This window comes from Methanosarcina horonobensis HB-1 = JCM 15518, assembly GCF_000970285.1.
Lineage (GTDB): Archaea > Halobacteriota > Methanosarcinia > Methanosarcinales > Methanosarcinaceae > Methanosarcina > Methanosarcina horonobensis.
Window position 1 is genome coordinate 2592337 of the sequence record NZ_CP009516.1, and the last position, 56912, is coordinate 2649248.

A 56912-nucleotide genomic window follows, 5' to 3' on the forward strand; every position below is an offset into this window, starting at 1 on the left:
GGTTTGGTCTGCTGAAGATGTATAAAAATGGACAGCTTGATAAACCTAGTATTCCTCATTACCTTGATAAAGAAGGATATTTCATGATAGCGTTTCCCAAGAATGCTTTTTCTATCAAAAATGGAAAAGTTAGACTAGGTATATCAAACGAATTCAAAAAAGAATATTCTAAAGATCTTCTAACCTTTAAAATTCCCTCGTTCTTGAATAAATCATACATCCAAGAAATCCACATAATCCCTATGTATGATGGAAAATATTTCAAGATAAAATATTGTTACGAAGAGAAAAAACAAACTGTTGACATTGATTACTCTAAATATCTTAGTATAGATCTTGGTGTTTCTAATTTTGCTACATTTGTAGATACCAATGGGACTGCCACAATAATTGACGGTAAGTATGTAAAATCTCTTAACCAATGGTATAACAAAGAAAATGCTAGATTACAGAGTATCAAAGATAAACAAGGAATTAAACAGATTACTAACAGACAGATTAAGTTACTTTCTAAAAGAACAACTAAAATTACTGAATTCATGAATCGAACAGTAGACTACCTCATAAAACACTGTCTTAAAAACAAGATAGGTAATATTTTGATTGGTGAATTAACAGGAATCAAGCAAGGAATTAATCACGGTAGAAGGAATAATCAAAACTTTGTTCAGATTCCTTTTGGTAAGTTTAAAGGTAAATTAGAGAGTAAATGTAATTTTTACGGTATTAAGTATACTCTTGTGGATGAATCCTATACAAGTCAAGTAGACTCTTTAGCTCTCGATCCAATAGAAAAACCTGAGTATGGAAGAACTAGGAGAGTTAAGAGAGGATTGTATAAAAGTTCTACAGGACAGTTAATTAATGCAGATATTAACGGAGCATTAAACATTCTTAGAAAAGTAGTCGGTGATTCGGTAGTAAAACCGATAACCGATAGAGGTCTTGTCAACAGACCAACTAGGCTAAGATTAGCCTATGAATTAAATTGCCAACCCGAAGGGAAAGCAAGCCTCACTGCTTTAGCGTGAGGTAGTTGACTGGTGGTTTTTTAACTAATCAGCCTTTTCTACTTCTATATTTTCTATTTTGCCATTGGGATAATCTATAGAATATATTATTCGTATAATAATCATATCTCCTTTCTCTATATGTTCAGAGAATAATTCAACAGGATAATAAAAAATCTCCTTAGTATCTATTTCTTCTAATTCTATATATCTTCCAGAAAAAGAATTGTTTCCAGTATATATATAAGTCCTCTCATATACCTGCCCTGACTCTACATACATAAAAAGAAAAATAAAAGAAATTAAACTAAATCCTATCAAAACCTTTCCTATTTTCCTCCGGTCCATATAACTCAGCCTCAAATCTGTTTGAGCACACAGCTAAAAATCAGCTTCGTAAGCGTGGACATATCAGTATTATACTTTTTTGCCTTCTTCTGCAAATCAGCTTTCACGTGTCTTGGTAATTTCACAGACAACAATTCAGTATCAGCTTTCTCCTTACTCATCTTTTTTCATCCTCCTGGTCTCCGAATCCCAGGGCCGTTCATTGTCCTCTCAGGTTCCGGGCTGACCTCGTTCTATTTAGACGTAAGACAATGTATATATCAAACTATAAATACATGTTCTATACTAATTATCTTTGTTTATTTTTCATCTTATCTTTTTTAATTCTAATTCCAATAACTATTTATCTTCAAGTTATGGGACCAATAACTATATATTTATGATATTCTGATGTACTTACTAGGGTTTCTTACAAACCTCTCCAAAAAAACGGACTCAAAAATAAGAGGTATATATTTTTGTTTGAAAAGCTAAAAGGCTTCTTAGCAGAGTTCAAAAACAATATAACTATTCTCAAAACTCTCTGTCTATCAAGCATTTCTATAGGTATGTCCTGCTCAAACAGAAAACTAAATAGAGATACTATAGACTATATGAGAGGCTGTATTGATCAGCAAAAACAATCTATCAAACAAAAAAGGTAACAGGTGATACATATGGCAGATATAACAGATGGTGTAATAGGTATGGGGATTTTCGTTATCGTCCTCGCAATCGTGGCAATGATCATATCAAAAATCGCTCCAAATGTAGTTGGTACTGATGACGTATCCAATGCTACAATTGCCACAATTTTCTCAAGCGGCTGGGCTGGCCTCGGTTTAGCAGCAATCGGTGTAGTCGTCTTTGGTGCCGTGCTGATCCTCGGAATTGTAATGGCACTTCGCAGACAGTAAAAAAGGTGAGACCCTTGATCTCATCTATTTATATCTTTTTTGGCTTTGTCACTCTTCTAATTTTCTTCCTTGCTTTCTACGATTTCGGAGCTACACGGTCCAGAGCCGCTATTCTTCCCGCTCTGCTCAGTTTCGCACTCGGTATAATGATGTGTGCGTTTTCCTGGAATATCACTTCTCTATCAGGGGGGGTAGAACTCTCAGCACTGCAGGGATGGGAAAGCTACGCTTTGTCAGGATTCTGGTTCATCATTACAGTAATCGGTTTCCTGCTTACGATGGTAATAGTGCTCGAAACTCCAAAAGATATCTTAGAATAAGGAGGGGGTAAAATTGGAACATATACAAGATGACTATATAGATAACTCTTACATTCCTGGAAACATCCCGGTAAATAATTCCAGATCCTATAACGACCAGCTTGATTTTATAAAAGAACTTCTCAAAAAAGACGAACTGAAAGCGCACATCTCTGAAGATCTTGAAATCTATTTTGACAGCATAGTAAAAAATCTTGCAGTATCAAACTTTTCCGAATCAGAAATACGGCTTATGATCCTGCGCTTCGATGATCTGAAAACAAGCTTCCTTATGCAGTTTCCCCCAGGTGCTTATACTCATGAAATGGAAACTCAATTCACTTCAATGCGAAACGTTCTTTGTGCTGAACTATCACGAGCAAAAGACGGATTCGAACGAAAACTAATGGCAACTAGCATCCAACAATCCTACATGCAGTCTGACCTAAGAGGATATCCCCAATTCCAGCAGACTAGCTCAGGGGGATTCTTTAACAAAATAAGAAGAATGTTTAACAGGTAATAAATAAATAGGCGATGATAAAAATGCTCTTAATAATCCTTCTAATAATCATTGTATTGCTAGGTATAGCTACCCTTACTTTATTCGGGTACTTGCTCGTATCTCTTCCATTTGCTCTCCCGTATCTTATAACCAAATTCAAAAACGGTATACTACTTATTCTAAAAACAGATACAGGAAATTATAGATTTGTCCCTCTTTCTAACAGCTATAATTCTAAAACGTTCGGGACCTTCATCCCAAACCCGGACGCAATAATGCGTATCGCAGGTATATCAGTTGCATTCGCATCTCAAAAAATGGCTGTAATCCCCTCACAGGAAGCATGTGTAGCAGGAACCAAACTCAAAGAAGCTCGGGCAGATGTCTACACAAACATCAATCAAACAGCTGCAGCCGCTGAACAAAAAGGAATCCTAACCAAAGTTGACGTAGATGCTCTCTATATGTACTCTCAGAACATCAGCCCAAACTTCGTCGAAAAGCGAATTGCAATAAGGACAGCTGAAATACTAGCTCAGAATAAGGACCAACTTCAAAAAATGATGGGGTATGCAATGGTATTTTTCATCCTGCTCATCGGTGCAGGCATAGCCTGGCACATGATAAGTTCAGGTTCTGGCTCTGCAGTAGTTGACACAATCTCCACAGCTGCCGGTACAGCTGTTAATATCTGAGGTGACCAATATGAATTATATAAAAATATTAGAATTTTTATATAAATACTTAACAAACATAACTACTCTAAAAATCCTTCTAGGCATCTCTCTTGTAGGTGCCTCCCTTTGCCTTGTAAATGTATTTTCTGGCCTTGCTTGGGCTCCTGGGCTCTGCATCTACAGCGCAGCTGCTTATCTTTTCTATCAGTCGTATCTCTCGATAAAATCAAAAGAGGGTAACATTGTTCTGTTAAACCAATCTAACGATTAATTGCAGTCCTATGGAGGTCTCTATATTGCAGTCTCATATCAGCGAACTCAGGATGCGAATTATCAGAATAATGTTAGTTTCTACGGTCTTGTTTTTCGCTGTATGGGGAAGTTCAGATTATATAATTAGGTTGATCCTGAGCATCACGCCTATGCAAACGCTAACAGTAACGCCTTTCGAGTCAATGACATCCAGGTTCTTGATTACTGGATATCTGGTAATATTAGCTGTATTCCCGTACACAGTGTATGAAGGGTATTGCTTCATATCTCCCGGTCTGTATGAAAAAGAAAAAGTCGTATTAAAAACCGGAATTCCTATAATGTACTGTTCGTACATGCTCGGGGCAATTATCCCTGCATATTTGCTATCAAAATTCATACTCTCTACATTGTCAGGATATGTTATTGCAGGTGTTTCCGGTACTATATCCTTACAATCTCTGATATCTTTCGTATTGACAATGAGCATTATCACAGGTGTAATTTTCTGCATACCTGCGATTTCGGGAGGACTGTCTTATCTTGGAATTCTTAATGCTGAAACGATGAAAAAATACAGAAAACACTTTGTAATTTTTGCTTGTGTTTTTAGCGCAATTGTGACGCCTCCTGATATCATAAGCATGGCGGTCATGACTCTACCAATGGTGGGGCTTTTCGAAATTAGTATTCTGCTATCTAAAGTAATTGAAAGAACGAGGAATAAGAAATGATTGGAACAATGGAATTAATTTGTATTTGTGGGATAGCTGCACTCTTATTTGGAGCGACAAAACTTCCAGAATTCGCTCGGGCACTCGGGAGCAGTGTCGGAGAGTTCAGAAAAGCAAAACTGGAAGTTGATAAAGAAGTTAAAGAGCTTGAAAATAAACAGTGAGGTATTTCTATGGATGAGGGTAGAAGAAAATTTCTAAAATACATGGGTCTTGCAGGTGTAGCAGGTGGGATCGCTATAGCGAACGCACAAAACTCACTCGCTACTACAGTACTATCAGGAAACAAAATTACAACAGATGAAATTGAAGCTCCGACTGGGCGATCTTCTGTATTTGTCGTAGCAGGGAACGACTGTCCAGCCCACATGAAAGCTCAATCGGATTATGTTTGCAACGGCAGCAATGATACGAGCGTGATTAAAAGCGCAATAGCTGCATTGCCAGAAACAGGTGCACGTAAAATACAGTTACTCGGATCGTTTACCAAAACAGGCGACTCTCCTATCGAGATCCCTTCTAATACTCATATCGACCTTGACGGTACTATTACTTCTGGTGTTGTTGGTGATGGGGCGGTGATGTTTTCCGCGACTGACGCAACCGGTATATCAATAACAGGCGGGAGACTTGACGGTAACGCAACAAACCAGTCTGCTGGATACAGGGTCTTAATCTTACTTACAAATGTCTCCAATGCACGGATTGATACATACCTGACTAACGTATCAGTCACTGAAGACGATGAATACGCAACGGTAAACGGCGCTTACGTCAAGCAGGTGGGAAAGTGTTATGGGAATTCCATCACAAACAGGAAATTTCCTAACATTCTTAATGTCGTGCCCCAGTCAAGCCCGGTAACTCAAAATTCAGAAGGATTACTAATCTCAAATTGTGATACGGGATGGACGCTTGGGTCTAATGCTTCATACTCGACTGTCGAGGGGACGTTCCTAACAAACGGCAAGTCCTTGAAGATGCCTTACAATAGTGGCAGATCAGAGTTTACTTTGCCTGCTGGGGTGGACTTCAGACAATGCATTTTGCATGTGCTTGTAAAGTTTGATACTATCCCTACGGGTAGCGCTACCCTCAAAGCTCATTTTATGACCGACTCGATCACAAACAGGGTCGGGGACGAAATGCGTGTAACCAATAACGCAATAATTGATAGATGGATACACCTTACATTCCATCCATGTCAGCCGTCAGCATGGTATGACACTTCAGGTAATTATGATGATTCAAGAATGACGCGGATAGGGCTAACGTTCACAGCTCCAAGCGGCAACGCTTACGTGGACCGTGTTTGGTATACTCATAACTCAATGCCTATCATCAGTTTCAGCTTCGATGACGCATGGAAAGAAGCGTGGGATACCTACGGGGCAGTGCTCAGAAAGTACGGCCTGTCAGGTGTATGGGGCTTCAATCCTGGGATGTCAATCCCTTCAAATTTCATGTCACTAGCTGACCTGAGAGAGGCTCATGATTGCGGGCACGAAATAATCAATCATACCTGGAATCATAGAGCACTGTCCTATAATTCCGCTGCATCCTGCGAAGATCAGGCACTAGCAGGACAAGATTTTCTTGTCTCAAACGGATTCACTGACGGGGCTAGATTCCTGCTTTTGTGTTACACGGGTCAGATGAGCACAGAAGGTTTTGACGCTCTCAGGAATCATATGTATTTCCCGAGTACGATTCAGAGAATTAACCCTTTACCGGAACTTCCCTATCCTTATCTATTCCGTTATGCTCCTGCTTCTGTTGCTGCGTGGCAAACAGCAGTGGACGCGGTTTGTTCAAGGGGAGGTTGGCTAATCTACTATACGCATACTCCAAGTATGGCAGGTTCGCCAACGGTTGAGGATTTCGAAGCAATGGTTCAATACGTCATTTCTAAAAAAGTAAAAGTCGCAACATTCTCTGAGGTTTTCGACGTATACAGCAGAATTCCAGTTGATTACAGCAAAAAATCTGGATCTGCAACTATTACCGCAGGATCGACAAGTATTGTCGTGACTCATGGGCTACCAAGGTCTCCAATGCATGTAATTCTATCCCCAACAACTGACGTAGATAGCAAAACATACTATGTGAGCGAAAAAACAGCAACTACGTTTACAATTTCCATTAGTAGTGCGTCCGGTTCTAATATTTCGTTCGATTGGACTGCATCAATATGAGGTGATGGTATGCGTTATCCACTTTTTCTTATTGGGGTGCTTATGTTAGTCTTCCCTGTATCTGCCGTTACTATTCCGGATGATGTAATTATCGGATTAGGTAATGCGAATCTATCCGTGGATAATCTAACATCTGATAGCTTCATAGTAGAAAATGATACGTTTTCGTTCTACATATCTGATAATTGGCATAGCCTGCAATTAAGCGATACTGAATCAGATAGTAATGTGTGGTTCTCAATCTCGACATGGACTTCTTCACAAAAAGTCTGGACTGTCTCGTCCGACACTCAGCAGATAATAACTCATATGATAGGGGGGTTTCCTGCAAACAGGAATATAATAGTTTATCGAGACGGTGTAAAATATGATACTATACACTCAGATAGTTCAGGGGCTCTTACCTGGGTCTATGACGGGGGATTTTCAGAACATACATTTTCAATGATAGTAGGCTCAACAGACACTAATTCTTTCCCTATCTATCATCAGCTGCTCGGGGCTCTTGTGTTAGGGGCAATGGTAATTTTTGTCCTGGCTGCAGCTATCCTGATAGGTATACTGTACCACTTCAAAAACGGGGAATCTTTCGACCCAATTTCGCTAACACTTGGGCTCTTGTCTGCTATAGTAGTTTTTAGCATTGCTGCAATAATTCTTTCAAAATTGCTAACTCTATAAGGAGGTACAAAACTGCACACAATTACCTGCTACATCTCAGGTTTCTTTGGAAAAGAAAGAGAACAAGTCCTAAAACTGCCTCGGGTCCTTCTCCGGGGCTATAATTTTTCGAACACTAAAAACTTTAAATCAACTCCAAAAATAAATAGAAAACTTCTTTACTGGCTCTTACATTTTAATTCTATAGTCAGCAAAGATAAATATATAGATAATTTAAATTCAACACACTATAAACAAAATCTAATAATTTAATCGGCGGTGGGCAACATGGGATTTTATGATAACAACCAGTATCAGCAAGCAGGATTCAAAGCAATGGAGCGTTATGATATCACGCTCAGAGTCATTGAATGTATAGATCTAATGGGGGATCTGTTCACGACTCTCAGGTTCGGAGGCATTAATCAAGATTCAAAATTAGTCTATGAATCCTTTATTAACGCTTTTTTCAAAGTTTTTCATATAACGGCAAGTATGCTCACTGATAAAGACATTGAATTAATAACAAGTATCGAATCCGCTTTCACGTGCGATCTGTCTATATCTCCAGAAAACGCAAGCAAATTCCTCAAGCTATACGAAGATTATCTCTTTGCAATGAAAAAAGCGGGAATCTATGACCCAATGGTAATAAAAAAATACCTGAATCCAGGGGACGCCTGGACAGATTCAGTATAAGGGGGTAATATCAATGAGTTGGGCAGATAAACTTAGATCTCAGGCTTCAATCATTCATCAAAATGAACAAGATTTCGAAAGTGAATTAATAGAGCAGGAAAAAAAAATCCTGCCTCTCTTAACTCATACTGTAAAAAATGCAAAAAAATACTGTGAAGAGAACAGGCAGGACTGGGTAGTTTTCATTACAGGAAATGAGGGTTCTGGTAAGTCCACTCTGGCCTCTCATGTCTGTAATCTATTTGACCCACAATACTCTCTAGATGACTCTATGATATATAGTTTCAGAGGAGAAAAAAACAGTTTCCTTAACTTCATAAACAAATACAAAGACACTCCGGGAAAAGTCGGATGGTACGATGAAGCCGTAACTGTCATGTTTTCTCACAGACATTCTGGAAAAGATAGTGCCGATGTCCAGGAACTTTTCAAAATAAAAAGGGACTGTAGACACTATGATATTCTCGTTTCTCCGTCATTCTGGGATATCGTCCCTGATATCCGGGAAAGGCGAATAAAAAGCCTGTTGTACTGCTTCACTGAGGTCTATCATCCGACTGCAGGCAGAACTAGGTATAGGCATATGTACGCCTACTATTCTGGATCGAAAATTATCAAACTTTCCGGAAACAAAAAAGCAAAACTCGCTTTCAGGTCCTATAAAGAACTCTTCAAAATAGTAAGACCTGACTTCATTGAAGAATTCCCTGACATGACTCCTAAATTCAAAGAAAAATACCTCTCTGCAAAAAGATCAAACAGGGATGATGTCCTGGAACGAATAGAAGGAATTACTGAAAAAGTAGGTACTGAAAAACTGTTAGAATCCTTCGACCTATCAGAACTGAAAGAAGACCTTCTGAAACTCAATCCTAACGCTTTTCAGGAGGCGGTTTAAGTGGCTGCGTGGAACTGGATTGTAATTATCTTTACGGTCCTGGGCTTTGGCCTGCTCTATGCTGCAACATATGATGTTGTCAAGGACATGCACGAACACGCATACACAGGAGACGCAAAAGCACAAACAGGAGCTAACATAGTATGGCTCTGCTGGAAATATTCTCCAGTAGCAGTTCTTTTTGCATGTATGATCTACGGGTTCACGGTAGCTCAAAAGCCAACATACAGGTGATACGATGAAATTATCTATCTCTTTCTTCCTTTCTCTATTCCTTCTTTTTCTATTCTCTTCTTCGGCCTCAGCCGCAAACATCCTTACAGCTGACAGCAGTCTTGAAAACTGGGATGATGGAAACACACTCATAGACTGGGACAATACGGCAGGAGTAAGCCGTGTAACTTCACCGGTCCATTCTGGGACTTACGCAGCTTCTATTTACGGGGGCGGTACAAACAGTATATCTCAAACAATATTAAGTATTGAGGGCTACAGCCACGTAAGTTATGCTTTTTGGATTCGAAAAGAAACGTATACAACGTGCCATGTCAATGTTACATTTTACGACTCAGAAAACAACATCCTAAAAAACACGTATACACAAGTTGATGGTGTAGGCAGTATTTCGACCTGGACACAATACTCAGGATCTATCGAGATCCCGGCAGGCGCAAGCAAGGTAACATGTAGTATAGTATCCTCTTATTTCGATGCATCACGCCGGATCTATATAGACGATGCACTATTTACAATAGTAGATAGTACGCCTGCAGACAGTATAATAATAGCAGCAACCTCTCCTTACAATACTATCTCTCTATTATACGGTAATCCGGTAAGCTCGGATACGTACAAATTAACTGTTTCTCCTAACAGCGATTATACTCTACCCGTATATTCAATTGTTACAACCTCCTCCAGTTATACAGTCTATCTCTATCCTGATAATTATTTCTGGAAAGTAGAGGTTCTTAATTCCACATCAGAAGCATATAAAACAAAACTAGAACGGTCATTCACAATATCCGAAGCTGCAGATGTGCCGGGATATATATCAATCACTGCAAAAAATGAAAGCAGCTTAACAGATCTAAATAATTTTAGCGTCCTCCTGAGAAACGACACGGCTTCATTATCTAAAACTACAACAGGAGGAACGATTTCTTTTTCAGGCTCGGAAATATCTTCAGGGGAATATATCGCAACAATCCGGAGCGAAGGATATAACCCCAGGACTTATATTCTTAATTCTCCGGAAAACCTGACGGCATACATGCCAAACAGTACTGAAACAGTAGTAATAGGTTTCAGCCTGATAGATTATACAAACAATTTCAAATACACTGATACGCAGCTCACAATTACACATGCAGGAAACATTATTTCTAAAACCTATTTTGATGCTTCAGGCGAATCTAATGTTTATCTCCTAGCAGACACTGTTTACGATATCACAGTTAGCAGCGGACAGTATACAAGGACATTAGGGTCCTATACTCCTGTTGCGTCAGAATCTTTCAGCCTCATAGTTGGAAACATCGAAATAGTTACACAGTCAAGCACATTCGGAGGATTCAATTATTCTCTGTCCAAAACAAATACAAGCGTGACCCTAAACTGGTTCGCTCCTGCTAATTCTCTTAACGAGCCTTTTATTTATTCGATTTACGATGCAAACGACACTCAGGTATTCCAGCATATAACATCAGCTCCGGTTGGTGCGGCTACATATGTCTATTCTGATTCTACAGAACAGTACAAAATATCATTATACGCAAACACTACGGGAGGTATTTTTCAACACTCTGAATATGTCAGGGGCACAGAACAACTTTTGGACCTGCAAATTCCGGACAAATGGTACAACATAATCTCAATTTTCATAATTTTCGTAGTTGCTCTTCTGTTTTCGTATATCTCTGCTGCATTAGGTGCTTTTGTCGTAGGGCTCTTTGTCGTTGGCCTGTACGTAATCGGGATGCTCAAAATATCCGGGCTAATAGTATCAATAATAATAGTAGTGGGGTTGCTTTCTCTATTTAAAGATAAAAATACATAAGAGTAATAAAAGTATATATAAAAGGAGAATCTAAAATGAAACTATATAGTATATCATTATTCTTACTAATGGTAAATATTTCTATAGCTCTACTTGTAGGCTCTGGGATCATCCCGGTACAAATCCAAACTTTATCAATCTCAGAAAGCGATTTCTCTTCAAACGTACCTGATCAGTTTTCATATAGCAATGCTGATATAGGTCTATATCTGTTTGGAGATTTCCCGCGAGCTATAGGGATGTTGGCAAAAATATTTATTTTCTCTCCGATAATATTAGCACTACTACTATCTGAGGCTGGCTTACACTCGTCTATAGTGGGAGTCGTTGGAATCTGCCTCTGGATCATCTATCTGGCAGGTATAGCACAGCTCGTAATGAAATACAGCCTGGAGGGAAATTCCTAATGTACAACGAAACTTTCTTATCAATGCTATCAGGTGAAAATTTCGACCTGTTGGGTTTTTTTGTAGCTCCCTACACTAATCTCATAGGTAATTACTTTTGGTTATTAGTGGGTTTTGTCCCTGTCGTCATTATGTTCCTCAAATCTCAGGACGTGGCCATTCCTTTGATGTGTGGGCTCTTGTTTACAGCAGCTTTCGGTTTCGCTTTCCCTCATAACCTGGGGGTAGCTCTCATAATGCTGCTCGGTACAGGGATAGGTGCCATGCTTTTCAAAACATTCAAAGGAGTTGGTAATTGATGTTATGGGCTGCACTTTTCGTTCTAATAGGTTTGTTTGTGCTCTGTGTAGGATATTTTGAGCTTACAGGGCCGATAATGCAAATAATCAACATAATGCAAGAAAACGGAGCTCCAGAATGGATTATGGACATTCTAAAGCTCGGCTATCATGGATTTTATATAATCGTGGCTATCGGACTGATAGTCTACCTCATAATATCAGCAACAAGCGAAGAACCGGATACTTACAGGATGTGATATCATAAACAAAAAATCAATATCAATAGCAATACTCTTAATCTTTTTATCTGCAACAGTCGGAGAGGCTGTAAGCTGGAATTATGTCTCATACAAAAACAAAATGGAACCGCAATCAAGCAACTTTGCTATTGGTGGCTATAAAGCAGTCCTGAAAGATTATTCAATGAACTGGGACGGGGATGTCATAGCTGTAATGTTTGACATCTCAAAAAACGATCAGTACGAAGAGACTATTATAATCAAGCTCGGGCAGACAGAAGAATTTGCAGATGGGCTGTACAAAATCGCCTTTGATTCTTATACTCAAAACTTCGGTATCAAATGCAGTTTGCACGCTGCAGTAGTGCCAACTTTCATAGTCTCGGCAACAACAAAAGAAAAGCAAGGCTATAATCTAACAACAGTCTGCATAAAAGTCGAAACAGCAAACGCGGAAAAAGTAAAAACTACCTGGAAGACTGAAGGCATCTCCTTAAAGACAAAACTGCAGTCTAAGAGCTACGAATCTGTATCCAAAAACACTAACCTTACAAACACTACTATAAAATGGTCCGGTGATGGTAAGGTTCACTTAACAATTTCATATGTAGTAGACGGGAAAACGAAAGAACAATCCTATGAAATTCTTTCCCTCGCTACAACCGAAAAAACAAGTTATAGCTCTACAAAAGTATCAAGTGAAAAAAAGATCTTTCTCAATTCTTCTATTTCAGCCCTCAAATACGCTAATCTAACAGACTCCCAAACAGCCAGCCTAAAAACAATCTCAGGAGCATCAAAACAAACAAAAATAAAAGTTCCTGCTGCAAGAGTCCTGGCAGAAAGGAAAAAATTAATAAAATCTATAGACAGAGCACTAATATATATAGATTTCTCAGAAAAAGATAAAGAATCATTACTTTCAATAAAAAATGAATTAATCTAAAGGTGATAACATGGCGAAAACAGGATCAGTAACTATAAAAGGCAGAAACGGTACATCAGCAAGCGGCAAGACGGTATCTGTCTACTCTCCGCAATACAGTGCAACAACAGGTCAAGACGCTCCGGACAGGGGTACAACAAGCGCAGCTGTCCAGCTCTCCGATGAATTCACAGAAGAGCAAAAAGAAGCCGCAAAAAATACGGGCCTCTCATATCAGGAGGTCAAAGCTCAGGCTGCAGCTGAGGAAGCTGCGAAGCAGGCCGCAGCACAGCGCGAAGCTCAGGCCCTGGCTGAAGAAGCGGAGATCAGAAACGCTCTAACAAAAAGTGAATCCGGAAACACCCAGGAAGAACTTTCAAATCTATACCAGAAAAAATTAGCAGGCGAGTACAACCCATCCAGGGGAGATATAGTCAATCCTGCCGCAAGAGCTGCATATGTCTCAAAAGTAGAAGCCGCAGAAGCTGCAGCACAAAAAACCGCACAAAAGAAAGCAGAAGCAAAAGAAGCCGAAGCCGCAGCAAAAAATAAAGAAAAAATAATAGATCCCTCTGTAGGGCTCACAGAAGAATTCTATTCTGGGCTAGGAGAATACACTCCTGAGCAACAGCAGAAACTCATAGAAGGGCGGCTAAAACTCAGAGATCAGGCAGAACAATCAGCAGCAAATCAGGGTCATCTCTATGATCAGCTTGCAGGCTGGCAGGATGACTATAAGACAGCCACAAAAGACGTAACAAAATCCAAAGCAGTAGAGGTTATCACAGGCCTAACATCAAAAGCAAAAGAAAAACTATCTACTGTAGCGGATAATTCCGTATTAGATATTCCTCTTACAAGCCTGGGGACTGTCATAGGCGGGGCTGGCTCTGTAATAGAACACTCAGAAGCCGCGATAAAAACAGGAGGTAAATCTCTATCTCCGGACATAAAAACTCTGGCTGTAGGGACCGCTATAACTCCCTTCGCGACTGTGGATGCAGCTGCAAACATAGCCGGGACAAAAGGAACAAAAATAGATACTGAAGCTGTCCAGCTCTTGTCTGATGTTGCGGTCACTACTGCAGTCCTCGGTCTTGCAGGGAAAGCAGCCAAACCAATAGGAAAAAGCAGCGCAAAACTAATAGAATCCGGAGGCCGGAAAATAGATGATATTTCTATGAACCTGAAACCTCTAATGGCTGATGAATCAGCTTCCCTCGGTGGTCAGGTACTTATCCAAAAAACTAAAATAGAACATGTACCCACAATAAAACTAAAAGGAAAACAAGTGTCTGAACAAAAAATTCAAATGGTGGGAAGTATGAAAAGTAAACCTAGAACAAGCGGGGGATATAGGCGCGCAATGTCTCAGAGCCGCAAATCTTCTTACACAAAAAATCTAATGAGAAACGCATTAGAACAGGAACAAATTTCTATAGGGAAACAAGTTTCAAAACAAAAAACGTCTATGCTCCAATTATCATCTTTAGTTTCAACAGGGGCTACAATAAAAGGACTTGCTACTCAGATCCCTCAGCAAAAACAACTCCTTGGCCAGGTACAACAACCCTCTATCCTGAACATCCCGAAAATCACTCCAAAAGAGCAAAGCACGCAGGCCCAGGTAACTCCTGCTATATTCAAATCGGTGAACAAATCCAGATATGATCAGCCCTCTCTATCAATCCCTCAAATCTCACCAGCTCCTGCAGAAACCCCTAAACAAAACCCAATATATCCTATAATATTTTCCAGGGACCCAGCTCCAAAAAAAGCAAAGCTTAAATCAGATCTCTCTACAAAACAGGACTTCTCCTTTGAGCTTCCAGGCGGGAATTTTGGCTCTCGAACAAAAAAACATTATGTCCAAGATCCAGCAGAATTGATTTTCGGAAAAAAGAAAAAGTAAAAGTTCAAGACAAACTAATTATAATCCCTTTAGAAAGGTTTTCTCAAGAGTGCCTTACATCACGCTGGCACTCAAGAGATTAACAAACCTGCCTCAAACCCTGCAAGCTCACAGTAAGAAAAAAAGGGGAATTTTCATTCTTTCATTTTCTTCATTAATTCTATTGCTTCAGGGCTCCGAATGAGAAGCTGTAATAATTCGGTTGTATTTTGCCCTAACTCCTTAATTTTTTCCATCTCGTCTTTCATCCTCTGAATTTCAGAATTTTCAATAGTCGCTCTTACAGTCTCACGCGCGAGTATTTCATTTTCGGTTTTCAGCTTTTTGTACTCTGGGCTTTCGGAAAAATTAAGCTCTTTCTGAATTGTCAGGTAGGGTACATATTTCTGATATATCTCTCTAAGCTTCTCTGGGCTGGCTCTGAAATATGCCGCCCTGGTATCATCAAGAGTATGGCCCATAGTATATTCTACAAAAAAAGAATCTGCTCCGGCATTAAGCAGGGCACTATTATAATATTTTCTCATATTGTGGGATCTTATACAATTGAAATCTCCTTTCGGTGTGTTTTTTCTCGCTTTCGTGGATACCTCTCTATACATTTTCATTGAAGAATCATGTTTGAATTTCCGTCCCTCTTCATCATGATTTTTTAAATACTTATCTGGGATTTTCCGTTTTACGAATAAATAACCGTCATCAGAAAACACCTTCTGTTTTTCAAGATGTCTAATTTTTCTTTCATCTTTTGTGTCATCCGTCCGGGCACGATACTCTAAATAATTATTAACTGCTCTGGATGCCTCAGGGCTTAAAAAAGTAATAAAATCCACATCTTCTTTATGTCTCCTTAGGTCTAATGTGGTAATCTCTGTTTCCGGATCATATCCGTTTCTAAAATCTGATATCCTCAAATTCATTATCTCTTGTTCAGCTAATCCTGATGACGCGGCAACTAATAATATTGCAGTTTCTAAAACATCAGAAACTTTTAAACAGTCTTGTATATCTTCTTTTGTAGGGATATCTTTGTTTTTCTGCAGCCCTTTAGCCTTTTTGCTTTTGATTTTTGGGATCTGAATGTCAAAAGCATTATAAAAAGAAATTACTCCTGTCATATACATTTTGACTGAAAGAGGTGCAAGTCCCCTTTCCTGCAAATGTTTTCTAAAACTAACAAGGTCCATTTTTATTTTTCTTTCAGACATTACCTTTTTAAGGTCTTTCTGTGCCTCAACTAATAGTTCCTTAGGAGTTTTTTCTCTAAACTCTGTGTAATGTCTCATCCCGATAATGTAATTATTTATAGTTGTGGGTCGTGCATCTATCAAGGTTATCCAATCAGAAATAATTTTATCCTTTTTCAGTTCAAAAATTTCCATACTATTATATTCCTTCTAAAAATATTAACTTTTACTTATGCTTTTTGAAGGAAAAGCGGTGCATTGGTCAGACAAATGCTGCCCATGAAATTTTCATCTTTATATCTTCTTAAAGAATCGAGCCTCTGATTCAATGAAATAATATCTATGGGCGGCTTGTCAACATTCGTCAAAGAGATTTCAAAGTGTATGGGCTCACCAAATTTTTCAAAAGCCAGTTTTGCCATAAAAACATGGTTTCTATGGCAGGGATCAAAAGAGCCGGGAAATACAAGCCTGATCTTTCCGGGCTCTCCGTTTTCTTCTGGTTCCCCTTGTTCTCCGGGATCTTTTGCTTCTTTCAAACTAATTCTTATCATGTCAAGGGTTTCATAAAGACTGTCCTGGTTGCACATTTTTTGTTTCAAGAGATCCCCGACAGACCCAGAAACGAATTCGTATTTTTCAATAACCTTTTCTTCTAGCCCGTCCCCTGTGTCAATCCTATCAAATAAATCGATTTCAGGAACGTTGCTGTGGCGGGCGAGTACATTGAAAATCAGGAACTCAGCAATCTTTTCTTCCTCTTCTCTCGTCCTTTCCGCTGCCAGTTCAAGTGTGCTCATTCCGGTTTCACAGGCTGTTTGTATAGAGACGTGGATCTCATGTTTCCTGCCTTCCCGTTCGTTTGCAGCTTTAAGCTTGCAGGTTGCTCCAATTCCGATTACTTCCCTGTCTGCAGACCCAGAGCCTTTCGATAGGTCCAGAGCTCGCTGGTAAGCGACCATTGCCATTAATCTCGCAGTTTTTTCAGAGCAGTATTTTTCAGGCTTCCTGCCGAGGAACCGGTCCAGTGCATCTGTACTGTATGGGACAACCGCATCCAGTACAGTTGCAGAGCCGTTGCCATGCCGGAGCAGTTCCCCAATAATTTCTGCCCCGCCGCCTGTTATTGCCAGAACTGCCCTGCAGGGCGATTCGTGAATCTGAAAAATGTATTCAACAGGAATATTGTTATTATCTGCAGCCAGTTTGTCTACCATCAACCCGGGATACTCTCAATGAGATTATAAATATTATTATTCACACCAGGTCTGTACCCGACACTTAAGGTATCACATATAGTGTCCATGCTAATATTCCCGTGAAGGTTAAAAAAAAGTAAGAATTAAGGAAAGACTTATGCTTTCTCGATGACACCACAGGCAACCCTATCACCGCTGTTTCCGGCAGGATTTGTCATCTGGTTGTCAGGGTCAGCGTGGATGACAAGTGCAGTTCCATTGTCCGGAAACAGGGTGGTCTGTCCGGGTGAAAGTGTCGCAAAGTTAGTGACGACATCCATATATCCGGTGCCGTCATAGCCCACTATAAGGTTGGGCAGGTCACCGGCATGCGGGCCTCTGGGATTTGCGAGACCGTGTTCTCTACCCAGAGGGTTGTAATGCCCGCCGGCAGAAGTGAAAGACGGCGCGGTGCAGTTCGCGTTTTCGTGGATATGGATACCATGCATGCCGGGTTCCAGACCACGAACGAGAACCTGGATGCGAACCAGGCCAAACTCGTCCTCGCTAAAGGTAGCAAATCCTACAGTATTATTTTGTGCGTCCTTCAGGATAGCTACGGCACTGTCTGTGACATTGTCCGTAGCATTGTCTGTAACATTTTTCTGAGCAGAGCCGGTAGCTGCAAACATCAGCACTGCCGAGATTATCATCAGTAATACAAATCCGGTTTTCATCAGCTTATTCCCCCTTGAAAATGACAATTTTGGTGCAAAAGAAGTTTGCCTGTTAAAGTCATGGCTGAAATAGATACTGGTTTCTCATCCTGTAACGGGGTATGCAAATCGTCCTGTTTCCATTCCATATACCGGAACAACATTTACAGTTGTTATAACATGCCGTTACATGCTGAGGTCAGCCATTTGAAGAATGTCGAGTAAACATACTCCCGGACAGATAAACGACCAGATAATATTAAAACGTTATTATAAAACTCCAATTATATTCATGAGTATCAAATTAGCTCTAAAGGTTCCTAAAATTAGCTCTTAAATCCCGAATCCAATTTGAGGCTCTTTTCCCTTAAAATACTCAAAGAGAACTCCTTTAGAGTATACTCTTTTTCTCCTTGAAACATCATTAAAGCGCATGCCGGAAGATATCTTTCTTTGTGAGCTCTTTTTTTGGTTCCTCATCCGAGTAAAAGTAGTAAGTAGTTGGCAAAAGGAGTTTTATCCCTGCCTTTTCAAAAACAGAAAAACCAGTTTTTTCTCCAGGCCCGTCATATTTATTGGAATAGATTACCTCATGCTGATTTCGGTAATATATCTCTGAATTATATGGCACTCTCGGGTCAAGCAGCCTTTCGATATCTCTTATTTCTCTGAGCAGCCCTACCATGTCTTCTCAGAGCCTTTCGTTAAGTACGTACCGCTCCCCGTCTCTTTTTATCAGGCTTATTTTCATGGCTTCATGGAATCAATCTGCTTTCGTAGAGTGCGCACACTCCAGCGCTCTATACGGCACTTTTCAGCATAGAATTCGCGTTGAAGCGGATCTTTTAATGGAACTAAAACCAGGAAATGGGACCAGCTCAATTGTCGTAACAGTGTCACGACAATTCTTTCTTCCGGAAATACCTCGACAAACTGGATTATTCGACGCAGGTTTTTCTCTGAGAATCCAGTATCATATTCTGCTACCAATTACTCGGCCCAGCGAAGCGATAATCTCCTGCCCGTACTCTGCTCTTTCTCCTTTAAGAATTTCATCCCGGATACGTTTACCGATATTCCAGTAAAGCACCGTCAAGCCGGCACTAACGGCAGTGGCCACTGCAGAGCGAGTCGCTTCAATCATGTGGCGAATATCTTCCAGCAGCATAGAGTTATTTGAAGCTGGTACAGGTTCTTGCTTATCCTTGCGGTTTATTATAGATTTCTCCAGACAGTTTTCCCAGCAATTTACTTTCTTTTTTCTCCTATTCATAATTTCCTTACTCAGCAAACTGAAACATGGTTGGTATTATAATTAGAGTTTCAATCAGCTTCGGATTTGTCAAAACCTTGAAGCCAGAAGGAGCAGTTTTTCCTTCTCCTGTGTTTTTTACTAAAAATTAGGCTGCTTTGCGCCCATGAAAGCTCGGGGTTCTATGAAGTGAAAAATAAAAGGAGTAGCATAAGGAATCTCAGAATAATTTAAAGACTTTGAGGGGAGTATTAAAAAAATTCTACTAACTCTCGAATGATTTCAGGAATCTAACTTTCGGATGTTTGGGATGCGAGATGAAGATAGGACTATTTAGTGATAGATAAGTAATAGATTAAACACGCATAACCCAGAATCACAGTGTTCTACGATGTAAATATTGTTACAGTTCTCTCTTTTTAGTCTGCGTCTTTTTCATTTTCATTTTGAGAAGGCCGGCTGCTTCGCACCCGGTGAGAGACCGGGATTTTGAAAAGTGAAATACAAAAAAGGGTTCCGGAAAATTAGAAAATGGAATCAAATAAGAGATCTGGGTCTATTATAAGATGAGACAGTTCCATAAGATGAGACAGTTCCCGGTTTTCTCCCACTCATACTAGCAAATCCTCAATTCCGGCTTCTCTTACAATCTCAATCGCCCTTGCCTCTTCTTCCGGGGTAAGCTGGCGTGCGATTTCAGGGTATTCCATTGCCCGGTAGCAGGGTCTATACTGGAACATCAGATTGAACCTGATTTCAGGGATATTTTTTGCCACCCATTCGGCAATTGGCTTTGTGCAACACTCGATGTGGCCTGGAAGGACAAGGTGACGGAGGAGTACTTCGGCGGTTTCGTAGGCAAATTTGAAATTTGGCTGCACTATTTCCAGGTAGTTCTTTATTTTTGAATATTTGCGGGCACATTCGTTGTTTCCGTATTTGAAGTCCCCGAGGTAGACGTCCACCACCCCTTCGAGAATTTCTGCAATTTCAGGAGAGTGGAACATATTTGAGTTCCAGATGACCGGTGTGTTCTGCGAAATCTCCCTGATGGTTTTGAGAATATTGTAAGTATGAGGAGTCGGGGTTACGAAATTTACGTTTTTTGCCCCGTGAAGCCTTCTGAGATCGATAAGCTTTGCAAGTTTGCGAGGCTCAACCCGGGTTCCGCAATCCGGGCAGGTGGAGATGTCCCAGTTCTGGCAGTAGACGCAGGCAAAGACGCAGCCTGAAAAAAAGATCGTGTGCGAGGGCACAAGTTCGGGCTCTTCTCCCATGTGCAGGAACTCAGACGCATAATAAGAAACGTCGGTCAGCTTGCAGAAGCCTTTTTCACCTATCTCTCTGTTGACACCGCAGTTCCATCCGCAGCAGGTACAGTTCCTTAGCATCTTGCCCACGATTGCAATCTTGAGGTCAAGTAAGGATGGGCTGGCTTTCGGGATTTCGAGGAAGCTTTCGGTATACAGTCTCAACCTGTCCGAACTGTCTGCGTAAGCAAGGGCGTCCATAGCTTCAATGTCAAGGCTTTCCCGCAGCTTTCTGTATTCTTTGATGCTTGCGTTATGGATACTTCGGAGTCCTTCAAGACCCATTTCCGGATCGAATTCGACTGAAATTTTCTCTGTTATTTTGGAGAGGGCAGGCATTTCATCTCCCTGCACCCTGAGGTAACGTTTCAGGTACTTCGGGGCTGCCATATTAGAATATCTGTTTGCATGGCTTAAAGGTTTATGGGAAAACTTTAATTGTAAAAATTTAAAGGGCTGCAACAAAACCGCACAGGAGACTATGAAAAACTTTTCCGTACAGCAGGCAGGACTCAGGAGGGAAAGCTTGGATGACGTCACTTTTAGTGATTCCTGATCGGCTTGATTTCCTGAACCCAAAGCTGGTATCTTTCAATTTTCTCTCACCACGCGCCGTTCCAGGCTGAGCTGCATGCCATGGAAGAAAAAAACAGTTAGAAAACCAGAGCGCAGTTAAGAAAGATAACACGTTACGGTTACACTGGTCATGAATTTCCTGAGTATTAATAAGGTCAGAATAAGAGAAAAAGGTCAGAATAAGAGAAAAAGGTCAGAAAAAGAGAAAGAAAAATGAAAAATCTGTCGAAATGATAGATTTATTGAAAGATTCACAGTTTATCGAAAACTAGGCGATAGGAAATTACAGGCGAAAAATTACTCCCTCTCATCTGCAAAGCTTTTCACGACAACGGTTCCTGCGAGTACATCATGAACTCCCTGTCTCATATCCATAAAAAGAACAGGTACATAAGTCGCGAAGGGTATGAGGAAGTACCATCCCAGATGTTTGTTGATTATGCCTGCCCCGTTAGCAGCCACATCCACGACTACGAGAACAATAATTGGCATTCCTCTTGCAAGATTCCTGAAAAATGCCCGAATAAAAGACATTCTTCTCTCTTCAAAGTCTACCACTTTCAGATTCATCCACTTTTTTCCAGGAGTTGCCTGCACCTGAGAGTTCTCAAAGTAAACAAAGTAAGCAAAGATTACAAGGTTTGCAAAAGCAATGCTATATACCTCAGCTAGAGAGCCAGTAGCGCCAGTAACTAATGTGGCTGCAATAAGGATAAGGAATACAAATAAATTTACCAGGAGAATATCAAGAAGATAAGCTGCGCATCTTTTCCAGATGTCACAAAGGTGAGCTTCTTCAATCGTTTTTTCTTCATTTACAGCTTCAAGACACTTACCGCTCTCAGCGGTAACACTAACCGTTTCCGTATTTAACCAATCCCCCATTTCCTTAGTTTTTTTAGTTTGTAATACCTATGCAGCCGAGAAAGGTTAAAAATATTTTGGTTAGATTTTAAAGATTACTTTTATCTGAGATTGAAAAGCTTCCATAGTCTTTTGCTATACAAATGGGAATAAAGATAGGGTTTTGAAACAGCGAACACACAGAAGTTCCAAATAATCATCCTTTTTTCAATACTTCCAGATTTCCAGATCCCTTCGTAGTCTCTGTTTTGCCTCTCATGTATACCGAACTCATTTCTGAGGTACATTCCTGGATAGTCTTTGGACAACTTAAAATCTCTCAAGCGGTCTATGAAAGAAAACATATTCAAGATATCCTGAATGAAGCAAAAGACGTGTTTTCAGCCGTTCCGCCCAAAAGATATCAGGGAAAACATGCTGAAGAGGACACAAGAATAGCCATTCAGGAAGGAAATGATTGAGGTATTCATTCCTTTTGCATTACTGTTGATTCCAGCCCCGGAGACTATCTTGAGAATACTTTTTCTGATTTCAAGTACGCAATAATTATGCTGCCACGTAAACACTATACTGGTAGCGTTATAGGCTCTGTACTGGAACTCTATTTACTCTGTTCCTTGCCTCAATAGTTCCCTGTCATCTTTGCGATAGTCCTGTGCACCCCATGTATGCTTAGTCCGCTTCCGAGGTACATCATCGGGCAGCGCCCTGCCAGGTATTCGAGGTTCTCGTCTCTGCAGGCACCGAGCGCTTTTTCGGTTTCGGTTTTCCAGTGGATCCAGACTTTTTTTGCGCCTTTTTCTTTCAGGGCCGGGATCAGGTCGCCGGGTTCGGACTTTGTTATGCCAATGATGGCGCGGTCAAGACCTACTGGAAGTTCGGAAACACTTTTTAAAAAGTCGGGAGCAGGTTTGTCGGAGAGGTCAACGACATAAACTTTTTTGCCCCGCTTTTTGAGTTCCGAGGCGGCCCATTTCATGGCTGGCTTTGTATTGTCAGTGATTACTGCAAAAACGTTTGCGTTCCAGAAATTCACCCAATCTGAGGCTGTCGGTTCCATTTTAAATTCCCCTTTGTTTTATCCTTTGTTTCGTAATTATATCTCCATATTAAAAATATTCTAATAAATTATGAATCTGTTGTAATCCGGGTCTATAGGGTCTATATTACAACTTATTTTGAGAACAATATAATACGGCATAAAACGGTGTAAAAAGCAACAATAAAACATGAATGCCTCAAAACCGAAAAAAAATAAAAAATGAAAGAGCAGCAGGATCTCAATAGAATCCGCTTACTGTCCCTGAAGTCTCTGCCCGGCTGTCATTAATGCTCCGCCCAGGGCCTTTGCAAGTTCACAATTCTGGTTGCACTTTGAGGTGCAGGTGCAGTATTTAGGGACATTTTCCGTCATCCACTGTCCGAGGAAACCGAAGGCTTTGAGCTGTTCTTCATTTGCAGTCTGTACGAAGCTGTTGATGTCCTGTAATTCCATTCATTATCACCGGATTTTAGAAGGCTGTATATATTTATATACTTGAGCGTCATTTTTATGTACAAATTTCAGATTGTATAGAAAAATGACCTATAATAAAAAAGTGAGCGATAATTAGAGAAACTTTAATAAAAGTTACCTTAAATTGAACACAAACCGATTTTTTAATAGATCTGGAGGTTGACAGGAATGGAAACGACACAGGCAGACTCTGATGTTTACTACATTGAAGAACTGCATTCGATTAAGGAGGAGGTAACGTCCCTCAGGAATGACTTTTCACGTTTTTTACAGAGAGCAAACCAGCAGCACATTGACGGGATGCTGGCAGAGATGAGAAAGAGTTTCATGAAGCCCATGGTGGACTATCTTTGCGAGGATGCAAACGAAAGGATGCATAGTCAGATGACTCGGGACTGTGGGATGAGGGAGTTCTGTGAAACTGCATTCAAAGACATTTTACAGGAAACTGCAGGGTTTATTAGCAGAGGAAAAGTAGAGGCGACAACTGTTAAAATGTACAGGGAGAGGCTTGAAGAATTAAAAAAGGAAGCAAAAAAACCTCAATGCAGCAGGTGTTTTTCAGAAGCTATTAATCTTTTTGAAAAACAGGTCAAACTTATGCGCTCTCTCCAGATATATCAGGACAGGGAAGAAAGAGATGAAAAGGGAGACATAAGTGCAATTGAGCCTGAAAAGATAGTTTCTGAAGTATGCGAGCCGATAGCAAACAGACAGAGACTTCTTATGCTAAAGGCACTTTCAGGCGAGAGCAAAACCTTCTCCGAGCTCTCCAAACTCACAGGACTTCGTGGCGGAAACCTGCTCTTCCACCTGCAGAAACTGCTTGATACGGGCATGGTCTTACAGCGGAGTGAGAGGGGAGACTATATCATTACAAGAAAAGGATACTCGACCCTTCAGGGACTCTCCAGAATTTATTCCGAAATTATGCTGATAGAATAAGGATTAAAGAACAAGGATTAAAGAATAAAGATTAAAGAATAAGGATTAAAGAATAAGGATTAAAGAATAAGGATTAAAGAGTAAGGATTAAAGAGTAAGGATTAAAAGAGTAGGATGAAAAAAATATAAGATAGTGCGTACAAACCTGTGAGAACGGACATAGAAAGCTGTAAGTAGGAAAAAACTGCTTTGACTAAAAAAACAAATGCTGAAAACAAAAAGGCATATCGAAAAAAGTTAAGAAAATTGGCTTAAATGGAACAGGCCATTAGCCATCATTGCCGATTGCATCAACCGGGCAGGCTTCCAGTGCTTCTTCACATGCTTCCTTTTCCTCATCGCTTTCCGGCTGCTTATATACAAAAGCATTGGAATCGTCATCATTCATTTTGAAGTTCTCTGGTGAGGTGTCTACACATAAATGGCATGCGATGCAGCTATAGTCACAATAATAAGGTCCGGGAATATTCTCAGCAACTTTATCTGTCTTATCAGCTATATTTTACTCCCCCTATGTATGATGTATCTCACAATAAGAGTAATTAGAGGATTTTTATATATAATTTAGCATTCAAAACACTCTTTCAAGCCTTAAATTCACCAATATTCCTGATGTCCAGTTTCATTGCCTCTAGATATTTTTTCCCTGCAATAAAAAAGAAAGTTTTATCAATGATTTTATTTTATTATTACAAACAATTTTATAAATAATCCAAAGATATAAGTATCAGTCCATATTAATTTTAACAGGGGATATGCATTACGGAAAAAAGCCTTCAGAACAAATTTACAGGTAAAGGTCAGCCTGAAAAGGAGCTGCCCGACTTTTTTGAGTCTAAAGAAGAACTGAAACTACTTTTAGAGAGCATTCCTCCAGCTATTTTTATAAGAAAAGCCGAAGCTGGCTTTCCTGTGGAGTTTGCTTCTGCAAATGTTTCAGACCTCGGGTACGAGCCTGCTGATTTTAAGGCAGGAAAAATTCTGTATGCTGACATAGTTCACCCTGAAGATCTTGAGGCTTTTAATTTCGGAGTCATAAGCAACTCTGAAAGAGGAATTAAGGATTACACTCAGGAATACAGGATCCTTACGAAGAGAGGGAAGGTACGCTGGGTTGAGGACATGACTCATATTCAGTACGGGAAAAACGGAAGGATAAGTCGCTACTTCGGGATCGTATCGGACATTACCCCTCGCAAAGAGCTTGCAGAAAAGCTGGAGCAGGAAGAGCGAAAGTTCAGTTCTTTGCTTAACTCAAGCAGCAATATTGTAATTATCCTGGACAGGCACGGAAAACTTCTGGAAGCAAACGAAAGGGCGTATACATGTCTTGGGTACAGCAGGGAAGAATTCCTTAAGCTTACTCCCGCAAACATCGATACCAGGTATGGAAACCAGTTTTCGAGGCAGGTTAAGAAAATAAGTCAGGAAAGAAAAATAACCTTTGAGACCAATTATCTGAAAAAAGACAGGACCTTTATTCCGGTAGAAGCGGAAGCCAGTATAGTGGATTATGAAGGCAAAACTGCTGTTCTTATAGTTGCAAGAGATATCAGCGAGCAAAAACAAATAAAAAGAGAACTGTCACACTCCCTGAGAGTCAGTAAAGTACTGGAGTTAATTATAAGCAGCAGCCCTGTAATTGTTTTTCTGAGCAGCCCAAAAGAAAAACGGCCTGTAGAATTCATAACTGAAAATATAATCCTGTTTGGATATCCTGCAGGGGCTTTTACCTCAGGAGAAATTGCATACGAGGACATTATTCATCCCCTTGATGCTGAAAAGGTGCGAGATAATCTTTTCAGGAATTATACGGAAGGCAGAAATGATTTTTTCCAGGAGTACAGAATTCTCACAGCCTCAGGAGAGATTCGCTGGGTTAACGAGCAGACATTCATACATTCTGATGAAAAAGGGGATATCGAGTACCTTTACGGAACAGTTGTCGACGTTACTGAAAAGAGGCAAAGTTCTGACTTTCTGCGTCTCAGGCGCGATACCGGTGCTGCCCTTGCTTCTACAGACGAACTGCTGGAAATTTTAAGGCAGCTCCTTGATCTGGCTCTTGAGGTCGAGCCTCTGGATTCGGGCTGCATATATCTTGTTGACGATGATAGCGGAGAGATGAAAATAAAGACATGCAGAGGGTTATCCCCTGCTTTTGTGAAAGCTGCATCAGGTTTTGGAAAGGCTCAGGGGCTTGCAAATTTGCTCAGGGCAGGAAAACCCGTTTACAGGCAATACTTTGAGATTAAGAAGATGATTTCTCTTGAAACGCCGCCTGAAGAAAAACTTCGGGCAGCGGCTTTTCTTCCCATATTCTCAGATGGCCGCTTTGTTGCGGTTATGCAGCTCAGTTCCCATAAAGCAGATGAGATTTCTGAAACTGCCAGAAAGCAGCTTGAAACTATTGCCATTGAGCTTGGAAACGAGATAGGCAGGATAAAAGAAAAAGCAGAACTCCGGCAAATCAGCAGTGATTTTCAGGAGCTTTTTAAAAGTATAAAAGATTTCATTTTCATAGTGGACCACGAGGGCTGTATCCTCTATTCCAACCCTGCTTTCCGCAAGCATCTTTCTTATACGGAAAAGGAACTCCTTGGAAAGAATATCCTTTCCTTTCACCCTCATAACAGGGTCCTTGAAGCTGCAAAAAGTTTTTCTGAAATCCTTGAAGGAAAGACCTTCCTGTACAGTTTACCCTTTGTTACCAGGGAAGGGTCTGAGATTTTCGCAGAGACCAGATTCAGTAGAGGATCATGGAGAGGGCAGGAAGTCATGATCGCCCTTGCACGCTCCAAGCTTGCGAAGTAAAAAACAAAAGAAACAGAACAATGTAAACAACAGAGTAATCTATGGATTCTTCGGATTTTTATCAGTAAAATTAATATATCAATTTTTAATCTTCTTCTTCGGCTGAGAGAATAAATTAAGATCTAACTTAACCTTACTCCTTTTCAGGTCGAAATAAACATATTTAATAAATTTAGTTTTAAAAAAACAAGTATATAACTTTTCTCCGGTGACAGTTTAATCCTGTATACCCAACAAACTCTAATAATATCGGTATTCAATCTGGATCACAAAAAAACATTTAAGCTGGTATTATTTTATCAGGATGGATTTTTTGCATCTGGACCTTTTCACATATATAAATCTTCCGAAATTATCCTGTTTGGAGAGAGTTAAAACCACAAAAATACATTATTAGCTGATGAGCTACAGGTTCACAAAGCTCATACCAGTACTCTGGTTCCGAACCATGTGAACCCTGATGGGGGCACAGATCAGTACTCATGCGAACAGACCCAAACAGACTGAAAAAAGTACCTCAACGTCTGGAACCATAAACTGCACTTTACAGGGCCGGGAATCGTAAATGCCCAAAAGAACTATCTACCACCACATCTACCATATCTACCACACACTAAAACACACTAAACCCGGTCCTGACGTGCAGCCGAAAACTATCGAGTCCTCTTTTGACCCTGGTTTTTGCTCTCTTTTTTAGTCCTCTCACTTAGTTCTTTTTTCAATCCTATTTTTATTACTAATGGAGCGCAGAGGGTCACGAATACCCCGTCCTTCAGGTCGGGGATGAAGTGAACCCTCGCCTCTTCGTTTTTTCACTTTAATTATCTAAATCCTCACTTTTTTTGTAAAATAAGGTTTTTTTGGCACCATAACCAGAGGTGGTGCCAGCCACCTTTGGCTAGGATGTGATATAAGTTGGAATTACGCAGTTTTAGCCATGGCTATGGTCAGATTACTTACCACATCGTGTTGGTGCCTAAGTCGATACAATATATTCTACAATAAGAGAATTAAAAAGGATTGCGAGTTGATTCTCAGTATAATTTGTGCTAAAAATGGCTACAAAATACATGCAATGGAAGTAGTAGATGATCATGTTCATTTGTTTCTTGAATTTCATCCAAGTAATTCTCTGTCAGAGGTAATTCAGTATTTGAAAGGAGGTAGTTCTTACAGCTTATTCAAGCTTCATCCTGATCTTAAAAAACGATATTGGGGTGGAAATCTATGGTCAAGTGGAAAGTTCTATCGATCCGTTGGAAACGTAACTGCTGATACAATTAAGCATTACATTAAAGAATCGCAAGGAAAACCGAGTGAAGAGTCTCGATTGCATAGGTTCATGAGATCCAAGCAAAGAAGACTTGATGATTTCTAATTACCAGAACAACCGGGCGGGCGGCCCGAAGCATACCCCATCCTTTAGGGTGGGGTGGCCGCCCGTAATTTGATTTTCTTTCACTAATTCTGAACTCGGTACTCTCTATAACAACTCCAATCCAGCACAAAAACCAGGAAATTTAAACTCCCTTGCAAAAGAAAAACAATTCTCAATACTTTCTCAAACAGCGAACTAAAGGCAATGAACCTCATTCTTACATAATGTCTCTGGATTCAACAAAATCGTGTAATAATCGGGGAAAGTAAATAATGAATTTGTATTACTCAAATCCAATTTACCATGAATATAAGTTTAAATCGGAAACTTAATATCTTACATAAGTACTACTTTTTTCCAGATTAGTAATAACTAATAGAATCAAAGTCTTTGCCGCCCTGTGATGACAGGGAGAAAGGAACGGTTTTCCTGCCTGTATTCCCAGCGTACCGGAGCGGTATTGAACTCATTACCTGCGCCGAGTGCAGGGTTATTAAGGGAGTTGAGCAGCACTTCTGGCAAATTTGCCGTTCAGGCACACAAAATAATAGCATCCGGTTTCCAGTCGTGGAGCCCCGGCTGATATTTAATGAGCGGTTTGGAGGTAGCTGTATTACGAAGAGCTCAAAGGGTGATCGGATGAAAAAAAATCCATGGAAAGATTTGAAGAGAGGCGTCCTGTTCGGGACCTGCTTTGCAGTACTGGTTCTGGTGTTTACGGCAGTTCCGGGCCAGGCGCAGCAGACAATTGTCAGTTTGAGCACGCCTGAGCTGGTGGAGGGAGATACGGTTTATGCAACTGTAAATATCGAGAATGTCAAGGACCTTGATGCGGGGCAGTTTGATTTATTATTTAATTCGGACGCCCTGAGAGTTGTCGGTGTTGAGAACGGAAGCATCAGGGAGACGGAAATACCGGTGCAGTGGCGTGAGGCCGACAGCAAGAAGGTCAGAGTAATCTTTAATCTTGAAGGGGTCACCGGAGTGAATGGTTCGGGTCAGCTTGCCAGAATCGGGTTTGAAGTTATTGGTGATGGGGAAAGCGGATTCCGTATTTCCGACGGGCTACTCGGGGATACCGAAGCTAAGAGTATCGATACGGACTGGAGAGTTGCTGAAGCCGGTGGCGTCGATGCGGATTTTAGAGGTGTCGAAGCGGAAGGTACGCAGAGAGCCACGCCCGGATTTGAGATTGTGTTTACTCTTGCAGGTTTGACCACGGCTATGTATCTGGCCAGGAGTGAACAGAGATGAACGGCATGAAAACAAAAGTCCTGGCTGGAATGATCATTGGCTTGCTGCTACTGGCATCACCTGCGCTTGCATCGGGTTCTGCTAATGCATCGGATCTTGCCGATACGTCTGATTCTGAGAATGCATCTGATCCTGGGAATACATCTGATTCTATGGCTGTATCGGGTTCTGCTTCTTCACCGGATATCATGCTTAGCATTCTCGGAAACGCGAACGAAGACGGGACCATAGATATGAAAGATGTGGAGTATACCGAAAGCATTATCTTGGGCTCAGGCAACCCGACGCGATTTGCAGACGCAACAGGGGATAACAGCATCGATATGCTTGATGTAACGAAAACCGAGCTGATTAGTCTTGGAAAAGCAAAGGAGCTTACGCTTGTTGACGGAGTTGGGAGACAGGTAAATGTGGCTTTACCGGTCAAAAATATCATTCCCACGGATTACCGCACTACAGAAACATTGCTTGCTCTCGGGACAGGAGATATGATCGTGGGAGTGGACCGGGCTTTCCATGAGCGCATGGATGAATTCGGGCTTTTAGATCTTCCTGAGGTTGCAGTGCACGGTAAATCGGTTGATTATGAAATGGTGCTCACCCTCAAACCCGACATAGTCCTTTTGCCTCTCTCACAGGCGGAAAATGCCGAAGATATAGCTAAAAATCTTCCCAATACGGCTGTGGTTTCAATGGGCCTTTCCTCCCAGAAAACCATAGATTCCGATTTAACAACCATGGGTTTTGTTCTGGGAAAGGAAAAAGAAGCTAACGAACTAATCAGCTGGATGCAGAGATATGAAGATCTCGTAAGCGAACAAACCCGGGACCTGAAGTCCGATGATATGCCGACTTTCTATTACGAATACATGTCAGGAGGCGATGAGAACTGGTGGGTAATAACCCCGGAGGACCCCAGTGCAGGGAAGGTGGCCGAAGGAGCCGGAGGGCACAATATAGCTGCTGGACTGGCAGGTACCTCGGTTGAAGTGGACCCCGAGTGGATAATAGTGAAAAACCCTGACTTCATGTTTGCCGATTTAATGAAAGGCTTTGACAGCGGTCCTGGAAAAACGGAAGAGGACATGGAAAATCTGCTGGCAAAAGTCCTTTCAGGCAGGCCAGGGTTCGAGAGGGTAAATGCTGTGAAAAACAATAACGTCTATCTGGTCGATAGAGATGTTATCGGGGGACCCAGGTGGGTAATAGGGCGCATCTACTTTGCTAAATGTATGCACCCTGAGCTGTTTGAGGACATCAACCCGGAAGAAATCCACAAAGAGTATCTCAAAAAATTCCATAACCTGGAGGTCTCCGGGACCTGGGTTTATCCGCTTCCGGAGTGACGAACTATGGTGCAAAAAGTTTCCCGGAAAGAAACCTCTTTTCTTTTTTTTGAGGAAGATATCCCCGATATCGTGCGCGGGCATGAGATCTGGGTCGAACACTGCATGCAGAATGTTTCTCCCGGAGATCCAATAGCGTTTGACCTTTGTTTCGGGCATAATATGAAAAGCGACAGAGCGATTCAGGTCGAAAAAGTGACTCCTGCTGTCTTCAGTGCCCTGGGAGAAAATCGCGCCGTTGAGGTCAGTGCCGCAGAGAATCACTTATCGATGCAATTCACTCCGGCTTTCGAAGGATATCACACTATTGGAGTAGAATATGACGGCGGAATTCTGAATTTACCTCATCCCGGACTGAAGGGCCCGAAGTATTACTACCAGTATACAAAAACCATCATTCCGGTAGGGGATTGTCAGGCAGAATATGATCTGACGGTTGGGCATGAACTGGAGATAATTCCGCTTGACTACAGGCAGTATAAGGTCGGAGAACACGTCCTGTTGAAGGTATTATATGACCGGCATGCACTGCCTGATGTAATTGTATATGGAATACATGCCGACAACCGGGAAAATCCGATCGAAATAACAACCGACCCTGAAGGCCTGGTTGACATTGAACTGGAAAAAAGTGGGAAGTGGATGTTCAAGGTCGGATATCGGGACCCTGAAAAAAGCGTCAAGGGCCTATACGACAAAAAGGTAATGACTGCAACTTTTACTATTATGGACGTAAGTAAGAATTAGGTGAGAATATGGAAACGGAAATAAAACCGCAAATAAAAGAATGGTGGGACACTGAAGAACACGATTATGATGCCATTGCAGCCCATGGAGTGCATTCCGAAGATGAGAAAAAACTCTGGACAGAAGTGATCACCCAGCTCCTGGGAACCGACCAGAAACTGAAAATTCTGGATATGGGAACCGGCACCGGCTTTTTAGCGCTGCTGCTGGCTGAGCTGGGATACGACATCACAGGAGCGGATTGGGCAAGGAGTAAACTGGAAAAGGCAAAAGAGAAGATGGAAGAGACAGGAAATTCCGTAAATTTTGTTGTTGAAGATGCGGAAAATCTCTCCTTTGAGGCTGAGCAGTTTGATGCGGTTGTCAGCCGGCACCTGATCTGGACTCTGGCAAATCCGGGCTCTGCATTTAAAGAATGGGCGAGAGTGACAAAACCCGGAGGCAAAGTCCTGACAGATATCCCGGCCAGGCATTCTCATCCCGGAAACCATCACTTTGGAGAAGAGATCGGAAAAGAATTACCCTTTTACAACGGAGCTGACCCGGGTGAGGTTATCAGCATGTTTGAAGCTGCAGGGCTTGTGAACGTGTCGGTCAGGGTATTCAACAAAATGATGTTGGTGGAAGGAGAGAAGGTATAAGCAAGCCACGGAAAGCAAGCCACGGAAGGCAAGCCACAGAAAAGCAAACCACAGAAAAGCAAACCACAGAAAAGCAAACCACAGTAATAGCCATGGTAATCGACTCGGTAATACGTGCAGTTGAACTCTGGATCTCTGTCTTCCCTTTTACGGTCGTCGGGATATTATTGGCGAGCATCGCAGTCGAGTTAGGGATATTCGATCGTTTGTTTCCGGTTATGAAACCGATACTGCACGAAGCGCATTTCACTCCCCATTCGGGAATTGCGTTTATGACCGCTTTTGGTTCGCCAATCGCGGCAGTAGCGATGATCTCGGAATTTTACGGTGAAGGAAAGATAAACCAGAAAGAAACTTTACTGGCAACCGTAGCAACCTGGTTTCCCCAGACTATCTACGAAAGCTTTGTTTACATCTCCCCTACGATTATACCGGTTCTAGGGATAGTAGGCATTGCATATCTCTCTTTATTCGTACTGAACGGCACGATAGTAGCTCTGCTCGTATTTATTGCCGGCAGAGCACTTTTGACCCGGAAAAATTGTACAGACTGCGAATTTGCGTCTGAAACCGAGGACAGGAAACTGGTTATAAAGACCGCTCTCAAACGGAGTGTTCTCAATTCGGTGAAACTTTTAAAGCGAGTTGTGCTCTTCGCATTTCCTGTGAGCATTCTCGTCTTTGTTCTCATCGATCTGGGAGCATTTGATATCCTCTCTCAATATCTTGGCTGGATGCCGCTACCTCCGGAGGCTCTGGCAGTTGTTCCGCTGGTAGTTGCCAACCCCACGGCTGCATATGTTACGGTTGCAGATTTAATGGAAACAGAGGTTCTGGACTTTAAGCTAGCGTTGTTAACCTTACTTGCAGGTAACCTTCTGGTCAGTACCCGATACATCCTTACACACAGGCTCCCGTATTATTCCGGGATTTTCGGGCCCGGGTTGAGCCTGAAAATAATCTCGGTAAGTGCAGGGCTACGCCTTGGGCTTACTATCTTAATGATTCTTACTCTATTGCTGGCTTAAAAATGCAATAAACTATCTATTGCACTGGATGTGTATCCTTGGAAACAAAACAGCATACTTTGACTAAAGAAGAAGTTAAAATCCAATACAATAAGTTTATTGGGAGAAAATTATCATTTATTTTTTTCCTTCTAGCCTCAATAATCCTCGTAGCAGGCATATCCGCTTCTTTAGGGTCTGCAAATCTCACCGTCTTGGAGACTTATTCTTCAATCCTGCACAGGTTATTTCCGGCTTACTTTGAGTCAGGTGAACTTGCAGATGTATTCGTATGGAACCTCAGGCTTCCTCGAATATTCATGGGCATTGTAGCCGGTTTCGGGCTTGGGGTTGCAGGCTGTGTAATGCAGGCAATTCTCAAAAATCCGCTTGCGAGTCCCTATACGCTTGGCATATCTTCAGGTGCCAGCTTCGGGGCATCCCTTGCAATCCTTACAGGTGTAGGAATCATCGGGGGAGATTATCTTATTGTGGGCAATGCATTCTTGTTTGCTCTATTATGTTCATTTACAATTCTGGGGTTATCAAATCGAAAAGGTGCAACGCCCGAAACTATGATTCTGGCTGGCATTGCGATGATGTACCTGTTTGCTGCAATGACGACGATCCTTCAATACTTTGGCGAAGCAGAAGCCGTAAAAGAAGCAGTTTTCTGGACAGTTGGGGACCTTGATAGGTTCTCCTGGCCTAAAGTCAAAATCATATTCGGAGCACTTATATGCTGCTTTCCTCTGCTTATGATAAAATCGCTGGATCTCAACATAATGGCTGCAGGAGACGAAACCGCAGCAAGCCTGGGTGTGAACGTCAAACGTACCCGGGTCATTCTGATGGCAGTCACAACTCTGCTGGTCGCATGCATTGTGTGTTTTACGGGAACAATCGGATTTATAGGCCTGGTTGCTCCGCATCTGACGCGCATTGCCATAGGAGGTGATAACAGGTTTGTCCTTCCCGTTTCCGGCCTTTTCGGTGCATTGCTACTTATTAGCGCAGACCTTGTAGCACGAAGAGTTCTGGCTCCTATAATTCTTCCTGTCGGAGCGATAACTGCCTTTATGGGTGCCCCGCTTTTTCTGTATATGATTATGAAACGAAAGAGGGAATACTGGTGAAACTGAAGGTAAACAACGTTGAATTTGCTTATAACAGCATACCTGTTCTCGAAAACGTATCAATGGAACTGAATCCCGCAGAAGTTCTTGGCATTGTAGGCCCAAACGGGACAGGGAAATCCACACTGATCCGATGTATCGACCAGATATTGAATCCTAAAAGCGGAAGCATATTACTGGACAATCATAATATCAGTAAGATGACCAGAATGGAAATCGCAAGGAAAATGGGTTATGTACCGCAGAGTATTACAGGTGTTTTTCCTGCCTCTGTTATAGATACCGTTCTTATGGGCAGACGCCCCTACCTTGGATGGAAGAGCGGTAAAGAAGACCTGGATTATGTACTGGAGGTACTGGAACTGCTCGGGATGATGGAGTTTGCCATGAGAGATATCAATGAAATCAGCGGAGGTCAGCAGCAGAAGGTACTTATAGCACGGGCACTTGCACAGAAGGCAAATATTCTTCTTCTTGACGAACCGACCAGCAATCTTGATATAAGGCATCAACTTGAGGTCATGGAAATTATGAAGAATATTGTGAAGGACAAAGGAATCTCTGCGATCATGGCACTTCATGATTTGAATCTGGCTTCAAGATATGCCGACAGAATAGTCATGATGAAAGATGGCAAAATATTTGCAGCCGGGAATCCTGCATCGGTCCTCACCGTAGAGAATATAAAACAGGTCTATGGGGTAAGAGCTCTGGTGAAAGACGATGGGAAGAGACCATATATCATTCCGATAGAACCTGTGACAGGCTAACGTAAGCCGGAACTTATCCGAACTCTTCCGGAATCCAGAACAGGAAAGTATTTTATCTCTTCCATAAGCTGCTTTCGTTCAACCTCTACCTTTCATTCAACCTTCTATCTTTCATTCAACCTTCTATCTTTCATTCAACCCTCTATCTTTTGTTCAACCTTCTACCCTATCTTTTTCTTTTTCAGAATTGAGAAAGCACATATTCTAAAAAATAAAGCTCAAATTAATATATAAATACCATCCAAACAATCTAATTAGAACAGGGGGGTAATTACCATGCCAAGAGTTATTCACTTTGAGATACATGCAGATGATATTGAAAGGGCAAAGAAGTTCTACGAGGATATTTTCGATTGGAAGTTAGAGAAGTGGGGAGGTCCCATGGATTACTGGCTTATAACAACAGGTGAGCAGGACCAGCCGGGAATTGATGGCGGCTTGATGAAAAGGCAGGGAAAAGAGCCTGGGGAAGAAACTACGATAAGCAGTTATGTATGCACTATAGATGTCCCGGATATAGATGAATACTTGAATAAAATCAAGCAGCATGGCGGCAGAGTGGCTATGGAAAAGGGAGCTATCCCTGGCATAGGCTGGCTTGCATACTGCTTCGATACAGAGAAAAACCTGTTTGGAATAATGCAGCCTGATATGAATGCTAAATAACTTTTTCTTTACTTTTTTCTTATTAGGCAGATCTCTTAATTTCAGCATTTAATTCAATTCAGCCATTATATTGAGATCCAGTTCATCCCTAAGATTCGGTTTACACCTTTACCTTAGGGTTTTATTTTTTCTCTTTTTTCCTTCGCCCTGAACTTGCGATATTCCCTTCCCATTAACCCGGCAGCAAGGATGCACGCCAGAAAGTCAGAAATTGGAAACGCAGCCCAGACTCCGTCAAGCCCATAGCATCTTGGCAAAACCAGCACAAGGGGCAGCAGGAAAAGGAGCTGCCTTGCCAGTGACAGGATGAAAGCAGGTCTCGGTTTTCCAAGGGCTTGAAATACGGTTGTGCCTACGAGCTGGAAGCCTATGAATGGCAGGACAAGCACGACAATCCACATGGCATCAGTTCCCACGGCTGTGAGTTCAGGATCAGAGCTGAAAATATGAATAATTGGAGCCGGGAAAAGGAACATAATCAAAAACCCCGGAAGGGAAAAGAGAGTGCTGACCTTAAGGGCAACTTTGACCGATTCAACAACCCTTGAAAACTGTTTTGCGCCGTAGTTATAACCAACTATGGGCTGAAGACCAAAAGAGATCCCAAGCATAGGCAGGAAGATAAGTAGCAACATACGGTGAATGATCCCGAAGGCTGCAATCGACACATCCCCTCCGTAAGTTGCAAGGGCATTGTTTACAAAAACCATCATGGTGCTGTTTGAGGCTTCAACAATAAAGGGACCCAGACCTATTGCTGCTACTTCTTTTGAAATAACAGAGTCTGGCACCAATAATCTTGGTTTAAAGGCAACCGAGCTTTTTCCAGTAAGGAAGTAGCGCAGCAGGAAGACTGTGGATGCAAACTGGGCAAGGATTGTTGCAATAGCAGCGCCTCTTACTCCCATATCAAGTCCGAAAATAAAGAGAGGATCAAGCACGATATTCAAACCGGCACCGAGCAGCATTCCGAACATTGCATAACGAGCATTGCCTTCGGCTCTTACGAGGTCTTCGGCTGCGATCCCGAGGGTAAAAACAACCGAACCTGCCATTATAATCTCAAGATAAGCTCGCGCATAGGGCATAATTCCAGGCGTTGCTCCGAAGAGTTCCAGTAGCGGCTCAAGGAAAATAAGTCCCGCAAGCGAGTAAACAAACCCCAAAGAAACTCCCAGGAAAAACACGGTTCCGAGGGCTTTTTCAGCTCTATATGGCTCTTTTGATCCCAGAGCCCTTGAGATAATTGAGGCTCCTCCTACTCCGAGCCCAATTGCAATTCCGAGTGCCAGCATGTGAATTGGAAAAGCTATTACCAGCCCTCCTATGCCGGAAACGCTTTCCTCGCCGAGAGCCCTGCCAACGAAGATAGTATCCACTACATTGTAAAAGGCATAAACAAGCATCCCGATTATAGAGGGGGCTGAAAGTTTGAAAAGAAGCTTGCCTACCTTTTCGGTACCCAGGAATTTGCTGTGCTCGTGTATATTCTCCTCCCCCGTAATCTGGATTAAACAGAAAGTCCCGTAAGCGAGTATAATATAAAACTATTTCGTAAGTATGCAAACACTGAAACCAGAACTGAGAACGAAAAAAGTAAATCAAGAAACAGAGACCAGTTAAGATCAAAACAAAAATAGATCCGGCCATTGAAGTAAACCGAATTAAAGCAAAATAAACCGAATACAAATAAAGTAAACTGAATATAGTGAAATAAATTCGAACATAATGAAGCGAATAAGTTATGTATGAACGAATGACGGAGTGGAAAGGTGAAAAAAGATCAATTGAAGCAGATCAAAGCCCTGACATTCGGGGAAGCCCTTTTTGATATTATTAAAGGCACAGCCCATCTGGGAGGTGCTCCCCTAAACCTTGCAGCCCATCTTGCAAAACTGGGAGCAAAACCGGCTGTGCTTACAGCAGTAGGAAAGGACGAACTCGGTGAAATTCTCCTCTCCAGGGCTGAAGAAATGGGGGTCGATACATCATATATCCTTATTGATGAGCACAGGCCCACAGGAACCGTTACTGTAGAGCTGAAAAATGGCGGGATCCCTATTTTCACAATAAACAAAGGCGTAGCCTGGGACGCAATTACCCCTAATGGAAGTAAGTTTGAAGCTCTTGCCAGAGAAGAGTGGGACATTTTCTGTTTCGGGACTCTTGCCCAGAGGTCAGAAGAAAACCGAAAGACTCTGAAAAGACTGTTTTCGGAAATAAAAGCAAAACATTTTTTTTATGATATAAACCTGAGAGCAGGGTTCTATACGGAAGAGTGGATCCTTTCTTCCCTTGAACACTGTACAATCCTAAAAATGAATGAAGATGAGGCTGCAGCAGTTTCCGATATGCTTTTTGGTACGGTGCACACCTTCAGAACTCTCTGCTGCTTACTTTCGAAAAGGTATTCGAAAATATCCGTAATCTGCATAACAAAAGGACCCAAAGGGTCTGCCGTCTACCATAAAGGAGTCTACGAAGAAATCGAAACTACCCCCGTAGAAGTGGCAGATACTGTCGGAGCCGGAGACGCTTTTTCTGCAGGCTTTCTGTATACCTATCTTTCAGGGCACGGAGTTTCAAAAGCCGCATCAGTTGCCAATATGCTTGGGACTTATGTAGCATCAAAATCGGGTTCGGTGCCTGAATATTCTGAAGAGCTTATTAAAGAGCTGGGAATTTTTAAGAAAAAAGGATAGTGCGGGTACGCAACATTGGCAATAACAATACAGATCAAGTTGTAGTGTACCCGGCAGCAAGCAATCTGGTAGATTCACTCTCTCGCTCTCATTACTATGAATGGTGAACCACTTCTCCCTGCTTTCTAATGAGAGCGAGGAAGTCGACTCCCGCTTGCCTCCGCGCTCCTAAAGCTAATACTTAACTCAACAGCGTACCGTTTTTATATTATTACTATTTGATAGTTTATCCCACTCTTCTGCCTGCGACCACTGTTTTGGAGAAATTATGCTTATAGATAGGATCAGGTCTTGGAACATCTCTGGAATTGCAATGCTCACTAAAGATTTCATCGGGTAATACTCCATGCTAAAGGAAGTAGTTAGCACCCCTATTCCCGAGCTGGTCTTGCTTTTCTTAACTAAATTCTTCTCAACGCCGTTTCTAAAATTGAGGATTGATTTTCCTTTTCCATGTACCCAGGGCTGGTAATAGCCTTTTGCAGACTCTATAATTATCATGAATGAATAATCTCTGTACTTTTCGGAAACGGAAATTTTTACGATACAGTTCATCTTTTCTAATTTAATATATCGAGTAACCGTAAGAACTTTTGTTCCGTTTTTTGCAGTTATTTGAGTGATGCATTTATTTCTTTCGTCATCCAATGTGATAGTTTCACATACCGGAGTCATTTTACCTCTTCCCACTTATATTGATAACTATATGATAATGTGATTAAATATAAGGATATACCAATGTATATATATTATACTACTGGCATATTTCTTTTCATGGAGTTATAAAAATAAAAATAGAACAGCCTGTAAGTTTGAGTCCTCGAGGCAAAGCGATTCGCCTTTTGGCAGGACTCAAAATTAGGTCTTAAAAACCGGATTAACAGCAAAAATTTCCTTAGCAAAAGATTTCTTTCTTTCATCAAATATCATTTTACAGCTTTTAAACGTTCCGTAAAAGATACGTTACTTTAAGGTAAATGATTTTCATCATGTTGGAGGACTCAATAACTATTTTCATATCCCTTTATTCCTTTAACCTCAGGTAGTAATTCTCAAACATAATAAAGCCCTGACTTTTTATAACCGAGGTTCAGGATTGGAACTTTATCCTCAACAATCATTGATATAAGTGAAGACTGGATCACAGGAAACAAGTATATATTAATGGAACAATACTCAAAAAAGAAACTTGAGGGATATGGGGTAAACTTTACAGCTTGCCAGATACATTTTCCAATTTACAACAAGGAGTTGGCTAAAAATAATCCCCACAAACGAAAAAATCAAAGTTCTGTCAGTTTTACTAACATTTATTGTTATCACAGGATTATTTTTGTTCACATATTCTCAGATTACCAATGGTTATTGTACGGACACCATACCACCAGGCAGTATCATTGCTGCCTATCAGGCAGACTACACATATGGGGACCTTAATTCGATTTATGTCAGAGGTGCTGGGTTAGATATAGATCCCGAAAACTATAATCGGATGATAAGCTACGAAGACATCCCTTATATAGCTTCAATAGAAGGGGTTGAAAAAGTTATTCTTTATGATAGCAGCTATTTAGATCCCATCATTTATACAACTGCAGGAGAAGATAGATTACGGGATAAATTAAATCTCATTGCAGTGCCTGAATCTATAGCACAGGATTACCTTCATCAGACTGCTATCCCCTACAGGACCGAATATCTGGAAGAAGGCAGGCTTCCTCGGGACGACGCCCACGAAATTACAATTTCAAAGAAATTGCTGAAAAAGCACTTTGCATATACCGATGAAATGCTGACCCGAGCAATCGGCAACAAGATAAACTATGACAATGAAACCTATACTATCGTAGGCATAAACAGCTATAATATTTGTTACACCTCCTTCGATGCAAAAAGAAATTATGGACTATATCAGTATGATGTGGGCACTTTTAAAGAATTTATAAACAGAAATAAAGACTATAAGAAAACGAATGATTACTTCTATCCAGAGTACGCAAACGAAATCTTCATCTATACAGAAGATGGCGCAGAAAAATCAGTATTAGATAAGCTTTTTCAGGAATATCCTGCCGAGAATTATATTTCCAGTGAATATGTTTCGGTATGGAAAAAGACGTTTAACGAAAGTTTTCTGAGAAAAATAATCGTCATCAATAGTATTGTTCTTGCTTTGTTAGGAGTGATCCTGCTGTTCTTGAACAAAAGGGTCATTTCGAAAATATAAATACAACTTCGTACTAGAGTTACATAATAGGTTCAGGCAAGATAAATATGAAATATCCTGAAGAGGAAATAAGTCCACGTGAAACAGAGGAAAAATATCAGAGGAAAAATATGAAAAAAAATGCTGAAAAACCAGATACTCTTACAGCCGGATTATACATAATTGGCTTCATAATATGTGGATACTTTATCATAAAAATTATTTTGGCATTATAATTTACTTAAATGAAGATATTTTGATTATTTGGCAGTCCTCTGTATTTGAGCATGGAATTTGGAGTAAATTAAGAAAAGCAATTATTTAGATCCTGTTTTGTAGTTTAAAGGTCTACATATAACTAAAGTTCTTCTTTTACAGTTTCATCAGAACTCTTCTTTTCAATTCTTTTGTTCGACCAATGTAAAACTAAAATGATTCCTATTAAGATCCCTATTACCACTGCCAGGATTTCAGTAATGTAATTTAGTAAGAAGTCAATGTGAAAAGATTTAATCAGCATTTTCATTAAATGTTCCATTCCCAAATAATCCTTTGTGGTTCTGGAAAAACTCCATCCAAATAAAGGCCAGAAAAAAGTTTGAGGATTTAACAACATTTCGTCTTCAAAAAGATGTAAAAAAGAGCCAGAAGCAAGGGAAAGGCCCCTAATATCTCTTCTTTTATCGTAAATATACAAAGCTGTTAGAAATAGAAGAAGAGAGAAAAGCAGGGTATGGCCTACAATTCGCCCGCTTGCAAAAGTTGAAGCAAAGATTACTTCACCTATTGGCTTATCAATTAAATCAGGCAGAATAGCTCCGACTGCCAGATATCTTGGATCTATAACAGTTCTTAGTCGGGGTATAAAAATTCCAAGTCCAAAAAATATCCCGAGTGTAACGCCCAGATGTCCAAAGAGAAGCATCAAAATTAAACTATCTTTTTGTATTAAAACATTGTCGGTTTCTTGATATACCTTAGTTTCTTGATTATACTTTATTTTTATGAGGCATAAATACAGGGTTTTCAAAAATCAATATTTATTAACAGAAATTTGAATTCAAATCAAATTAAAAAAAACAGGAAAAAACTGATATAAGACCTGGAAAACAGAAAAATAATTGAAAGCTCAGGCCCGAAAATAGAAAAAAAATAAAACTCAGGCCTGCTAATTTTAAAAAGGGATCCCCCAGAGAGGATACCATTTTTCCACATTCTTTTCGACAGGTATTTCCCTTTCCATTTCCGCCCTTAATCTGAATTCAAAGGGAGTATCTCTCTGCTTGCCAGAGAGCGGAATAAAAGGATAATAAGTTCCCTGTTTAAAGTTGTAGATCCAGTAAACTGCTTTTCCGCTGCCAGCCTTTTCATGGGCTTTTTCACTATGTCCGGCTGTTCGGATTTCAGGTTCGCTGTCAAATCTGTAAATGGCACAGAGAATCTGCTCACCAAAGCCCCGGTCTTCAAGGGTCTGGCTTACAAGATGAATGCTTGCAACAAGGTCTTCAAAATCAGGATCTTTAAAAATAGCCCAGAGGAAATTGAACTCATCTTTTTCCAGCCTGAACTCGGTCTCAGTCTCCTTTGAGCTGAACTCCAGAAGCTCTTCGATCTCCTTTCTGGCAGATTCATAAGATGTAGCCCCTAATGGCTTAAAACAGATCCCTGCAAACCCTGAAGGTTTCAGACCCAGGCTGCTTTCCAGAGTAATGCTTGCTGTAGAAATTGCAAACAGCTTGTCACTTTTCGCTTTCGGAAGCCTGCTCCTCCCCAGAATCGCGTCCATGAAATTCCTGAAACCCATTCAGCTTATCTCCTTGATCATCTTGTTTTTAATTTAATTTTTATTTCTTTTACTTAATTATAGAACTTTCTTGCCCTTCGTACTTCTCCAAACTTCCTTTTAACAACAGAGAATACTGTTTCCGTTATATTCCGTTTATTGTATTTTGTCTTGTCAAAGATAAATGTAACTGTTTTCTGTATATTTCTTTTATTTTCCTTTCTAATACTACTTTTTAATAATATCATCAGATATTGAAGTTTTCAGGAAGCTTCTTCGGAGCTTTCCTGTTCTTCGAGCGTAATATAACTTGCATAAGGACTTGTAAGTCCAGTTGCATCAATTGCTGTAATGGGAATTTTTTCTCCATGTGAGTAAAATAGCTTTAGAACTCTTGACAAAACTAGTTTAAATATTGAAGAAGGAATAATGAATAAAGAATAAACACGCCTGGAATATTTACAGGAGACTTCAAAATCCCATTTTTATAAATTTTTGGGTAAAAATAACTAATAGAGGATTTCTACAGAGCCAGATAGCTTCAAGCGTGAAGTTCCTTGATTGATGACGCAGATCCAGATTCAGAAATTTTTGCAGTTCAGAAAGAAACGTCTTTTGGGTCAAAGTATTCGGGGTCAAAATCTTTTCCTAGCCATAATATAGTGTCCTCATATTCCTCATGCTCCGGGTCCTTTAGAATTTCAAGCATATCTTCATAGCCCAATATCCCGCCTATGTCTTCCGGAACGGCTGCTCTCTTTCCTGCGGTGCAGATGGGATATTTTGTCCCTTTTTTTCTAGGAAGGACTTTTTCAAGCAGAACTTCTACCTGCCAGTTGTCGCCGAAATTGTATGTGTATAGAGCGTCCTTGTTTTCCAGCGTGAAATAGTCAGAAATTCTGGCTTTCTCCTCCGGCACGGGCGGCTCTTGATCTAAATATTCATGATTGTCGGCTCTTGTGATTATTTCAGGCTTCCCTGTCTTCTGGTTTAACATTTCGAATTCATGCAAATAATAATTTTCCCAATTCATTGAAGTCTGAATAGCCTTGTGAAGGTCAAGGAAAGTGTAGTCTTCCGGCACCTGAATTCGCCGCCAGATCTCAGGAGTAATGCCTTTTACGGAAAGCTTTAACTGGTAAACCTTCTCAAAAGTCTTTTTCACTGATTATTCACCCATATAAAATATTTGATTCTCTCTATTTCAGGTTTTGGGGATATTTATCAGAAATCAATGATATGCAGGAAGAATATTCCCTGAAGATGCCCGAGAAGGAACTTTTCCGATAGCAGGAAACGAGATTATTCATGGTTTTAAACATCAAATTATGAATAATTGCCCCGAACTACATGTGGGACACCACTAAAAAACAATGTTCAGGTCCTGTTCACGTTAAGAAGAGTGGTCAAACCTTTTTGGCAAGATGACCTTTAAACATTAACTTCTCCTTTTTGTCGGGTGCTTTATAGATAAAAAAGTTAATATGTTTTAACATACTGAAACCATATTTATTTAATAATTCATTTATCTGGAAGTCACTATGGTAATATATGGAGAGGCCTGAACCGGTATCGGTATAATATGAGATGTCATCTTCCGAGACCATGACGGTAAAGCTGAAGGTGCCATCTTTTTTCAGTACTCTATTCGTTTCTTTTAAAAATAGATCAAGTTTCTCAAAAAAATGAAATATTCCGCATGCTATCACATTTTCGAACTTTCCATCCTCATAGGGCCATCTTTCGGCTGTCAGGTCGCATAGTTTTAGCTCAACAGCAAACTCTTTTTTCCTGCATATATCAAGCATAGTTTCCGAACCATCGACCCCGTATACCTTTAGACCGGCCTTATGGAACAGGTAAGAGCTGAGTCCGGTACCAATGCCGATATCAAGGACACTGTCCCCTGTAGATAAATGTTCAAAAGCCAGCCCAAAAAGCACTTCGTGCCCATGATTTTCTACAAGTATACTCATATCGTCATAGATGTCAGCAGATCTGTCATGCACTTCAATGACATCTGATTTCATAGTTAATAAAGTACACTTTAGCATGAAAAACGTTTTCATATATTATTAGTCAGTCTGTTTTTGAGTCTCAATCCTCGATGTATTTCACCAGATATTCAGCTATTTATTTTATCATTTTTTTCATAATATTTTCGAATCTTGTGTTACTTATTGGATGATGACTGATGACCTTCCCATTATAAATAATACAAAATGTTCCGAAAGCACAGGGCGTGTGTTGAGCCTCATCTGAATCTTTAATATCAATCAGGCTGGTTTTCATTTTCAGTTTGTTTCTGGCAGTTTCTAATATAGCATCCACGTTCTTTACCGAGTAAGGGCACTGGACTGAACGGATAATGGTAAGACCTTCTGCATATTTTTCCACGTCCAGTGACATGTTTTTAAACTTCGGATCTGGGGCCTCCTGGTTGAATTTTAAAACCAGTAATTCAAAATCAGGTCTGGCCTCATCAACCAGAATAAAGCCTTTCTTTAAGAAAATATCTTTTTTAGCCATAAATGAGCCGTTTCTTGTAACAACGGCAACACCCTGCATATTTGCTTCTTTTGAATCCTTAATGCACTCTTCAATCAGAGAAGATGCGTAGCCTTTCCCTTTGAATTCTTTTTTGAACCCGACGAAGATACAATGGATAAACATATACCCTTCTGCATTTACCGGGCGGTGCGCATATTTTCCGGGGATGTATTCAATCATGCCCTGGTAACCGCCTTCTTTTGAGAAGATTATTTTTGTTCTCAGTCCTTTCGGGTAATACTCTTTAAACCAGTCTATTTTTCTCCTTAACTCGAGATTTTTTTTCAGGTCTTTGTATCCACAAACTCCATAGTCAGCAATGCTTTCCGGAATAAGGTCTATTATTTCTATATCAGTCATATTACCCCATGAAATGCTTAATAACTCTGCAGTTTTTTTCTTTATTTCTTTTTCTATCTGATATGAGATATAATACTGTTCCATAACCTGACGTTTTTGGTATTTTGGTACTTTAAGTTTGAGATTTTTTATCGTGGTATTTCGAGTCCTGAGCCTTTGAATATTGAATCTGTGAATACTGAAATTGTCTGATGTCCTCGAATTTTCGACTCATTTTTAATAATTTATTACTGTGGTCAATAAAAACCCACATATGAGTAAAAATTCACATTTAGTGTTACCTATAGAAACAAATTATACACTTTAGTAATATATCTATTTAGGAAAGTATTTATACAAAAATGTTTCAATTGAGCTTGTCATAAATCCAGTTCAAAAAGTAACACTTAATTATAATTATTTAATAGAGAGGTAATATTCAAATCCTTTACAACCGGAAAAAAGTATCTTAAAAGTAATTCCGAATTTGAATAAGAATTAAGGAGGAGTTCGCATTAAAAAAAACCAGCAGTATTTACTTATAGGATCGGTACTCGTGATCATAGCGGCTGTTATTATTGTCAGCTCAATGTCAAGCCCTATGGCAGGTTCTATTTCTGATAATTCACCTTCCCAGGTTTCCGGGGAGCAGATAGGTTCCCAAAGCTCTGAAAAACTTGTAGAGTCCTCAGGCTCTGAAGAGCTGATAGCAGCCGTAGGAACCCACGGCGGAGAGCCTGAAACAGGCTTTAACCCGATTACAGGCTGGGGCAAAAGCAGTGAACCCCTGGTTCAGAGTACGCTTTTCAAAAGGGACAGTGAGGCAAATCTGATCAAAGATCTGGCTACGGATTATGCGATTAGCGATGATGGACTGAGGTGGACTGTCAAAATAAGGAACGATGTTAAATTTCACGATGGAACGCCTTTAACAGCTAAGGATGTAGCCTTCACGTTCAATACGGCAGCAAACGCCAGTGGCGGAACTGATTTATCCGTGCTTGAAAAGGCTATTGCAACCGATGATTACACGGTTGAATTCGAGCTAAATGACCCACAGACTACTTTTGTCAATAAACTCATAGCAGTTGGTATTGTCCCGGAACATGCTTACAACGCTGAAACTTACGGATCCAATCCTATAGGTTCGGGCCCATACAGATTTGTACAGTGGGATAAAGGCCAGCAGGTAATTTTTGAAGCAAATCCGGACTATTACGGGCAGGAACCGCACTTTAAAAAGTTAACCCTGATCTTTATGGCCTCGGATGCGGCTTTCGCAGCAGCAAAAGCCGGACAGGTCGATCTTGCTGAAATTCCGGCATCTTATGCCTATCAAACAGTGGATGGGATGAAAATTGTCTCTCTCGACTCTATTGATGCCCGTGGAATCAGCTTCCCGATGAATCCGAATACTGGCGAGAAAACTGAAAACGGCTATGCAATTGGAAACAACGTAACTTCTGACCCTGCAATAAGAAAAGCCCTGAATATCGGAATAGACAGGCAGGCATTAATCGATGGAGCCTTAAACGGACAGGGTAAAGAAGAGTTCACAGGTGTAGATAAATTACCCTGGGGCAATAAAGAAGCTATTTTCGAAGACGGAGATATAGAGGAAGCAAAGAAAATCTTAGCCGAAGGCGGCTGGAAAGATACTGACGGCGATGGTATTGTTGAGAAAAATGGCCTGAAAGCCGAGTTTACATTAACGTATCCTGCCAGTGCACAGGAAAGACAGGCATTAGCAGTTTCTGTGGGTGAGGAAGCTAAAAAACTGGGTATAAACATTAAAGTTGAGGGTAAAAGCTGGGATGAAATTTACACCCTTTGCTATTCGTCTCCAAATGTCTGGGGTTATGGTTCGCTGGACCCGACTGACATATACTTAAGATACTACAGTAAAAGCTACGATCCCTCAACCCGTAACAACGTAATAATGTACAATAATTCTGTTGTGGACAACTACCTGAGAACAGCCATGACCAGTTCTGACCAGGATACTGCTATTAAAAACTGGCAGCTGGCTGCCTGGGACGGGACGACGGGCTTTTCCGAAAAAGGGGACGCTCCCTGGCTGTGGATGGCAACCATCAATTACGTCTACATTATGGACGAAGACCTGGATATCGGGACTCCGAGAATCCAGCCTCACGGTGCAAACATCTTTGGTAACATTCTGGAATGGAAACGCGCATGAGACTAAACAGGGATTTGAGCGAACACTTCAAATCCTCTTATTTTTTTAATACATAAAACAGGAGAATTAGATTTAGTATTACTAAATCCTCCAAAATGAAAATTAAATAATACATATTTTTAGCAAAGTATTTATAGTGAAATTGTTCTTAATTCAATTTAACATTATATGGATGGAAAGTAACACTTCTGGATATTTCAAGTAAAAGGTATCAATAAAAAGTATTATTTAAAAATCTCTCTTATTGTTTCAGTACCGATTCATGAAATCCACCATGGATTTCAGTCGAGAGTATTCAGGGTTCAAAAAAATCAGGAGGAGTTCCGATAAAGAAAAACCAGCAATATCTGTCTATAGGGACATTAATCGTAATTGTAGCAATTATTGGTATTATCAGTTCGATGTCCGGTTGTGTGTCCAGTTCAACGCATAGTTCTGAGCTCGGTTCGGCATCAAATTCAGAGTCAGGCTCTGTATCAGCTGGTTCAAGTTCCCAGGCTTCCGACGAATTAGTAGTAAACGTGTATTCGCATACAGGGGAACCGGAAACAGGATTTGACCCGCTTCTTGGGTGGGGATGCGGTCATGTGAATTTTGAGCCATTGATACAGAGTACTCTTTTCAAATCAGCTGATGATGGCAGTATAATAAATGACCTTGCTACAGGTTATTCTGTCAGTCCTGACGGGAAGACATGGACTGTGAATGTAAGAGACGATGCAAAATTCACAGACGGAGAGAAGTTAACAGCTGAAGATGTGGCATTTACATTTAATACGGCAGTCGGAAGCAATTCGGAATTGGACATGAGTAACCTTGAAAACGCCAGGGCAATAAATGATACGGCAGTTGAATTCAAATTAAAAGAACCCCAGTCCAGTTTCATCTGGAGACTCAGATATGTTGGAATTGTGCCTGAGAATGTCTATAAAAAAGAAACCTATGGAGCCAACCCCATCGGGTCAGGTCCCTATAAACTGATACAATGGGACAAAGGGCAGCAGGCAATCTTTGAGCTTAATGACAATTACTACGGACAGAAGCCGTACTTCAAAAAAATAACCATGTTATTCCTGGACAAGGATACTGCATTTGCAGCTGCAAAGTCCGGCAAAGTAGACATAGCTGAAATCGATATCACCCATGCAAATCAAAACATAGATGGTTATGATATAATCTCGCTTCCCTCATCAAGAGCATTCGGAGTTTCCTTCCCCATGCAGAACGATACCGGCAAAAAAAGCCTCACAGGAGACCCTATAGGCAATAACGTAACAGCAGACATAGCAATTAGAAAAGCATTAAACACGGGAATTGACAGAAAAGCAATACTTGACGGGGTAATATACGGAAAGGGAGATGCAGAGTATACAGGTGTGGACCAGAGAGCCTTTGGAAATCCAGAAGCCAGGATCAATGATTCGAACCTTGAAGAAGCTAAAAAAATACTTGAGGATGCAGGCTGGAAAGACACAGATGGCGACGGAATCCTGGAAAAGGATGGGACCAGAGCAGAATTTGACCTGTATTACTCTTCATCGGACCAGACAAGGCAGGCTCTTTCAATAGCCGTAAGTGAGCAGGCCAAAAAGTTAGGTATAAAAATAAACCTTGTCGGTACAAACTGGGACGAGATATACGCAAACCAGTACGGTTCTGCCGTTTTGTACGCCTACAGCAGTATAGACACTTTCAATTTGTACCTGCAGTACCATACTAAAGAAGCCGATGATACATACAGAAACCCGGGTCTTTACAGTAACCCTGTTGTGGACGGGTATCTGGAAACAGCTTTGAGAACTTCAGACCAGGATCAGACTATCAAAAACTGGCAGTTAGCTGCATACGATGGAAATACCGGTTTTGGGCCTGCAGGGGATGCAACATGGTTATGGCTTGTAACAATGGATTATCTCTACGCAGTGGACGAAACCGTGGATATGGGAACACCGGAGAAGAGTGCCGGATCGGATATTTTAGGAAATATTTACGAGTGGACAAGAACAAACACAACCGGTCCTGCTCAGGGATGAGTGATCTAAAAATGATTAGTGATTCAAAGCAAACGATACTTCAAAATAAGTACTGATTAAAGTGAGTGATACTGTCACTTTAATAACTGCGCTTTGAGTTCATTCGTCTTACTTTTTTGTTTGTGATCACAACTGAGGGTAAATATGTAAAGATACCTTGAGAATCTACTCCGATTTAGAAGTATGAATATTCGTTAAATTAATCACAAATATTATAATGATGCTAAAGTAAATTTATTATTAAGTGTCAATAGCGAGGGAAAAGTGTGCCGGATACCAAAGAAATAATGGGATTTGCAGGAAAAAAATTGTTCAGGTTAGCAAGTCTTCTTGTTCTAGTTTGTTTTGTAAGTTTCATGCTTATTCAATACTCGCCCATAGACCCTGTTAGAGCCTACATTGGAGAAATGACAGTCAGTGAAGAGCATAAAGCCAAACTTGAAGAATACTGGGGAGTCAATACCCCTCCGCAGGAAAAATTTCTGAACTGGGCAGGGAATATTCTCAAAGGGGATTTTGGAGTATCATTGATTTATCGGATGCCTGTTGTCGATGTGATTAAAGAAAGGTCCACAGCCTCTTTTGTACTTATGGCAACTTCGTGGCTGTTTTCAGGAGTACTGGGCTTCATTCTGGGGATTGTAGCAGGAATGAAGAAGGGCACATGGATTGACAGAGCAATAAAAACTTACTGTTACGTGTTAGCCGCTACTCCGACATTCTGGCTGGCGCTGGTTCTGTTAATGGTATTTTCCGTAAATCTGGGGTGGTTCCCAATAGGCTTGAGTGTACCAATAGGAGTTACGGCTGATAATGTGACTTTTTTTGATCGGATACAGCATTTAATTCTCCCTGCGCTCACCCTGAGTTTACTGGGAGTAGCCCAGATTGCAATGTTTACCAGAGAAAAATTAATAGAAGTTCTGTCCAGCGACTATGTGTTATTTGCAAAAGCAAGAGGTGAAAAAGGCCTGGATCTCGTATTAAGGCATGGAGTTAGAAATGTTGCACTTCCGGCTATCACCCTGCAGTTTTTAGGGTTCAGTGAACTGTTTGGAGGAGCAGTTCTGGTTGAACAGGTTTTTGCCTATCCCGGAATCGGACGGGCTGCAGTAGCAGCGGGGTTAGGGTCTGATGTGCCGCTGCTTTTAGGAATAGTTATTATCAGCGCTCTTTTTGTCTTTTCCGGAAACCTGATTGCTGATATTATTTACAAATTCGTTGATCCCAGAATAAAACAGCAGGAGGCAGCTGTATGAGTACTGCAATGGGGGCAGCATTATGAGTACCACTGTTGTAACAGTTAACAGAGGAGTATTCGGAGGGCTGAATCTAAGACAGAAGACCCTTTTAATAATAGGCTTCACTTCACTCTTACTACTTGCAATTGTGGTTTCAAGCATCTCTTTAGGCGAAGAATCATTACAGACTAACTTTGGCTCAAAGAACCTTAGCCCTTCACCTGAACATCCTTTCGGGACAGACTGGATGGGAAGGGATATGTTCATAAGAACTCTAAAAGGGCTTGGTTTAAGCATCCTTATTGGAGCTTTTGCTTCTACAATCAGCACTGTACTGGCTGTAATTTTGGGCCTGTTATCAAGTGCAGGAAAGGCTGCGGATTCCTTTGTTTCCTGGATAGTAGACCTGTTTCTTTCCATCCCGCACCTTCTTTTGATAATCCTCATTTCCATAGGACTCGGAGGAGGGGCTTACGGGGTCGTTATCGGTGTTGCATTAACGCACTGGACAAGCCTGACCAGGGTTGTAAGAGCAGAAATTAAACAGTTAAAAACTCAAGAATATATCCATATCTCGAGGAACCTTGGGAAGTCAAAATGGTGGATAGCTACAAAACACATCCTGCCTCATTTAATTCCCCAGATATTGTTGGGCACGATTTTGATGTTCCCGCATGCCATTCTTCACGAAGCTTCGGTCACGTTCCTGGGTTTTGGGCTTTCTCCGCACGAACCGGCAATTGGTATCATTTTATCAGAGTCTATGAAATACCTCTCCGCAGGATACTGGTGGCTTGCATTCTTCCCTGGTTTATCTCTCCTGATCGTGGTTCTGGCATTTGACATGATAGGAGATAATCTGGGAAAGATAATTGATCCGAAAACTGCTCATGAGTGAGTTGTATGTGTAAAATTTAATCTAAAGGTGGGAATATGAAAAGTAAAGCTGAAATTAATGCTGAAGAAAGCAGGAAAACTGAAGCCCTGCTAAAAGTAAAAGACCTCTCACTTTCGTTCATTCAATATACCTCAGGACTCAGACAGACTGAGTTAAAAATAATCTCGAATTTGAGCATAGAGGCTTATAGGGGAAAAATTTTAGCGGTTGTAGGGTCAAGCGGTTCTGGAAAAAGCCTTCTTGCCCATGCGATTTTAGGAATTCTACCATCCAATGCAATACTTAACGGAAAAATCGAATACAACGGTGTAGAACTTACCCAGGAAAGGAAAGGAGAAATAAGAGGTAAAGAAATAGTCCTGGTTCCTCAATCCATAACCTATCTGGACCCTTTGATGAGGGTCTCTGATCAGGTAATAGGGCGTGTCGAAGAGGAAAACGCAGGTCTGATGAAGAAGCTCCAGAGAGAAATTTTTCAGAGATACGGTTTAAAACCAGATGTTGAAAAAATGTTCCCCCATGAACTCTCAGGCGGGATGACCAGAAGAGTTCTGGTTTCCACTGCAGTAATAGGCTCTGCAAAGCTTGTAATCGCAGACGAACCTACTCCGGGACTGGACGAAAAAACCCTGAATGAGACCCTGAACTACTTCAAGGATATGGCAGATAAAGGCTGTGCAGTGATAATTATCACCCATGATATAGAAGCAGCCCTAAAAATCTCCGATAAAATTGCAGTATTCTACGCGGGTACGGTCCTGGAAGTTGCCAATGTTGAAGATTTCAAAAATGATGGTGAGAATTTAAGACACCCGTACACCCGCGCACTCTGGAATGCGCTTCCTCAGAACAGGTTCCAGGCAGTTAAAGGGCATCAGCCAATGCAGGATGAAGTCGTTGATGGATGTATCTTTTATGAAAGGTGTTCTAAAAAAAGCGAACTTTGCTCTAAAGGCATTCCTCAACTTAAAAGGATCAACGGAGGAGTGGTGAGGTGCAATAATGTGTCTTAAAGGCGAGAACATTAGCTTTGGGTACAAAAAAAACAATCTGGTTTTAAATAATGTCAGTATATCACTGGATCGTGGAAAGGTACTTGGTCTGATCGGAGACAGCGGAAGTGGGAAATCAACCCTGTGTAAAATACTGGCTGGCTATGAAAATAATTATAAGGGAAATGTCAGTATTGACGGAAAAGAAATCCTGTCAAAAGGATACAATCCTGTACAGCTTGTTTTTCAACACCCTGAAAAAGCCGTGAATCCGAAATGGAAAATGAAAGATATTCTGAGTGAAGGGAATAATGTATCACAGGATATTTTAGATTCATTCGGAATAAAAAAGAACTGGCTTAATCGATGGCCCAATGAACTTTCAGGAGGAGAACTCCAAAGATTTGCTCTTGCAAGAGCTTTAGGCTCTGAAACCAGATATTTGATAGCTGATGAAATAACCACGATGCTGGACGCTATCACTCAGGCTCAGATCTGGAACACCGTTTTAGATATAGTTAAAGAGAGAAATATTGGAGTATTGGTTGTGAGCCACGAAAAAAATTTGATTAAAAGGCTATGTCACGATATTATATATTTGAAAGATATAAATAATGTTTTATGTCATTGAAAAGCTATTTTTGGCAAATTTTAAATTTTTAAAGAGGGTTTAAGTGGTCTGCTGGGCTTCTATGAACCCGACCCTGACCCTGCCTTCTCTGCCCGTGAATTCTATCAGATAATCATCTATCCGCTGGGCTATGCCCTGGGGCAATTTTTGTTCAATTCCTGATCCAGACACTGCAAAAGTTTTGTTTATCTCGCAACGCAGTAATTAATCGGAAAGAATCAGGTAAGGAGATTTCATTATTTATTAATTTATTTACAGCAGCACTCTTAATGAGTGCTGCGCCTCTACAAAACCGATTCTAACTTCGACATCCTCACCTGTGGCTTCTGTCAAACGGTTATCGGCTTTGCTGGCTATGTCAGAAGGGACTTCCTGAACTGCGCTGCGGCCTACCAGCACGGCTACCTGTACAGGTTCTAAGAGGAGGTCTGCAGGACTGTAATCGACTGCAACTCCTTCAAGGGTCAAACTCATTTCCGTATATTCGGGCTTCTGGAACATGGATATCATTTCTCCATTTATTTCCTGTTCGACAAGTGTTGTCTGGAAAGAAGCATAGGTAACAAGCCCGAGAGCTATGGAGAGTAAGGCAATCGCAAAGACAAGGACAGCTGCATGTGAGATCACAGAAAAGCGGGCACAACCAACTGCTTCTGTTTCTTCCGGGCGAAAATCGGAAATCCAGAGCATGATGAGGGCTGATACGTTGACTGCAAGCAGGTTAACAAGCACAAGCACGGCAGCTGCGATGCTACTCCGGGAAGTCCCCATGCGAGTCCCAGCCCTGAGGTTGCAGCCGGAGGGACGAGGGCAATTGCAATAACAACACCCACAAGAGCGGACTCTAACCCCGGATTATACTGATAGCGCCTGCAATGCCCGATCCTAGAGCAAGGAAAAAGGACAGGAAATTGGGACTTGTCCTTTCGGCTACCTAGGAAATTTCACGAATATCGAGGTCAGGAGGCAAAAGTACGGATTCCTTCAGAAGTATTCCAAGCAGTTCGCCTATCACAGTTGCAAGCAGGAGTCCTCCTACCTGCATTTTTATTCCTCTGGAAGCAAGCTCCCTGTTATCAGGGACAGTCCCTACGCTCGCAGAAATTGCAGGTCCCATAAGCGGAGCCACGACCATTGCCCCGATAATTGTTGTAGCCAAATCAAGAAGGAGCCCGCCGGTCGCAATAACCGTGCTCAGGACAAGAAACGCAAGATAGGTTGAAGTTTCGGGTGTCAGGACAATCGTATAAGTATTTTCTCTAATCCCAGCTTTGCGCAATCTCTCAAGTACCGGTTCCACGCCAATCGGAGGAACTGGAAACTGAACCAGGGCTTCAAAATCCTTTCTTCCTGTTTCGTCCCACACGGCATAGTCTATTCCCTCATCATCCAGAACTGCCAGCACAGACTGCCGCTTCCCCACCTGAATAAGTACCTGAACCAGACGCATAGCAAATATACGCTATTCGGATAATTAGTATTAACCAGAGTGAAATAAAACAGACTGTAACAACTAGAAAAAATAAAGCAGAACATCGTCAGATGTTTGAATTTTAAAGTGAATATTAAAATTAATAAATATTAAGAAATAAAAATATGAACTTATTTTTAAATAGTTTATAGTTTTAGCAAGCTATGTTTTAACAGACTATGTTTTAGCAGGTTATAGTTTTAGTAAGTTATAGTTTTAGCAAGTTACAGTTTTAATATTTTTTACGGCCGTGAATGTCCCATCAGGTATCCACCAAAACCAATTACCCAGAGCAGGATCGGATATGCAATCCACCTCTCCAGCCCTCCAATCCCGAAAACTGCAAAAGGGCTTGCGTCCAGCATGACATAGTAAAGAATGAGGTCTAAAAGTGAAATTCCTCCCAGTGCTACTGAGAAATACCTGATGGGTCCTGCCTGCACACTGTAGCTTGCAACTGCAGACAGTCCTCCTGCAAGAAAGGCAAGCAGAGAGAAAATGGCATGAATATCCCCATAACTTCCATCAAAGATCCCCACACCAAGAACACCGGTTCCAAAGAGACCGAGAAGCGCGGTAATGGCCTGTCTCCTGAACATGCTATGAATGAAATAAGCAGCAACAATTATCAAAAGGCCTGATAAAATCATTGTAGTATTAAAGATGGTTGCGGAAGGTTCAACGATAATGCTATCCGGAGGTAGAGTTGCACCAAGGTCACTTATCGTGTTCTGTGCTGTACTGTATCCGGGATAAAGAGTCTCAGCCGTTATTATTCCCATGAACGCCAGCATGCCTGCAGTAAATAGGAGTGCTCCGGCAATACTTCCATACCGCATGCGAGAGTGTGATTTATCAGCCATGGCAATCTAATAAATCCAAGGAGACTGAGGTATTTAGGAGTTGTATTAAAAGTACAGGTCCTCTGGAACAAGGCCCCTTAAGAGATAGAAATCCTTAAAAGATAGAAACTGAAAAGATAGAAATCATCGAGAGAGCTGGTTACAGGCGGCCCCATTCCTTATTGTTAGTTTTTCCTTAAACAAACGCAGCTGGTGAAAGCAATAATCAGCTGGAAACCTCTATGTAGCATTTATAAATTCTATGCTTATATTCCAAACTCAAATTATTATATTGTAGATTAAAATTATTGTTATTGCGGATTAGATTATTGTTATTGTAGATTAAAACGTTATTATACCACCAGATTAAAACTGTTAGTCCAGAAAACCATCAAAAAGCCTTGCATAAGAGCAAAAAATAGTGTAAAAAAGTCTTCTGACAGACGGTTTTTAGAAATATCAGCAAAAAGGATATAAAGAGGAAATATTACGAGAATATATCGAGGCATGGACTGAATTCCGGTAGATAGCGGAACAAAAATCGAATATATAGCAAATAACCAGTAAGAAAATCTTATCTTTTTATGAAATAATATCAAAACGAGGATGGAAATTCCTGTAAAAACTGCCTCAAAGCTGGCATACATATCCCCGTGATAGCCATCAATAAGGACCTCCAGAGGATTTCTATGATATCTTTCCCATGCAGTCTGTCCATGTACGAA

At 40.9% G+C, this 56912-nt stretch carries 65 protein-coding genes and 4 pseudogenes (2 of these 69 only partly in view); 40 read left to right on the forward strand and 29 right to left on the reverse strand.

Annotation, left to right across the window (positions count from 1 at the left end; all coding sequences use genetic code 11):
- Positions 1-1031, forward strand: the 3' portion of a protein-coding gene (locus tag MSHOH_RS11440; RefSeq protein WP_048139752.1) for an RNA-guided endonuclease InsQ/TnpB family protein. Its footprint begins 253 nt before the window's first position; the window shows 1031 of its 1284 coding nt (coding positions 254-1284); its start codon lies beyond the left edge, outside the window; the stop codon is at positions 1029-1031.
- A gap of 24 nt (positions 1032-1055) precedes the next feature.
- On the opposite strand, the gene MSHOH_RS11445 is transcribed toward MSHOH_RS11440, so the two are convergent.
- Entirely contained in the window at positions 1056-1358 is a 303-nt protein-coding gene (locus tag MSHOH_RS11445; protein ID WP_048139754.1) for a hypothetical protein, read from the reverse strand.
- A gap of 11 nt (positions 1359-1369) precedes the next feature.
- Entirely contained in the window at positions 1370-1519 is a 150-nt protein-coding gene (locus MSHOH_RS24340) for a hypothetical protein (RefSeq protein WP_162197629.1), read from the reverse strand.
- 495 nt (positions 1520-2014) lie between these two features.
- Here MSHOH_RS24340 and MSHOH_RS11450 point away from each other — a divergent pair, with 495 nt between their 5' ends.
- The 17 genes from MSHOH_RS11450 (at position 2015) to MSHOH_RS11530 (ending at position 14996) form a co-directional block, all read left to right on the forward strand.
- Positions 2015-2254: a hypothetical protein gene (locus MSHOH_RS11450; RefSeq protein ID WP_048139756.1), complete on the forward strand. Its 240-nt coding sequence runs from the start codon at positions 2015-2017 to the stop codon at positions 2252-2254.
- Positions 2255-2268: 14 nt separating this feature from the next.
- Positions 2269-2574, forward strand: a complete 306-nt coding sequence (locus tag MSHOH_RS11455; protein WP_048139758.1) for a hypothetical protein — start codon at positions 2269-2271, stop codon at positions 2572-2574.
- Between the two features lie 13 nt (positions 2575-2587).
- Positions 2588-3076, forward strand: a complete 489-nt coding sequence (locus tag MSHOH_RS11460) for a hypothetical protein (RefSeq protein ID WP_048139760.1) — start codon at positions 2588-2590, stop codon at positions 3074-3076.
- Positions 3077-3099: 23 nt separating this feature from the next.
- Positions 3100-3753, forward strand: a complete 654-nt coding sequence (locus MSHOH_RS11465; RefSeq protein ID WP_158024130.1) for a hypothetical protein — start codon at positions 3100-3102, stop codon at positions 3751-3753.
- Between the two features lie 323 nt (positions 3754-4076).
- Positions 4077-4721 (forward strand): twin-arginine translocase subunit TatC, encoded by a 645-nt coding sequence (gene tatC, locus MSHOH_RS26030; protein ID WP_394297769.1) that lies wholly within the window; start codon positions 4077-4079, stop codon positions 4719-4721.
- Positions 4718-4885, forward strand: coding sequence for a Sec-independent protein translocase subunit TatA/TatB (locus MSHOH_RS22830; RefSeq protein WP_082089331.1), 168 nt, complete (start codon positions 4718-4720; stop codon positions 4883-4885). The genes tatC and MSHOH_RS22830 overlap by 4 nt, the downstream gene beginning before the upstream one ends.
- Positions 4886-4894: 9 nt before the next feature.
- Positions 4895-6916, forward strand: a complete 2022-nt coding sequence (locus MSHOH_RS11480) for a polysaccharide deacetylase family protein (protein ID WP_048139768.1) — start codon at positions 4895-4897, stop codon at positions 6914-6916.
- A 42-nt stretch (positions 6917-6958) separates the two neighbouring features.
- A complete protein-coding gene (locus MSHOH_RS11485) occupies positions 6959-7597 on the forward strand; it encodes a hypothetical protein (RefSeq protein WP_162197630.1) in 639 nt (212 codons plus the stop codon).
- 267 nt (positions 7598-7864) lie between these two features.
- On the forward strand, positions 7865-8275 hold the full coding sequence (locus MSHOH_RS11490) for a hypothetical protein (protein WP_048139772.1): 411 nt from the start codon (positions 7865-7867) through the stop codon (positions 8273-8275).
- Positions 8276-8288: 13 nt separating this feature from the next.
- Positions 8289-9173, forward strand: a complete 885-nt coding sequence (locus MSHOH_RS11495) for a hypothetical protein (protein WP_048139774.1) — start codon at positions 8289-8291, stop codon at positions 9171-9173.
- Positions 9174-9407, forward strand: a complete 234-nt coding sequence (locus MSHOH_RS11500) for a hypothetical protein (protein WP_048139776.1) — start codon at positions 9174-9176, stop codon at positions 9405-9407.
- A 4-nt stretch (positions 9408-9411) separates the two neighbouring features.
- Positions 9412-11232: a hypothetical protein gene (locus tag MSHOH_RS11505; RefSeq protein WP_048139778.1), complete on the forward strand. Its 1821-nt coding sequence runs from the start codon at positions 9412-9414 to the stop codon at positions 11230-11232.
- A gap of 68 nt (positions 11233-11300) precedes the next feature.
- Positions 11301-11639, forward strand: coding sequence for a hypothetical protein (locus MSHOH_RS11510; RefSeq protein WP_162197631.1), 339 nt, complete (start codon positions 11301-11303; stop codon positions 11637-11639).
- A complete protein-coding gene (locus tag MSHOH_RS11515; RefSeq protein WP_048139781.1) occupies positions 11639-11938 on the forward strand; it encodes a hypothetical protein in 300 nt (99 codons plus the stop codon). The genes MSHOH_RS11510 and MSHOH_RS11515 overlap by 1 nt, the downstream gene beginning before the upstream one ends.
- Positions 11938-12177 (forward strand): hypothetical protein, encoded by a 240-nt coding sequence (locus tag MSHOH_RS11520; protein ID WP_048139783.1) that lies wholly within the window; start codon positions 11938-11940, stop codon positions 12175-12177. The genes MSHOH_RS11515 and MSHOH_RS11520 overlap by 1 nt, the downstream gene beginning before the upstream one ends.
- A 103-nt stretch (positions 12178-12280) precedes the next feature.
- On the forward strand, positions 12281-13105 hold the full coding sequence (locus tag MSHOH_RS11525) for a hypothetical protein (protein WP_048139785.1): 825 nt from the start codon (positions 12281-12283) through the stop codon (positions 13103-13105).
- 10 nt (positions 13106-13115) lie between these two features.
- Positions 13116-14996 (forward strand): hypothetical protein, encoded by a 1881-nt coding sequence (locus MSHOH_RS11530; protein ID WP_048139787.1) that lies wholly within the window; start codon positions 13116-13118, stop codon positions 14994-14996.
- 134 nt (positions 14997-15130) lie between these two features.
- Here the strand turns inward: MSHOH_RS11530 and MSHOH_RS11535 are convergent, their stop codons facing one another.
- From MSHOH_RS11535 to MSHOH_RS11570, 9 genes are all read right to left on the reverse strand, one after another.
- Positions 15131-16378 carry a tyrosine-type recombinase/integrase gene (locus tag MSHOH_RS11535; protein WP_048139789.1) on the reverse strand — a complete coding sequence of 416 codons (1248 nt, stop codon included), beginning with the start codon at positions 16376-16378 and terminating at the stop codon, positions 15131-15133.
- Positions 16379-16413: 35 nt separating this feature from the next.
- Positions 16414-17400: a hypothetical protein gene (locus MSHOH_RS11540; RefSeq protein WP_048143409.1), complete on the reverse strand. Its 987-nt coding sequence runs from the start codon at positions 17398-17400 to the stop codon at positions 16414-16416.
- A gap of 137 nt (positions 17401-17537) precedes the next feature.
- Positions 17538-18098 carry a superoxide dismutase family protein gene (locus MSHOH_RS11545; protein WP_048139791.1) on the reverse strand — a complete coding sequence of 187 codons (561 nt, stop codon included), beginning with the start codon at positions 18096-18098 and terminating at the stop codon, positions 17538-17540.
- A gap of 403 nt (positions 18099-18501) precedes the next feature.
- The gene (locus MSHOH_RS11550; RefSeq protein WP_052730829.1) at positions 18502-18762 is read right to left on the reverse strand and encodes a hypothetical protein; all 261 of its coding nucleotides are present in this window, start codon (positions 18760-18762) and stop codon (positions 18502-18504) included.
- A gap of 62 nt (positions 18763-18824) precedes the next feature.
- Positions 18825-19067, reverse strand: a complete 243-nt coding sequence (locus MSHOH_RS25660) for a DUF1016 N-terminal domain-containing protein (RefSeq protein WP_269851332.1) — start codon at positions 19065-19067, stop codon at positions 18825-18827.
- Positions 19051-19350 carry a DUF1016 N-terminal domain-containing protein gene (locus MSHOH_RS25665; protein ID WP_269851331.1) on the reverse strand — a complete coding sequence of 100 codons (300 nt, stop codon included), beginning with the start codon at positions 19348-19350 and terminating at the stop codon, positions 19051-19053. Before MSHOH_RS25665 ends, MSHOH_RS25660 begins: the two co-directional genes overlap by 17 nt.
- A 590-nt stretch (positions 19351-19940) precedes the next feature.
- Entirely contained in the window at positions 19941-21029 is a 1089-nt protein-coding gene (locus MSHOH_RS11560; protein ID WP_048139793.1) for a radical SAM protein, read from the reverse strand.
- Positions 21030-21087: 58 nt separating this feature from the next.
- Positions 21088-21234 (reverse strand): hypothetical protein, encoded by a 147-nt coding sequence (locus tag MSHOH_RS23775; RefSeq protein WP_158024132.1) that lies wholly within the window; start codon positions 21232-21234, stop codon positions 21088-21090.
- Between the two features lie 278 nt (positions 21235-21512).
- Positions 21513-22100: an RDD family protein gene (locus MSHOH_RS11570; protein WP_048139797.1), complete on the reverse strand. Its 588-nt coding sequence runs from the start codon at positions 22098-22100 to the stop codon at positions 21513-21515.
- A gap of 236 nt (positions 22101-22336) precedes the next feature.
- Between MSHOH_RS11570 and MSHOH_RS24345 the strand changes: the two genes are divergently transcribed.
- Complete coding sequence (locus tag MSHOH_RS24345; protein WP_048139799.1) at positions 22337-22540, forward strand: hypothetical protein; 204 nt, start codon at positions 22337-22339, stop codon at positions 22538-22540.
- Positions 22541-22701: 161 nt separating this feature from the next.
- Here the strand turns inward: MSHOH_RS24345 and MSHOH_RS11580 are convergent, their stop codons facing one another.
- On the reverse strand, positions 22702-23139 hold the full coding sequence (locus tag MSHOH_RS11580) for a CoA-binding protein (RefSeq protein ID WP_048139801.1): 438 nt from the start codon (positions 23137-23139) through the stop codon (positions 22702-22704).
- A gap of 234 nt (positions 23140-23373) precedes the next feature.
- A complete protein-coding gene (locus tag MSHOH_RS11585; protein ID WP_048139803.1) occupies positions 23374-23574 on the reverse strand; it encodes a hypothetical protein in 201 nt (66 codons plus the stop codon).
- 189 nt (positions 23575-23763) lie between these two features.
- Here MSHOH_RS11585 and MSHOH_RS11590 point away from each other — a divergent pair, with 189 nt between their 5' ends.
- Positions 23764-24540, forward strand: a complete 777-nt coding sequence (locus tag MSHOH_RS11590) for a winged helix-turn-helix domain-containing protein (RefSeq protein ID WP_048139809.1) — start codon at positions 23764-23766, stop codon at positions 24538-24540.
- Between the two features lie 268 nt (positions 24541-24808).
- Here the strand turns inward: MSHOH_RS11590 and MSHOH_RS11595 are convergent, their stop codons facing one another.
- Positions 24809-25039 (reverse strand): ferredoxin, encoded by a 231-nt coding sequence (locus MSHOH_RS11595; RefSeq protein ID WP_048139811.1) that lies wholly within the window; start codon positions 25037-25039, stop codon positions 24809-24811.
- Positions 25040-25356: 317 nt separating this feature from the next.
- On the opposite strand from MSHOH_RS11595, the gene MSHOH_RS11600 reads away from it, so the two are divergent.
- The 3 genes and pseudogenes from MSHOH_RS11600 to tnpA all read left to right on the forward strand — a co-directional run bounded on the left by MSHOH_RS11600 (position 25357) and on the right by tnpA (position 28732).
- Complete coding sequence (locus MSHOH_RS11600) at positions 25357-27354, forward strand: PAS domain S-box protein (RefSeq protein WP_275425583.1); 1998 nt, start codon at positions 25357-25359, stop codon at positions 27352-27354.
- Between the two features lie 565 nt (positions 27355-27919).
- Positions 27920-28051, forward strand: coding sequence for a hypothetical protein (locus MSHOH_RS25670; RefSeq protein WP_275425527.1), 132 nt, complete (start codon positions 27920-27922; stop codon positions 28049-28051).
- A 218-nt stretch (positions 28052-28269) separates the two neighbouring features.
- Positions 28270-28732, forward strand: a pseudogene (tnpA, locus tag MSHOH_RS11605) (IS200/IS605 family transposase).
- A gap of 381 nt (positions 28733-29113) precedes the next feature.
- Here the strand turns inward: tnpA and MSHOH_RS23780 are convergent.
- Positions 29114-29254 (reverse strand): hypothetical protein, encoded by a 141-nt coding sequence (locus tag MSHOH_RS23780; RefSeq protein ID WP_158024133.1) that lies wholly within the window; start codon positions 29252-29254, stop codon positions 29114-29116.
- 117 nt (positions 29255-29371) lie between these two features.
- Here MSHOH_RS23780 and MSHOH_RS11610 point away from each other — a divergent pair, with 117 nt between their 5' ends.
- The 8 genes from MSHOH_RS11610 (at position 29372) to MSHOH_RS11645 (ending at position 36299) form a co-directional block, all read left to right on the forward strand.
- Positions 29372-29986, forward strand: coding sequence for a cohesin domain-containing protein (locus MSHOH_RS11610; protein WP_048139815.1), 615 nt, complete (start codon positions 29372-29374; stop codon positions 29984-29986).
- A complete protein-coding gene (locus MSHOH_RS11615) occupies positions 29983-31332 on the forward strand; it encodes an ABC transporter substrate-binding protein (protein WP_048139816.1) in 1350 nt (449 codons plus the stop codon). Before MSHOH_RS11610 ends, MSHOH_RS11615 begins: the two co-directional genes overlap by 4 nt.
- Positions 31333-31338: 6 nt before the next feature.
- Positions 31339-32079, forward strand: a complete 741-nt coding sequence (locus MSHOH_RS11620) for a DUF4198 domain-containing protein (RefSeq protein WP_048139818.1) — start codon at positions 31339-31341, stop codon at positions 32077-32079.
- Positions 32080-32087: 8 nt separating this feature from the next.
- Positions 32088-32720 carry a class I SAM-dependent methyltransferase gene (locus MSHOH_RS11625; protein ID WP_048139820.1) on the forward strand — a complete coding sequence of 211 codons (633 nt, stop codon included), beginning with the start codon at positions 32088-32090 and terminating at the stop codon, positions 32718-32720.
- Positions 32721-32812: 92 nt separating this feature from the next.
- Positions 32813-33748: a hypothetical protein gene (locus MSHOH_RS11630; protein WP_158024134.1), complete on the forward strand. Its 936-nt coding sequence runs from the start codon at positions 32813-32815 to the stop codon at positions 33746-33748.
- Positions 33749-33786: 38 nt separating this feature from the next.
- Positions 33787-34863, forward strand: a complete 1077-nt coding sequence (locus tag MSHOH_RS11635; RefSeq protein WP_048139824.1) for a FecCD family ABC transporter permease — start codon at positions 33787-33789, stop codon at positions 34861-34863.
- Entirely contained in the window at positions 34860-35633 is a 774-nt protein-coding gene (locus MSHOH_RS11640) for an ABC transporter ATP-binding protein (protein WP_239450939.1), read from the forward strand. Before MSHOH_RS11635 ends, MSHOH_RS11640 begins: the two co-directional genes overlap by 4 nt.
- Before the next feature lie 276 nt (positions 35634-35909).
- Entirely contained in the window at positions 35910-36299 is a 390-nt protein-coding gene (locus MSHOH_RS11645) for a VOC family protein (RefSeq protein WP_048139827.1), read from the forward strand.
- Positions 36300-36412: 113 nt separating this feature from the next.
- Here the strand turns inward: MSHOH_RS11645 and MSHOH_RS11650 are convergent, their stop codons facing one another.
- Complete coding sequence (locus MSHOH_RS11650; RefSeq protein ID WP_048139829.1) at positions 36413-37765, reverse strand: MATE family efflux transporter; 1353 nt, start codon at positions 37763-37765, stop codon at positions 36413-36415.
- Positions 37766-38071: 306 nt separating this feature from the next.
- Here MSHOH_RS11650 and MSHOH_RS11655 point away from each other — a divergent pair, with 306 nt between their 5' ends.
- Positions 38072-39001: a carbohydrate kinase family protein gene (locus tag MSHOH_RS11655; protein WP_158024135.1), complete on the forward strand. Its 930-nt coding sequence runs from the start codon at positions 38072-38074 to the stop codon at positions 38999-39001.
- Positions 39002-39187: 186 nt separating this feature from the next.
- Here MSHOH_RS11655 and MSHOH_RS11660 read toward each other — a convergent pair whose 3' ends face one another.
- Positions 39188-39649, reverse strand: coding sequence for a hypothetical protein (locus tag MSHOH_RS11660; protein ID WP_158024136.1), 462 nt, complete (start codon positions 39647-39649; stop codon positions 39188-39190).
- Between the two features lie 643 nt (positions 39650-40292).
- Between MSHOH_RS11660 and MSHOH_RS11665 the strand changes: the two genes are divergently transcribed.
- Positions 40293-41228, forward strand: coding sequence for an ABC transporter permease (locus tag MSHOH_RS11665; protein ID WP_338037943.1), 936 nt, complete (start codon positions 40293-40295; stop codon positions 41226-41228).
- Between the two features lie 47 nt (positions 41229-41275).
- On the forward strand, positions 41276-41443 hold the full coding sequence (locus MSHOH_RS23785) for a hypothetical protein (protein WP_158024137.1): 168 nt from the start codon (positions 41276-41278) through the stop codon (positions 41441-41443).
- Between the two features lie 122 nt (positions 41444-41565).
- On the opposite strand, the gene MSHOH_RS11670 is transcribed toward MSHOH_RS23785, so the two are convergent.
- The 6 genes and pseudogenes from MSHOH_RS11670 to MSHOH_RS11690 all read right to left on the reverse strand — a co-directional run bounded on the left by MSHOH_RS11670 (position 41566) and on the right by MSHOH_RS11690 (position 45900).
- Positions 41566-42132, reverse strand: coding sequence for a metal-dependent hydrolase (locus MSHOH_RS11670; RefSeq protein WP_048143411.1), 567 nt, complete (start codon positions 42130-42132; stop codon positions 41566-41568).
- Positions 42133-42381: 249 nt separating this feature from the next.
- The gene (gene pspAB / locus MSHOH_RS11675) at positions 42382-43011 is read right to left on the reverse strand and encodes a PspA-associated protein PspAB (RefSeq protein ID WP_048139835.1); all 630 of its coding nucleotides are present in this window, start codon (positions 43009-43011) and stop codon (positions 42382-42384) included.
- Between the two features lie 222 nt (positions 43012-43233).
- Positions 43234-43382, reverse strand: a pseudogene (locus tag MSHOH_RS26035) (IS5/IS1182 family transposase); the annotation flags it as partial.
- A gap of 206 nt (positions 43383-43588) precedes the next feature.
- Positions 43589-44155 (reverse strand): plasmid pRiA4b ORF-3 family protein, encoded by a 567-nt coding sequence (locus MSHOH_RS11680; RefSeq protein WP_048139837.1) that lies wholly within the window; start codon positions 44153-44155, stop codon positions 43589-43591.
- Positions 44156-44396: 241 nt separating this feature from the next.
- Positions 44397-45020 (reverse strand): class I SAM-dependent methyltransferase, encoded by a 624-nt coding sequence (locus MSHOH_RS11685; protein WP_052730830.1) that lies wholly within the window; start codon positions 45018-45020, stop codon positions 44397-44399.
- A 103-nt stretch (positions 45021-45123) separates the two neighbouring features.
- Positions 45124-45900, reverse strand: a complete 777-nt coding sequence (locus tag MSHOH_RS11690) for a GNAT family N-acetyltransferase (protein WP_048143413.1) — start codon at positions 45898-45900, stop codon at positions 45124-45126.
- Positions 45901-46468: 568 nt separating this feature from the next.
- On the opposite strand from MSHOH_RS11690, the gene MSHOH_RS11695 reads away from it, so the two are divergent.
- The 6 genes from MSHOH_RS11695 (at position 46469) to MSHOH_RS11720 (ending at position 53874) form a co-directional block, all read left to right on the forward strand.
- Positions 46469-48079: an ABC transporter substrate-binding protein gene (locus tag MSHOH_RS11695; RefSeq protein ID WP_048143414.1), complete on the forward strand. Its 1611-nt coding sequence runs from the start codon at positions 46469-46471 to the stop codon at positions 48077-48079.
- Between the two features lie 401 nt (positions 48080-48480).
- Positions 48481-50112 carry an ABC transporter substrate-binding protein gene (locus tag MSHOH_RS11700; RefSeq protein ID WP_082089333.1) on the forward strand — a complete coding sequence of 544 codons (1632 nt, stop codon included), beginning with the start codon at positions 48481-48483 and terminating at the stop codon, positions 50110-50112.
- Between the two features lie 266 nt (positions 50113-50378).
- A complete protein-coding gene (locus MSHOH_RS11705) occupies positions 50379-51371 on the forward strand; it encodes an ABC transporter permease (protein ID WP_048139841.1) in 993 nt (330 codons plus the stop codon).
- Between the two features lie 22 nt (positions 51372-51393).
- A complete protein-coding gene (locus MSHOH_RS11710) occupies positions 51394-52251 on the forward strand; it encodes an ABC transporter permease (RefSeq protein ID WP_048139843.1) in 858 nt (285 codons plus the stop codon).
- 35 nt (positions 52252-52286) lie between these two features.
- Entirely contained in the window at positions 52287-53264 is a 978-nt protein-coding gene (locus tag MSHOH_RS11715) for an oligopeptide/dipeptide ABC transporter ATP-binding protein (RefSeq protein WP_048139845.1), read from the forward strand.
- Entirely contained in the window at positions 53254-53874 is a 621-nt protein-coding gene (locus MSHOH_RS11720; protein ID WP_048139847.1) for an ABC transporter ATP-binding protein, read from the forward strand. Before MSHOH_RS11715 ends, MSHOH_RS11720 begins: the two co-directional genes overlap by 11 nt.
- Before the next feature lie 39 nt (positions 53875-53913).
- Here MSHOH_RS11720 and MSHOH_RS25675 read toward each other — a convergent pair whose 3' ends face one another.
- The 6 genes and pseudogenes from MSHOH_RS25675 to MSHOH_RS11735 form a co-directional block, all read right to left on the reverse strand.
- Entirely contained in the window at positions 53914-54045 is a 132-nt protein-coding gene (locus tag MSHOH_RS25675; RefSeq protein ID WP_275425528.1) for a hypothetical protein, read from the reverse strand.
- A gap of 81 nt (positions 54046-54126) precedes the next feature.
- The gene (locus tag MSHOH_RS25225) at positions 54127-54645 is read right to left on the reverse strand and encodes a hypothetical protein (RefSeq protein ID WP_239451411.1); all 519 of its coding nucleotides are present in this window, start codon (positions 54643-54645) and stop codon (positions 54127-54129) included.
- A gap of 8 nt (positions 54646-54653) precedes the next feature.
- Positions 54654-54707: pseudogene (locus MSHOH_RS26040) on the reverse strand (hypothetical protein); the annotation flags it as partial.
- An 11-nt stretch (positions 54708-54718) separates the two neighbouring features.
- A pseudogene (locus tag MSHOH_RS25680) lies at positions 54719-55324 on the reverse strand (DUF389 domain-containing protein).
- 263 nt (positions 55325-55587) lie between these two features.
- Positions 55588-56208, reverse strand: coding sequence for a DUF998 domain-containing protein (locus tag MSHOH_RS11730; protein ID WP_082089334.1), 621 nt, complete (start codon positions 56206-56208; stop codon positions 55588-55590).
- Positions 56209-56540: 332 nt separating this feature from the next.
- Positions 56541-56912, reverse strand: partial view of a hypothetical protein gene (locus tag MSHOH_RS11735; RefSeq protein ID WP_162197632.1) — the end only. The gene runs 723 nt beyond the window's last position; 372 of the gene's 1095 nt are visible here — the last part of the coding sequence; its start codon lies beyond the right edge, outside the window; its stop codon occupies positions 56541-56543.

Excerpts from the sequence above, each read along its gene's own strand:
- MSHOH_RS11670 (WP_048143411.1), bottom strand. The coding sequence starts at position 42,132 with ATGCTTCTCTTTGGACATCTGGGCGTTACACTCGGGATATTTTTTGGA.
- MSHOH_RS11720 (WP_048139847.1), top strand. The coding sequence starts at position 53,254 with ATGTGTCTTAAAGGCGAGAACATTAGCTTTGGGTACAAAAAAAACAAT.
- MSHOH_RS22830 (WP_082089331.1), top strand. The coding sequence starts at position 4,718 with ATGATTGGAACAATGGAATTAATTTGTATTTGTGGGATAGCTGCACTC.
- MSHOH_RS11615 (WP_048139816.1), top strand. The coding sequence starts at position 29,983 with ATGAACGGCATGAAAACAAAAGTCCTGGCTGGAATGATCATTGGCTTG.
- MSHOH_RS11545 (WP_048139791.1), bottom strand. The coding sequence starts at position 18,098 with ATGAAAACCGGATTTGTATTACTGATGATAATCTCGGCAGTGCTGATG.
- MSHOH_RS25670 (WP_275425527.1), top strand. The coding sequence starts at position 27,920 with ATGCCCAAAAGAACTATCTACCACCACATCTACCATATCTACCACACA.
- MSHOH_RS11625 (WP_048139820.1), top strand. The coding sequence starts at position 32,088 with ATGGAAACGGAAATAAAACCGCAAATAAAAGAATGGTGGGACACTGAA.
- MSHOH_RS11685 (WP_052730830.1), bottom strand. The coding sequence starts at position 45,020 with ATGAAATCAGATGTCATTGAAGTGCATGACAGATCTGCTGACATCTAT.
- MSHOH_RS11550 (WP_052730829.1), bottom strand. The coding sequence starts at position 18,762 with ATGGTAGGGCTGCTCAGAGAAATAAGAGATATCGAAAGGCTGCTTGAC.
- MSHOH_RS11710 (WP_048139843.1), top strand. The coding sequence starts at position 51,394 with ATGAGTACCACTGTTGTAACAGTTAACAGAGGAGTATTCGGAGGGCTG.
- MSHOH_RS25225 (WP_239451411.1), bottom strand. The coding sequence starts at position 54,645 with ATGGGGACTTCCCGGAGTAGCATCGCAGCTGCCGTGCTTGTGCTTGTT.
- MSHOH_RS11535 (WP_048139789.1), bottom strand. The coding sequence starts at position 16,378 with ATGGAAATTTTTGAACTGAAAAAGGATAAAATTATTTCTGATTGGATA.
- MSHOH_RS11715 (WP_048139845.1), top strand. The coding sequence starts at position 52,287 with ATGAAAAGTAAAGCTGAAATTAATGCTGAAGAAAGCAGGAAAACTGAA.
- MSHOH_RS11445 (WP_048139754.1), bottom strand. The coding sequence starts at position 1,358 with ATGGACCGGAGGAAAATAGGAAAGGTTTTGATAGGATTTAGTTTAATT.
- MSHOH_RS11585 (WP_048139803.1), bottom strand. The coding sequence starts at position 23,574 with ATGGAATTACAGGACATCAACAGCTTCGTACAGACTGCAAATGAAGAA.
- MSHOH_RS25665 (WP_269851331.1), bottom strand. The coding sequence starts at position 19,350 with ATGAATAGGAGAAAAAAGAAAGTAAATTGCTGGGAAAACTGTCTGGAG.
- MSHOH_RS11695 (WP_048143414.1), top strand. The coding sequence starts at position 46,469 with ATGTCAAGCCCTATGGCAGGTTCTATTTCTGATAATTCACCTTCCCAG.
- pspAB (WP_048139835.1), bottom strand. The coding sequence starts at position 43,011 with ATGGGTTTCAGGAATTTCATGGACGCGATTCTGGGGAGGAGCAGGCTT.
- MSHOH_RS11510 (WP_162197631.1), top strand. The coding sequence starts at position 11,301 with ATGGTAAATATTTCTATAGCTCTACTTGTAGGCTCTGGGATCATCCCG.
- MSHOH_RS11560 (WP_048139793.1), bottom strand. The coding sequence starts at position 21,029 with ATGGCAGCCCCGAAGTACCTGAAACGTTACCTCAGGGTGCAGGGAGAT.
- MSHOH_RS11525 (WP_048139785.1), top strand. The coding sequence starts at position 12,281 with ATGGAACCGCAATCAAGCAACTTTGCTATTGGTGGCTATAAAGCAGTC.
- MSHOH_RS24340 (WP_162197629.1), bottom strand. The coding sequence starts at position 1,519 with ATGAGTAAGGAGAAAGCTGATACTGAATTGTTGTCTGTGAAATTACCA.
- MSHOH_RS11530 (WP_048139787.1), top strand. The coding sequence starts at position 13,116 with ATGGCGAAAACAGGATCAGTAACTATAAAAGGCAGAAACGGTACATCA.
- MSHOH_RS11465 (WP_158024130.1), top strand. The coding sequence starts at position 3,100 with ATGCTCTTAATAATCCTTCTAATAATCATTGTATTGCTAGGTATAGCT.
- MSHOH_RS24345 (WP_048139799.1), top strand. The coding sequence starts at position 22,337 with ATGTATACCGAACTCATTTCTGAGGTACATTCCTGGATAGTCTTTGGA.
- MSHOH_RS11490 (WP_048139772.1), top strand. The coding sequence starts at position 7,865 with ATGGGATTTTATGATAACAACCAGTATCAGCAAGCAGGATTCAAAGCA.
- MSHOH_RS11495 (WP_048139774.1), top strand. The coding sequence starts at position 8,289 with ATGAGTTGGGCAGATAAACTTAGATCTCAGGCTTCAATCATTCATCAA.
- MSHOH_RS11570 (WP_048139797.1), bottom strand. The coding sequence starts at position 22,100 with ATGGGGGATTGGTTAAATACGGAAACGGTTAGTGTTACCGCTGAGAGC.
- MSHOH_RS11480 (WP_048139768.1), top strand. The coding sequence starts at position 4,895 with ATGGATGAGGGTAGAAGAAAATTTCTAAAATACATGGGTCTTGCAGGT.
- MSHOH_RS11540 (WP_048143409.1), bottom strand. The coding sequence starts at position 17,400 with ATGGTAGACAAACTGGCTGCAGATAATAACAATATTCCTGTTGAATAC.
- MSHOH_RS11590 (WP_048139809.1), top strand. The coding sequence starts at position 23,764 with ATGGAAACGACACAGGCAGACTCTGATGTTTACTACATTGAAGAACTG.
- MSHOH_RS11450 (WP_048139756.1), top strand. The coding sequence starts at position 2,015 with ATGGCAGATATAACAGATGGTGTAATAGGTATGGGGATTTTCGTTATC.
- MSHOH_RS11520 (WP_048139783.1), top strand. The coding sequence starts at position 11,938 with ATGTTATGGGCTGCACTTTTCGTTCTAATAGGTTTGTTTGTGCTCTGT.
- MSHOH_RS11610 (WP_048139815.1), top strand. The coding sequence starts at position 29,372 with ATGAAAAAAAATCCATGGAAAGATTTGAAGAGAGGCGTCCTGTTCGGG.
- MSHOH_RS11580 (WP_048139801.1), bottom strand. The coding sequence starts at position 23,139 with ATGGAACCGACAGCCTCAGATTGGGTGAATTTCTGGAACGCAAACGTT.
- MSHOH_RS11645 (WP_048139827.1), top strand. The coding sequence starts at position 35,910 with ATGCCAAGAGTTATTCACTTTGAGATACATGCAGATGATATTGAAAGG.
- tatC (WP_394297769.1), top strand. The coding sequence starts at position 4,077 with ATGTTAGTTTCTACGGTCTTGTTTTTCGCTGTATGGGGAAGTTCAGAT.
- MSHOH_RS11485 (WP_162197630.1), top strand. The coding sequence starts at position 6,959 with ATGTTAGTCTTCCCTGTATCTGCCGTTACTATTCCGGATGATGTAATT.
- MSHOH_RS11700 (WP_082089333.1), top strand. The coding sequence starts at position 48,481 with ATGTCCGGTTGTGTGTCCAGTTCAACGCATAGTTCTGAGCTCGGTTCG.
- MSHOH_RS11690 (WP_048143413.1), bottom strand. The coding sequence starts at position 45,900 with ATGACTGATATAGAAATAATAGACCTTATTCCGGAAAGCATTGCTGAC.
- MSHOH_RS11630 (WP_158024134.1), top strand. The coding sequence starts at position 32,813 with ATGGTAATCGACTCGGTAATACGTGCAGTTGAACTCTGGATCTCTGTC.
- MSHOH_RS11505 (WP_048139778.1), top strand. The coding sequence starts at position 9,412 with ATGAAATTATCTATCTCTTTCTTCCTTTCTCTATTCCTTCTTTTTCTA.
- MSHOH_RS23785 (WP_158024137.1), top strand. The coding sequence starts at position 41,276 with ATGAAATATCCTGAAGAGGAAATAAGTCCACGTGAAACAGAGGAAAAA.
- MSHOH_RS11515 (WP_048139781.1), top strand. The coding sequence starts at position 11,639 with ATGTACAACGAAACTTTCTTATCAATGCTATCAGGTGAAAATTTCGAC.
- MSHOH_RS11730 (WP_082089334.1), bottom strand. The coding sequence starts at position 56,208 with ATGGCTGATAAATCACACTCTCGCATGCGGTATGGAAGTATTGCCGGA.
- MSHOH_RS11620 (WP_048139818.1), top strand. The coding sequence starts at position 31,339 with ATGGTGCAAAAAGTTTCCCGGAAAGAAACCTCTTTTCTTTTTTTTGAG.